Source organism: Vibrio sp. Vb2131 (assembly GCF_033338535.1).
GTDB classification, from domain to species: domain Bacteria; phylum Pseudomonadota; class Gammaproteobacteria; order Enterobacterales; family Vibrionaceae; genus Vibrio; species Vibrio alginolyticus.
The window spans coordinates 1-44,400 of sequence record NZ_JAWOSW010000006.1; the positions used below are offsets into that span (position 1 = coordinate 1).

A 44,400-nucleotide genomic window follows, 5' to 3' on the forward strand; every position below is an offset into this window, starting at 1 on the left:
CGCTGGACTAAACAAAGGCCCCCTTTTAGGGGGCTCACACAAAGCCACCTTCTTTAGAAGGTGGTAATTTACTTTCTTTAAAATAAAGTATGGTCTCCCTCCTTTTAAAGTGGTAAGTGTTGAATAATTCAACAGTGGTTAGGTAAATGAATAAAATAACTAAACTCGCTTTGGCTTTGTCCGTATTGACATCTATTGTTGGGTGTCAACTGGTGTCAAATACGCCGATGCAATCGACAGCAACGAAGGAAATAATTGAAAAAGCAAAGGCAGAGTTTGATGGACAACGTTTTTATAAGTTGAATGAATATGATGAAGAAATCAACGTTTCAGATGACGGGGTCATTACCTTCAAGTCTTACTTACCACGCAGCGGCGGCTATGAATGGGTACCAATTGTGATACGCGATACTAGTTTTCGTGTTTCTTGCGATTATTTCAGTGAATATGTTGAAGCTGGAATGGTTGTTCAGGTTCAGTTTGTAGGTAAACGCGGGCGCATTGAAAATTACGACAAGCAACGTTGTGAAGAGTTTGGCGAGCCAACATGGCAATAAGATCTATGGATAATTAAAGCGCCGACAGGCGCTTTTTATTTACGTTTTAGTTAACCGTTAGAAAAGATGTAGACCAATCTTCGGAAGATTAGGCAAGCAATGCGTAGTATCTGGTCACAAGTTGGTATGAACTTGCCTTTTAGAAAACGCTAATAAAATCGCTAAACAGCTACATGATAATAGAACGACACCTAAGTTTTGTACTGTTCCAGCCATCGCTAATCCCGTCCCGATCATGATGTAGTACATGAGCCCAAATAAAGCGCCTGCGCTGCCAACCTGTTGTTTATAATTAACGAGTGCATCACTGAGTATGTTGGGTATCGCAATCCCATAAGACATGACGACTAACACCATTGGAGCAACAAACCAGATTGATTGGTTCAGAATCAACACACCGACTGATCCAACGCTAATCAATATTGCTGAGAACCAAAGTAGCTGGCTTTTTCGAACATTTTTGGACACTAGGGATTTGTTTAAATAACTTCCAAGCAGAGTGCCTAACCCCAGTACCATGCCACTGTATCCAAATTGTTCGGAGTTATACCCAAGTGCTGAGAAAGTAAATGCGCCAAGCTGGTAATAAGAAAATAGAGCAATGTTATACAAAGCAACCAATAATCCTGAGCGCCAAATTCGCGCGTCTCTTACCATTTTCCAGCTAAGTTGATGCAACCGTACTGGTGTCTGTTCCTTCTGTGTTTCAGGAAGCTTAATAACGTTATAAGCGAGCAATACTAACGCGATTAAAAACAAGGCAAAAAACACATAACGGTATCCACCAAGCGCTGTAAGCTGCCCGCCTAATAGCATGCCAACTACCGGGCTGATTGATATACCCATTCCCATTAAGCTAAAGACTTTACTCAGTTCTTGACCGTCAAACGCGTCACGAAGCATGGTCTGTGTGACAACGGATCCTACCGCGACACCAAATGCGCTTAGGGCTCGCGCGGTCATGACAACAGCAAAGCTTTCGGTTTGAGTTGCGAGTAAAGATGCGCAACCATAGATAAAGAACCCAATAAGCATGGTGGGCCTTCTTCCCAGTTTATCTGCGAGAACTCCCCAAACTACAACGCCAATGGCAAAAGCTAGGAAGTAAATCGACAATGTTTGGGCTGCTTGTGCGTGGTTTACATCAAATGAAAGAGCGATTGAGCTCAGCGCTGGGCTATAAATAGTTTCTACAATTTGCGGAAACATCAACATAACCAGCATGAGCCATAAAGAGGGCTTAGTATTCATATTGTTACCCATCGTTAATGAAGTTGGCGGGCAGTATAAATGAGGCTATGATTGATCTAATAACAACATAAAAACCAAATACATCAACATTCGGACAAAATGGCGCTTATTAACGAAAAAACACAATTTGATGCAGACAAGATTACTAATTATGTAGTGGGAATTGCTGCGGATATTGGCAAGCACGACTCAGGTATGCATAAGCACAAGAAAGGGCAGTTATTGTACGCACCTCAAGGTTGTATGAGTTTTGCTCTGGAAGACTCGATTTGTATTTTGCCACCGACAAAGGCGGTTTGGATCCCACCTAATACGCCGCATCGCGCACTAATGACGAATGTGGTGGCGTACCGATCTTTGTATTTTGATTGTGAGGAGTTTGCCTGTCCGAGTAAGATCACGATGATAGAAGTGAATAATTTACTCCAAGCTCTTATTGATAAAATGTCATTTTGGGAGTGGGATAAGCCTAGCAGCGAGATGGTAAATACGACGGCGCTTTTTTGGGAGGAGTTTTATGCTGCGAAACGTTATTCGTTTCAGTTGCCTTTGCCATCGCATCGGCGCTTAACAACGTTTCGTCGAGAGTTGGTTGAACCTTCATTTCTAGCTCCTTCGCTTACTACTCTTGCAAACAAAGTAGGGGCGAGCACCAAGACGGTAACACGATTATTTAAGTCGGAAACGGGCATGAATTATCAAGATTGGCGGCAACAGTGGAGGCTTTTAAAAGCAGTTGAATTGTTATCAACGGGCATGCCAGTCAGCGCAGTTGCCGATTGGCTGGAGTTTTCGTCAGACAGTGCTTTTATTGCATTTTTCAAAAAGCAAACTGGACAAACACCTCTGACGTTTATGAAAACCAAGCCTTAAGCGTCAAAATGCTCACACTCTTTCTAAAACAAACCCCAGGTTCACAGGCTCAGCCTATAAAGCATACATAGACAGGTACCAACGTGCAGGTTACTTGTCTTTACTCTGCAGTTTGCGAAAGTATTGCGTGGTAAAATCAACAAAGGCTCGGATGCGTTTTGGTTGATGTCGGTCGTGATGATAAAGGAGTGAAAATTCCACACTCGGAATGCTCCAATTGGTAAACACTTCTTTTAGCTTGCCTGTCTGGAGTTCTTGTTGACAATAAAGTGCTGGCACACGGATGATGCCATTTCCCGCCAGGGCTGCTTTTATCATTACTCTGCCACTCTTACATCGTAACTGTCCACGTATCTGGTGTTCCGTTGACTGCTTTGTATTTGTGTTCTCAAATGCCCACCGTGTCACACTACCTGTCAAACAAATGTGTTTTTCTAAGTCCTTTGGATGCGAAGGATAGCCATATGTTTCTAAATAGTTTGGGCTTGCGTATGTCCCCATTTTCACATCGATCAGTTTACGAGCGATAAAGTTGGAGTCTTCTAACTTTCCCATTCGAAAAGCGATGTCGAATTCATCTGCGATTAAATCGACACGATGGCTACTAAAATCTAAGTTAATGCTCACTTGTGGGTGTTGGATTAGAAACTGAGTAACGATATCTGCGACAACGTCTTCTCCTAAATAGCCCCCCACACAGTTGATACGAATGTCACCTCTTAAGTCTTCTACATCATCAACCACTGCCATAACAGCTTGATCAATATTGTGAAGGGCAGTTTCACACTGTTTATACAGAACCTTGCCTGCTTCGGTGAGGTTCAGTGTTCGAGTGGTCCTTTGTAGCAAAGTGACACCAATCTGTTGCTCCAGATTTGTTATTTGACGTGAAACGTGTGAGCGAGAAACGCCAAGTTGCTCTGCTGCTTTCGTGAAGTTTCCTAGTTGAGCGATTAGGACGAAAGAGCGAATATCCGCAAGGTTGATGTGTGTTTGCATGATGACTTCTTCATAATTCAAAAAAGTATTGTTGCAGTATAACAACAGTGTTTCAACTAGGTCGGTATATATCAACAAACAAAGTTTTCTTAAACTTACCGCCACTGATGTAAACCGTTCGATTAAGGATTCAAAATGAAAAAGTTAATTGTTATTACAGGCGCTAGCTCAGGCATTGGTGAAGCGATTGCACGTCACTTCAGTGAACAGGGCCATGCTCTTCTTTTGTTAGCAAGACGTGTAGAACGTTTGGAAGCATTAAACTTACCAAATACGCTTTGTGAAAAGGTAGATGTGACCGACAAAGCTTCTTTTGAGGCTGCAATTGAGAAAGCTGAAGCGTTGTATGGTCCGGTAGATGCACTTGTAAATAACGCAGGCGTTATGCTTCTAGGTCAGATAGATACTCAGGAAGCATCGGAGTGGAAGCGCATGTTTGATGTGAACGTAATTGGTTTGCTCAATGGCATGCAGTCCGTCCTAGCACCTATGAAAGCACGTAACAGTGGTACGATCATTAACATCAGCTCTATTGCGGGCAAGAAAACATTCCCTGATCATGCTGCTTATTGCGGTACCAAATTTGCGGTTCATGCTATTTCTGAAAACGTACGTGAAGAAGTTGCGTCATCAAATGTTCGCGTTACCACGATTGCACCTGGTGCAGTGGAAACGGAATTACTTTCACATACAACGTCTCAAGATATTAAAGATGGTTATGACGCCTGGAAGGTGGATATGGGCGGTGTGTTGGCCGCAGACGACATTGCACGAGCAGTGCTGTTTGCTTATCAGCAACCGCAAGGTGTATGTGTTCGTGAAATTGCTTTGGCACCGACAAAACAACAACCTTAACATTGAGTTACGGCGATTTTAGGTCACTAAAGCCGTAAAACTTTGCATATCGATTCGTGATTGAGATGGCATCTTTAAACTAAGTTGCGTGAAAATTTAGGTCATCCATTTAAATCCGGACACTAAGTGTGTTATTGCTTATACCCAAGTTACTCAAGGTGAGAAAAAACTTTGAGTAATTTGGTTTTTTATTTGGTCTCAACTTTAGGTAGCGGAATTTATTTAGGTCGAAGGCGATAGTTGTGAAGAAAGGAGAGTGTGACGTAAAACAAAATGAAGCAATATCCGTCTCTTAATGAGAATTGATTTCATCAACGTCACAAGCCGTTACAATTATCCGTTAGGTATTATACTTTGTTGGTGGTTAATATTTAACCAAACAAGGAGGTGTGTATGAAACGATTCGCAAACATACTTTTTGCAACACAAGGATTGCCAGGCCATAGTGACGCCCTCGAACAAGCGATGAGGATTGCATCTAGCAACAAAGTGCCTGTCTCAGGGCTAATAGCGTGTCCTGATTTCCCAACAGACATGATCCAGTATCAGCAAAGTTATGAGCAATCGCTGCAAGACTCCCTCAAACAAAGTATTCACGAATATAGACAGAAGCTGGGACTCTCTGAAGAGGATCTCGCATTTCCTCTTACTGTGAAAAGCAGTGAAAAGCCCGCTGTCTGTATTATTCAAGAAGCATTAGCTGATAACAAAGATCTCATCATCAAAGAAGCTGAACCGCTCGGTGAAGGTGCTGAGGGTTTCAAAGCTATTGATATGACTCTGTTACGAAAATGCCCTTGTCCGCTTTGGTTGCACCGACCAATTGATAAGCCAAGAGATAAACGCCGTGTTGCTGTGGCTATCGACCCATTAACGGCAAGCGATGAACAGCACTCATTAGCCGTGCGTTTACTCGAATTATCGCGTTCGATAGCCGACACCTGCGATAGTCGTTTACACGTGATTTCTTGCTGGGAGTATTACTTAGAAAACTACCTTAATGGTAACGCTTGGATTCAAGTCGATGATGCTGAGTTGAAACATGAACTCGACAAAGCAAAAGCCGATCATAAACAAGCTCTGCAACAGCTGTTGGAGGAGTCTGGGATTACAGGTGAAATTGTGATTCACCACCTGCATGGAAAACCCGACGAAAAGATTCCAGATTACGTAGAGAGTATTGAGGTAGACGTGCTGGTAATGGGAACCTTAGCGAGAACTGGTATATCTGGCTATGTCATTGGTAATACGGCTGAAAATATTTTGCAATCGATTAACTGTAGTTTGGTCGCTCTTAAGCCCGATGGCTTTGTCTCACCGATTCAGTAATTGGGGTGTAACAAAGTTGGGTTTAAGTTATGTTTTAGGTAAAGGAGGGAGATGGATCTCTAGAACATGGAATTATCAATGTATCAATAAGTTATCAGAGGAGAGTGACATGAAAAACCTATGCCCGAAATGCCACACAGAAATGATAGAACGTTCGAATGTTTATGTTTGTCCGAGAAATGATATCGGTGACTGCACCTACGATGCATTCGAGTTAGCTGATGACGATAATCCATATACATTCAGCCAAGAACACGTAAGTAGTGACCTACGTTCTTATGCCGTAGCAGACAGCAAATAGCGGTTTGTATCGGCGTTCCTCTAAGTAGCACTCAGTGATTACTGTTTGCTACTTTTCCCTTGGTTTCATGATCGTTTTTGAAGCGCTTGGGCTAAAACAATACAGTGGAGTTTGTCATTTGCGCCGAATAGCGCGTACCTTCTTATAATAACGAATGGGCTGCGATGTTGAATAACATAACGGGTAAAGAAAACCTGCCGAAAAACCTAGGTAATCAGTTGGTCTTACTGATTTTCCCTGCGCTGCCAGTTTTAATCTTCTCTTTTCTCTTCTATATCTATACTCCTGCAGGCGTGAGCTGGAATGCGGAATGGATACCAAGCCTCGATATCAACCTTAGCTTTAGATTAGATGGTCTTTCATTTCTTTTTGCGGGACTGATCAGTGGGATTGGCGCACTGATTCAAATCTACGCTTTGGCTTATTTACGAGAAAGTGATAGCCGGTTTTCCTTTCATTTGTATCTAACCCTATTCATGCTTGCCATGCTAGGGATTGTGATGAGCGATAATATTCTGTTGTTATTTGTTTTCTGGGAACTCACCACCATCACTTCTTACTTACTGATCGGGTTTAATCACGAAAATAAAACGTCTCGGAAAAACGCCTTGCAGTCGCTGATTGTTACCGGTGCTGGTGGACTAGCGTTGCTAGCGGGTCTTATCTTGCTGGGAGCAATGGCAGGGAGTTATGAGCTAAATACCATTATCGAGCAGGCAGGAACTATTGCGCAGCATGAATGGTTTATCCCATCTCTAGTGCTCATACTACTCGGTGCATTTACTAAATCTGCGCAATTCCCGTTTCATTTTTGGCTACCTAACGCGATGGCAGCTCCCACTCCGGTCAGTGCGTATTTACACTCGGCAACAATGGTAAAGGCAGGCATTTACCTATTAGCACGTTTATCGCCAGTTTATGCCCACAGCGAGATCTGGTTTTATGCTTTAGTCATCACTGGGAGTATCACGGCCATTTGGTGCACATTTGTCGCATTAAAACAAACTGACTTGAAGCTGATGCTAGCCTACAGCACGAATGTTGCTTTGGGTAAATTAACATTATTACTAGGTATGGGCACAGATTTGGCCGTTAGTGCAGTATTGATGTTTATTCTCGCTCACTCTTTCTATAAAGCTGCGCTGTTTATGGTGGTGGGTAATATCGACAAAGCGACAGGAACACGAGATATTGATCAATTGTACGGCCTGAAGTCAGTTCTCGTCATCAGCATGGTTGCGGGGAGTTTGGCTGCATTGTCTAAAGCGGGGTTCCCGCCGTTGTTAGGCTTTTTGAGCAAAGAGTACATGTACAAGTCCGCAGTAGAGCTCAATAACTGGATCGCCTTTGTACTTTTAATCGTGAATATACTGATGGTCGCGCTAACCATTATGCTTATTGCGAGACCATTCTTTGCTCGCCGTGATCTCGTGCCGATTGAAACTAAGCCAGTTGAGACAAAAAAAGCCATGTGGATCTCGCCTTTGCTCTTGGCAGTTGGCAGCCTCCTAGTTCCGTTATTCGGTTTGAATTGGTTAGATCGCAATATTATTTTTCCGGGCTCTGCTGACATTCTGCCCACAGCAACTCTTAAAGAGACATCACTATGGCATGGCGTGAATGTACCGTTAGTGTTAAGCGTTATTACGCTAGCGTTGGGGTATGTGGTGTACCGTGTTTATCCTACTGTGTCTGCATTTTTTCAGCGGTTACATCTATTCGTCCCCAAAGCGGAGAATATTTTTGAACGACTATTAGATGGCATGATGACAGTGGCGAAGTGGCAAACGGCGCGGTTACAGCAAAAGAAATTGAGTCGCTATGTCCTATTATTTTTCACGGTACTTGCCGTTGCGTTACTGAGTCAGGTAGCGCTTATTCCTCTGCCTTTGGTTGGCGAACTTTCAAGTGTCACTTTCTATGAGATTGGTATTGCCTTATTGTTGATTGGTGCTGCGCTCGTATGTACGTTGTCCCACGCAAGACTTCTTGCGATTTCTGCGCTTGGTATGATTGGCTTCATGACCACGCTTGTTTTTATGATTTATAGCGCCCCGGACGTTGCGAAGACTTTACTGTTAGTGGAAACATTAATGGTGGTCTTTCTTGCATTGTTAATGCGTCATATGCCACGTCTAACCACCGTGCCCAAGCATTCAATAAAACGTAAAGTAGCGAATATTTGCATAGCAGGTGTGATAGGTGTTTCGGTTACTTTACTTTTGTTAGGAATCACGTCTCAGCCGATGGACTCTTCGGTGTCAGATTTCTTTGCAGAAAACAGTGTCCCGGGTGGACATGGGCGAAACATTGTTAACGTTATTCTGGTCGACTTTCGCGCATTTGATACATTGGGAGAAGTTGTTGTCGTTGTTATTGCAGGGATTGCGGCAGTGAGTTTGCTTAAGACAAGAGCGAAAAAGCAAAATCGTATCCAATCATTAATTTTTGCAACCACGGCACACATTGTTTCGGCACTCATGCTCGTATTTTCAGTGTATCTGTTGTTACGTGGTCATAATGAACCGGGTGGTGGCTTTATTGGTGCGTTGATTGCCGTTATTGGTTTATCACTTCTCATGTTCGCGGAATCACCGAAATACGTTCGTTCTAGGTTGTATTTCAAGCCGTTTCTCATTGCGTTATCTGGCATCGCATTGAGCTTAGTTTCTGGTGCTTTGAGCTTTGCGTTTGATAAACCGTTTTTGACCGGACTGTGGTGGAAAGATGTGATACCACTAGGGACGCCATTGGTTTTTGATGTTGGTGTTTACCTTGCCGTTATAGGTGGCGTGATGGGTATGCTGCTTCGTATTAATGAGGAGCTAGAGTGATGGAAATAGTCTGGAGTGTTGTCGTTGGAGTATTTGTCGCAGCAGGTGTTTATTTAATGCTTGAAAAGCATATCTTGCGTCTTTTGTTCGGCATCATGTTACTCAGTAGTGCGGTTAACCTTGCTATTTTTACCGCTGGGAGGCTGACGCCCGGAGAACCGCCATTGATTGGCGATAATGCTCTTTTACCACCAGATAGCGCGGCAAATCCTTTACCTCAAGCGCTTATCTTAACTGCGATAGTCATCGGTTTTGGACTGCTTATTTTTGCTTTAATGCTGTTCTATCGAGCTTATAAAGACACTGGAACTGCAAACGTCGATGAAATGCAACGTTCTGAGGAGGGTCAATGAGTTCGATTTTGCTTACGTTACCGGTTGTTCTCTCGCTGAGTACGGCGTTGACTATCTTCTTCGTCCGTCGCTCAACAAAAAGTGTTGAGTGGTTGAGCGGAGTAAGTGCGATTTCGAACCTTTTCGTAGCGGGCTTTCTCACAGAAAACATCATAAATAATGGTATTCAAGCCGTTGCTTTTGGTCAGTGGAGTGCGCCATTTGGTATCGTGTTTGTCGCAGATTACCTCAGCGTTGCTATGGTGATGATAACGGCGGTGATTGGTGCGATATGTGTTTTCTACGCGATGGCGGACCTTCACCGAAAGCCCTCCTATAGCAATTACCATGCGTTAATGCACATGTTGCTTGCTGGCGTTTATGGCGCTTTCCTGACTGGAGATATTTTTAATCTGTATGTTTGGTTTGAGGTCATGCTCATTTCATCATTTGGTTTAATGGTGTTAGATGCAACGAAAACTCAAGTTGATGGTGCAGTAAAGTACGTCATGTTGAACCTGATTTCGACGCTGGTATTTTTGCTTGCTATCGGCTTGTTGTATGGCGCAACGGGCACCTTGAACCTGGCCGATCTCTACACCAAAGTAGGAGAAAATGAATTGAGCATCAACATGATGCTGTCCGCGCTGTTTTTGTTTGCCTTCTCTATTAAAGCGGCACTCTTTCCTTTATTTGCTTGGTTGCCAGCTTCTTATCACACGTTACCAAGCGGTGTGGTTGCACTGTTTGCCGCGTTGCTTACTAAAGTCGGTGTATACGCGTTGATAAGAGTCTTCACCTTAGTATTTCCGCTCTCCGAGAGTGGCTGGCAACCGACGTTAATTTGGGTCGCAGGGCTAACCATGTTAACGGGCGTTTTAGGAGCGGCTAGCCAATTCGACATTAAGAAAATTCTTTCTTTTCATATTATTAGCCAAATAGGCTATATGATCATGGGGTTGGCTATTTACACTCCCTTAGCTTTAGCCGGTGCCATTTTCTACATTGTTCATCACATCATTGTAAAAGCGAATTTGTTCTTAATAGGTGGATTCATCGAGCGCAAATATGGCTCTAGTCAACTTGAACATTTGGGTGGGGTATACAAAGCTATGCCTTGGTTAGCGTTCTTGTTTCTTGTCCCTGCGTTTTCTCTGGCCGGTTTCCCACCGCTATCGGGTTTCTGGGGAAAGCTATTGGTCATCAAGTCGAGCATACAGGCTGAGTATTACTGGTTAGCAGGTACCGCGTTATTGGTGGGGTTGCTTACTGTCTACTCGATGACGAAAATTTGGAGTGAGGCATTTTGGAAAAAGCCATTTAGAGAGAAGCCAGAACAGACTCTGCAGGCCAAAGTACATTGGTTGTACTGCGTTCCAATTATTGTATTGACAACGTTGACGCTAATCATTGGCTTAGTGGCGGAGCCTTTTTATCAATTTTCCGTTCAAGCTGCAGAACAACTGTTAAATCCGACTGAATACATCAGAGTGGTGTTAGGAGGAAATGCATGATCTATCTATTCCTCAATTTTTTCTTAGCATTAGCGTGGATGATGCTTAATGGCAGCTATTCGAGTCTGAATTTTGTTGTCGGATTTACGGTCGGTTTTTTTGCTTTAAGGTTGAGTCAACCATTTGGATTGAAAACGAGCTATTTTCAACGTTTTGCATCTGCATTGAAGTTATTGGTGTACTTCGCTTATGAAATGGTTATATCGGTTGCGAAAGTGGTGTGGGACGTCGTGACACCTACTCATTTGAGTCAGCCTGATATCGTTTATGTCCCTCTGGAGGTCGATTCTGATCTAGAAATCACATTACTGGCGAACATGGTTTCTTTAACACCGGGCACGCTTAGTTTGGATGTTACGGCTGATAAAAAGTATCTTATCGTTCATGCCATGTTTGCACCTGAACATGAAGAGGTTATTCGCGGAATTAAAGATGGGTTAGAGCATCGAATTTTGGAGGTGACGCGTGGATAGTTGGCTGCAAATAACGGTCACTTTTGCCTATTCTGGGCTACTACTCAGCTTTGTTATGGCTTTTGCTCGTTTAATTCTAGGACCAACGCTAGCTGATCGAGTTGTGGCGTTAGATCTGATTTCATTTATCACTATCGGATTTATTACGGTTTACACCTTAGACAGCGGTGAGGACGCTCTGTTAGACATCGCCATTACATTAGGTTTGGTCGCATTTCTCGGCACGATCGCATTTGCACGTTTGATCGTTAAAAGAAAGGAGAAAGAATAATGGACGTGTTGATTGGACTATTTTTATGCTTAGGAACATTGTTGACCTTGGTTGCAAGTCTAGGTGTCCTGAGGCTTCCTGATTTGTATACCCGAATGCATGCAGCGACCAAAGCTGGAACTGTCGGAGTGAGCTGCTTGTTATTAGCGGTCGCTTTCTCACTCCCTGAAGTTACCGTGATCTCTCGGGTTATCGGTACGATGTTGTTTATCGTTCTCACTGCGCCAGTCGCCTCCCACCTGCTCGGCAGAGCAATGCGAGAGGTCGGATATAAGATTTGGCGCAATGATTAACCATTAGCGTCGAATAGTACTACGCCCTAGTTGAAATAAACTCGAAGCTGTATTGATGAAGTCGGAAGTAATTGACGGTATATTCAAATGCACGACCATCTTCTAGGTAACCAGTGGACTCAACTTTTAGAATAGGGGAAGCTTCTGATTCATTCAGGTATGAGGCCGTCTCTGCATCTAACAAGTACGGTTTGACAGACTGACTGCTTTTCGCAATTTTCAATCCTTTGCTATTTTCAATGTACTCATATTTAGAACCATTCATTATGGCTATGCTCAAGTCTGGAAATAACATTGCTGGCATATGAGTGACTTCGTAAATTTCAGGCTCATCATTAATACATCTGAGTCTATGTATTTCATATGTATCATCATTGGGCGAGAGATTTAACTGCTTAGCAACCTGCTCATTCGGCTTTTTAAGTTCGAACTTTATGACTTGAGAGCTAGGCGTTTTCCCCTGTTTACTGACTTCCTCGATAAAACCCAGCAAATGTAAGGCATCATGTTGGGCTTTTAGATCGTTTACATAAGTTCCACTACCTCTTGTCCGACTAATTAAATTATTGTCGACCAGAATTTGTAAGCTTTTTCTGATGGTTACGCGGCTTACGGAAAACTCTTCTTGCAAATCACTCTCTTTTGGAAGCATCGATTTCGGTTGTAGTTCCCCATCTTTGATCTTTTTTTCTAATCGTTCCGCAATGTCTATGTATTTGGGTTTCATAATACCTCGCTAAGTCTTGGATCATGATAGCAAGAATGTGATCCGAGATGTAGTTAATACTTTTCCTTAGGATCTTTGTGTGATTTTTATCTCGTATCTTTGTGCTTATACTTTAAATGTATCATAAAAGTATTAATACTTACTTTATACATTTTCAGGATAAACATTTGAGGTAGCGAAATGAAACGTCAAAAATTAACGATTGTTGGTGCTGGCAGTACATACACACTTGGTATGATGAACAGCCTTATTGCCGAAAAAGATAACTTTCCACTCGCAAAAGTCGTGTTTTACGACATAGATGAGAAACGCCAAGAGTCGAATGCATTAGCTACTGAAATTCTATTGCGAGAACACTATCCAGAAGTTGAAGAGTTTGTTTATACAACGGATAAATCTGTCGCATTCGCAGATTCGGACTTTTTCTTTATACAGATCCGCACTGGTGGGTTGGCCATGCGCGAGCGCGATGAACAAATCCCGCTATCCAACTCTTGTGTTGGGCAAGAGACATGTGGCGCGGGAGGAATGGCATATGGACTTCGCTCTATCGGCGATATGATCCAGCTAGTGAACGAGATCCGACAAACGTGTCCAGATGCGTGGATTCTTAATTACACCAACCCAGCGGCAATTGTCGCTGAAGCTTTAAATCGTGAATTTCCGCATGATAAGCGAATTCTAAATATTTGTGATATGCCAGCAGCGATTATGGTCAGCTATGCGCAATTGTTAGGGTGTGAAATTTGGGACTTTGTTCCTGAATATTTTGGGCTTAATCACTATGGCTGGTTTACCAAAATTCGTAACAAACAGGGTGAAGACTTAACGGATAAAATTAAAAATATCATCCTAAAAGAAGGGATCAGTGCGGTTGATGCGGAAATAGCGGATGACCCATCGTGGCAAGCCACATTCAAAAACATGAGAACAATGCTTGCTGATAATCCAGAGTTTTTGCCGAATACGTATCTTCAATACTATTTGTACCCTGAAAAAATGGTGGCGAAAGAGGATATCAATAATACTCGCGCAAGGCAGGTAATTAACGGCCGTGAGAAACGAGTGTTCGAATTGAACGCAAGAATAATTGAAGCGGGCACCACGAAGCACGAAACACTGCATGCCGATATCCATGGTCGATACATGGTGAGAGTCGCGGCTTCGCTTGCCTACAACTTGAGCGATGTGTATCTCGTCATCGTACCGAATAATGGTGCTATTACAAATTTACAAAATGACGCCATGGTAGAAGTTCCAGCTGCGCTAACTAGTGATGGACCGAAAGCTTTTACTGTAGGAAAAATCCCAACCTTCCAAAAAGCCATGATTGAGAGCCAACTTGGTTACGAGAAATTAGTCGTGGATGCTTGGTACGAAGGAAGTCAGCAAAAGCTGATTAATGCACTCACACTTAACCGTACCGTGGTTAATGTGCCAAAAGCTAAAGAAATAACAAAACAATTACTAGAAGAAAATAAAGCCTACCTTCCTCAATTTTTTCAATAACAACTGGACGTTCGGGGCCTACTTGTAGGCTCCGTGAATGAAACAAGAGGTTTATATGAAAGACATTATTCAAAGGTTCGGGGCCGCGATGTTTGTTCCCGTTCTATTATTTCCAGCAGCGGGCATGTTATTGGGTTTCTCTGTTGTGCTGTTAAATCAAGAAGTGTTTCCTTGGGCACTAGAGGGGAGTGCTTGGGTTAAAGTCTCGACGATCATTTTACAGGCATCTCTCGCTGTATTTAAAAATATGGCACTTATTTTTGCCGTTGGGTTACCTATCGCTTTAGCTAAAAAAGCATCTGGTCGCGCTGTACTTGCAACACTCGTTTCCTACATTACGTTTAACTACGTTATTGGTGGAATCCTTCAATTTTGGGGACCAGAACTGGGCGTTAACTATACGGAAGGTGAGCGAGGTTTGACTGAAGTTGGTGGCATTCTAACGCTTGATACCAACTTGCTAGGTGCCATTTTAATTGCAAGTCTCTCTGTTTGGGTTCACAACCGATTCTTTGATAAAAAGCTACCGGATTGGGCGGCTGTATTTGGCGGAACGCCATTGGTTGTGATCATTAGCTTCCCAATTATGGTCGTGATGGCAATTCTAACTTGTTTGACTTGGCCAAGTATTCAGCATGGTATTAATAATCTGCAATCATTTTTGGTTTCTGCTGGATCGTTAGGGGTATGGCTATTTACGTTTTTAGAGCGAATCATGATACCAACGGGGTTGCATCATTTCGTATATGGTCCCGTTTTTTATGGGCCAGTTGCAGTCGATGGCGGAACGGTTGCCTATTGGATTCAAAATATACAGACATTCGCCCAGAGCTCGGAAAGTTTAACGACACAATTTCCTCAGGGAGGTTTGATGTTGACGGGAATGGGTAAAGTGTTTGGTTGTACGGGTATCGCACTAGCACTCTATTCAGTTGCGAAAAAAGAAAATAAAAAGATGGTGATGGGGTTAGTGCTCGGAGCCGCAATCACAGCAATTCTTACAGGGATCACCGAACCAATAGAGTTTACATTCTTATTTATCGCACCTGCGCTGTTTGCTTTGCATGCGTTGTTATCTGCGACAATGGCAACGATCGCCTTTATGTTTGGTGTTTCCGGTAACTTTCAGACTGGCTTGATAGACTTCATTTTCCAAAACTGGTTGCCTTTGGCTGGTAACCATGCAGGAACATACGTGATTCAGATTATTATTGGTCTCATGTTTACTGGTGTTTACTTTGTTACGTTTCGCGCGCTTATTTTAAAATACAACATACTTACTCCGGGACGTGAAGGTGCAGATAGTAAGTTGTATTCCAAAGCTGACTACAAAGAAGCGAAAGCGGTCCATAACAGTAGCGCAAGTCCGTCACAAGCTAGTGCCTTTATTGAAGGTTTGGGTGGAAAAGAAAACATTGACTTGTTAACTAATTGCGCGACGCGTCTGCGTGTTAAAGTTAAAGATGTCTCTCTTGTAAAGGAGAACGCATTTTTCACACAGCACGGAGCGGTGAATATTGTTAGAAATAAAGAGAGCCTTCAAATCATCGTTGGTTTAACGGTGCCACAAGTTCGCGAAGATATGAGCCAACTGATAAAAGCTTAACCCCCAACTAATGCTCCAGCTCATATGGCTCAAAGGTGAGATATAATTATCTCACCTTTTTTGTGTACATGAAGCATATTTCGCGCAGTTTCCACGAAAGTGGGGAGGAGTTATCGAGCGAGCTAAAAATACAGTTAGGTTATACCCGTCTGTATTGTTGGAAGACTTGTTGAGTCTCTAATTGACAGTGGCGCCACTTTCTATGTTGAAAAGCGTTTTAATTTCTTCCAGCACTTCTGGGTTAGCAATAGCACCAATGTTTTTTACAGCTTGTCCGTTTACCAATTGTTTCACTGCTAGCTCAACCAATTTGCCTGAGCGCGTTTTAGGAATATCACTGATGGCAAAAATTTGTCGTGGGACATGGCGCGGTGAACATTTTGTTTTCAATGTTTGGCGAATTGAATCGGTGAGTTGTTGGGTTAACTCGACGTTGTGAGCGAGTTTTACTAGTAACCAGATTTCTTCAGACTGCTGGTTTAACTTGCCGACAGCGATGGAGTCTTCAACCTCGGGTAACGCGTTCACTTGCTGATAGATTTCAGCGGTACCGATGCGTACGCCGCCTGGATTTAAGGTTGCGTCACTACGGCCATAAAAAATGAAGCCGCCATGTTCGGTTTGCATCACATCGTCGCCATGGTGCCAGATATCGGTAAACTTGCTCCAATAAGCGTTGTGATAGCGTTCGCCGTTGTCGTGCCAGAAGCCAATAGGGAAGTTAGGTAGTGAGTTATTGCAAGTTAGTTCGCCGCGTTGCTGTGTAATGGTTTTTCCCTCGTCGTCCAAAACACGCACGTCGATTCCCAGCCCTGCGCCTTGGCATTCACCTTTGTAAACTGGTGAGATAGGGTTTCCCAGTACAAAGCATCCGCAAATATCCGTGCCGCCAGCGATAGAAGCGAGATGCAAGTCCTGCTTGATGTGCTGATAGACATAACTAAATTGTTCTGGGTAAAGCACCGAACCAGTTGAGCAAAGAGTTTTGAGTGACTTCAGGTTATGTTCTAGTTTTGGAGAGCAGTTTGCCTGTTCCAGTGCTTCTAAGTATTTCGCTGAAGTACCAAACAGCGACACGTTATGTTCTTCTGCTAATCGCCATAAGATGGAGTGATCAGGGTAAACCGGACTACCGTCGTAAATCACTAAGGCTGCACCACTCGCAAGAGCGGAAACATGCCAGTTCCACATCATCCAACCACATGTTGTGTAGTAGAAAACCTTGTCTTGCGATTTGATGTCGCAATGCAGTTGATGTTCTTTGAGGTGATTGAGCAAGGTACCGCCTGCGGAATGGACAATACACTTAGGTTGACCTGTTGTACCAGAAGAATACAAAATGAATAACGGGTCATTAAACAGCGTTGGTTGATATTGAATTGATTGTGGAGAAAAGTGGTGAGTAATATCGGACCAAGAAACAAACTCAGAAGTGCTAGCACTCTCAGCGTTTTGTAAATATTCGATTTGGCATACGCTAATAGTAGTCTCTTCGGAGGCACTGCTTAACTTACTACTAAGAGTGGTGTTCTTGTCCGTCATATCGAAAGCTTTGCCTCCGAACTGGTAGCCATCACAGCAAAAAAGAACTTTCGGCTTGACCTGACCAAAACGCTCTAAGACGCTATCGATACCAAAATCAGGAGAGGTTGAAGTCCAAATGGCACCAAGACTGGTGGTGGCCAGCATGGCAATAACGGTTTCAGGAAGGTAGGGCAAATAACCCGCAACGACATCGCCTTTACCGACACCACAATTGAGTAGCCATTGTTGAATGGCAGAAACTTGTTCAAGCAACTGTTTACCGGTGAGTTGTCGGTGTTCACCGCTTTCATTGCTAAAAACAATAAACTCACGCTCTGGTGATTGTTCAGCCTGAGATAGGAGGTTCTCTGCGTAGTTCAGCGTGGCGTCAGCAAACCATACTGTGTCTCTATTTACATGATGATGATTAGAACCTGTTGGTGTCCATTTGGGACTGCCAAGGCTCTTGACTTGCGAACCCATATCTCCGATTACGTTGCAAAACTGCCAAGTATGTCGCCAAAATTCATCATTGTGCTCAATGGACCACTGGTGTAGAGACGTGTAATTGTTGATTACGGTACCTTCGGCTTTGTCTTTATTAACCTTTTCGATGAACCGTAATAAGTTGCTATTGCTGACGCGCTCAGCAGATGGTGACCAAATAGGTGCAGATTTTGGCATAGGTCCCTCTAATTTCAATTCTTTTGAATATGACCAAAACAAAATAAAGGGGCGAACATAGCAGTGTTCGCCCCTTATCTGATCGTTTAAAGTTGTTCGGCAAGCTGAGGTAGTACCTCGAATAAATCACCAACCAATCCATAGTCGGCAACTTCAAAGATAGGAGATTCTGGATCTTTGTTGATCGCGACAATCACTTTGGATTCCTTCATTCCTGCAAGATGCTGGATGGCACCGGAAATCCCAACCGCTATATAAAGCTTAGGTGCAACGATTTTACCGGTTTGACCCACTTGTAAGTCGTTGGCAACAAACCCGGCATCAACCGCCGCGCGAGAAGCGCCAATGGCAGCACCTAGTTTATCGGCAACTTGTTCGATCAACGCGAAGTTCTCTTTGCTACCGACCCCGCGTCCACCTGACACAACCACCTCTGCCGCGCTTAATTCAGGACGTTCTGACACGGTTTTATCGACAGAAACCAATTCAACCATTGGAGCTGAGATAGTGACCTGCTGATGCTTAATATCAGCTTGGTTGTGACAAGTAACCGGCTCAAACGCAGACGCGCGCACGGTGATGACGCGAACCTTGTCGCTGGTGGTCACTTTGGCAAATGCGTTTCCCGCGTAAATAGGGCGGATAAAAGTGTTTTCATCGATAACTTGGACAATATCGGAAATTTGCCCAACGCCGAACCTCGCTGCTACTCGCGGTGCAAGGTCTTTCCCTTTTGATGATGAGCTAGCCCAGATTGCGTCAAAACCTTCAGCAATACTCACTACAATAGGTGCGATACTCTCGGCAAATTGATGCTTAAGTTGCTCATCATCGACACAAATTACGTTTGATATACCATCAACGCGACAAGCTTGCTGAGCGACTTCTTCACACTGGTGGCCCACTACGATCAAAACATTGTCTTGGCTGGCTTGTTTTGCTGCATTAACCACTTTGAGTGTGTCCGCATGCAATTGGTTATTGTCATGCTCTGCTATGATTAAGTTCTTCATGAAATCACCTTCGCTTCGTTACGCAGCTTATCGAGAAGCTCTGAGACAGATTCAACCTTGATGCCACCTTTTCTTTGCGCTGGCGGTGTGATTTCTTGAATGGTTTGGCTAAATACCACTTCAACACCCAGACTGTCAGGTGTAATGGTATCTAACGGCTTGCGCTTAGCTTTCATGATATTAGGCAAAGAGGCAAAACGCGGTTCATTCAGGCGTAAGTCAGTACTGATCACCGCAGGTAAGTTCATCGCGACCGTCATCAAGCCGCCGTCCACTTCTCTCACGACCTGAACTTTTTGATCTTCAATCTTCACGTCGGAAGCGAAAGTTGCTTGAGGCCAGTCAAGTAGGGCGGCCAGCATCTGAGCCACTTGGTTGTTGTCAGTATCAATGGATTGTTTACCCGTAATCACAAGCTGTGCTTGTTCTTGCTCAACCAGAACTTTGAGCAGCTTAGCGACGACCAATGGCTCTATTTTGTCTTCAGTATCGACATGAATAGCGCGATCGGCGCCTAATGCAAGCGCGGTACGTAGTTGCTCCTGACACTGGCTACCGCCGGCACTGACAACGATGACTTCATCTGCAATACCTTGCTCCTTTAGTCGTACGGCTTCTTCAACGGCTATTTCGCAAAATGGATTAATCGTCATCTTGACGTTATTGGTTTCAACATCGCTATGGTCCGCTTTCACGCGAACTTTAACGTAGGGATCAATGACCCTTTTGATTGGCACTAGTATTTTCACGTTAGATTCCTTTTACAGTGAAGACTATGTGTTAACAGTGAAGACGATGTGATGACGTCTTTAAAATGATGTTAATTTACCTTTACGTTTGCGTCAACTTTAAATATATTGTTGATTAACAAGTTGGCAACATGCAAAGAAAAAGGAATGCAATCATGGAAAGAGACTGCATGGAATTTGATGTTCTGATTGTAGGCGCAGGTCCCGCAGGCTTGTCTGCGGCATGCCGAATCAAACAATTAGCAGCAGAAAAAAAACAAGACCTCTCTGTTTGCGTGGTAGAAAAAGGTTCTGAAGTTGGAGCGCATATTTTATCGGGTGCGGTGTTTGAAACGCGGAGTTTGGATGAGCTTTTTCCCGACTGGGAAGAGAAAGGCGCTCCGCTCAATACCAAAGTAAACCAAGATAAAACCTACTATCTAGGCAATGACATCAATGGTCATGAACTGCCTTCTTGGGCGGTGCCTAATACGTTACATAACAAAGGTAATTACATCATAAGTTTGGGCAGTCTATGCCGATGGATGGCGTTGCAGGCTGAGAACTTGGGGGTGGAGGTCTACCCAGGTTTTACCGCCAGTCAAGCGATCATCGATGAAGATAGTCGTGTTTGTGGCGTGATCACGGGCGATATGGGATTAGATAAAAATGGTGAGCAAAAAGGAAATTTCGAACCTGGTATTGAACTACGAGCGAAGTTTACTTTATTTGCTGAAGGCGCACGGGGGCATATTGGTAAGCAGTTGATTAACCGATTTAATCTTGCTGAAGAGAAAACGCCTCAACACTACGCTATCGGTTTTAAAGAGCTGTGGGAAATCCCATCAGAGCAGCATCAGCAAGGTTTAGTAGTGCACGGATTAGGTTGGCCGTTATCAAATGAAGCTACAGGTGGCAGTTATCTCTACCATTTAGAGGGAAACCAAGTTGCCGTCGGGTTGATTGTTGACTTGAATTATAAGAATCCGCACTTGAGTCCATTTGATGAGTTTCAACGTTTTAAACACCACCCGTTGATTGAGCAATACCTCAAAAATGGGAAGCGTATTAGCTATGGCGCGAGAGCGATCACCAAGGGCGGCTTTCATTCGCTTCCCACGCAGCAGTTTGCTGGTGGCTTGTTAATTGGCTGTGATGCAGGAACACTTAACGGCGCTAAAATCAAAGGCACACACACCGCAATGAAATCTGGCATGCTTGCCGCTGAAGCAGTATGTGAAGCCCTTGAGAGTCAGTCAGTTACTGCTGATTATCAAAAGCATTTCAAACAGTCTTGGCTGTATGAAGAGCTTTATCAAGCACGTAACTTCTCAAGTGGTATTCACCGCTTTGGATCGTGGCTGGGCGGTGGTTTAGCGCTGCTGGAACATAACGTATTAAAAGGCAAAGCTAAGTGGCATATCCGCTGTGATAAGCCTGATCATCAGTCTCTGTTATTGGCGGAAAACAGCAATGAAATTGTCTATCCGAAGCCTGATGGCGTGTTAAGTTTCGATCGCCTCTCTTCTGTTTATCTATCCAATATCTTCCATGAGGAAGATCAACCATGCCACTTACGACTGGAGAACCAGCGGATTCCTATTGAGCAGAACCTTGAATTATATGCAGAGCCAGCACAGCGCTATTGTCCGGCTGGCGTGTATGAAATCGTACAGGGGGAGCAGCAGCCAGAGCTTCAAATAAATGCGGCCAACTGTATCCACTGTAAGACCTGCGACATCAAAGATCCAAGTCAAAATATTACTTGGACTCCGCCAGAAGGTGGTGGTGGTCCTAACTATCCAAATATGTAAGCGTTTGAGAATAATTTTTATTAACAATTTATTTACTTAAAGTTTGCGTTAGTTCAAATCTTTCTCGATGAACTCGATTGCAACTTAATCTTTCAGGCACTATTCTGATTTTAAATTGACGTTTACGTAAACTGAATACAAAGTTGATGCATAGGTGTAAAAGCGGTTACCAGTATCAAAGTTAGGTTTGATCAAATAGTGCTCAATGGAACGCACTTAAAATAACGAAAGGGAGATCAACTATGGTATCGGAATCGCCTCTGTTGCAGGTAAACGATATTTCATTGGCTTTTGGTGGGGTGAAAGCTTTAACTGATGTGAGCTTCCATGTGAATGAAAAGGAAATCTTTTCAATCATTGGTCCAAACGGTGCAGGTAAAACCTCAATGCTCAATTGCATCTCTGGTCGATACACACCAAACAAAGGCTCTGTAATCTTCGCTGGAGATGACGTAACTAAACGTACACCAAGCCAACGAGCTGAGTTAGGGCTGGGAAGAACCTTCCAAAACTTAGCGCTCTTTTCTCATATGTCGGTACTGGACAACATCATGGTTGGCCGACACCACCTACTGAAAAATAACTTCGTCACGGGGCCACTCTATTGGTTCTCCAATGCGCAGAAAGAAGAGATGGCGCACCGCAAATATGTGGAAGACGTGATCGATTTTCTAGAAATCCAGCACATCCGAAAAGCGACTGCAGGCACGCTATCTTACGGCTTACGTAAGCGTGTAGAGCTTGCTCGTGCCATTGCCTTAAAACCTAAGTTACTGCTGCTTGATGAACCAATGGCAGGTATGAACTTGGAAGAAAAGGAAGACATGGCACGTTACATCATGGATCTGAATGAAGAATTAGATATCACGATCATCATGATTGAGCACGACATGGGCGTGGTCATGGACATCTCTAATCGCGTTTTGGTTTTGGATTTCGGTAAACACATTGCTACGGGTGAGCCTGAAGAAGTGATGGCCAACCCACATGTGAAACAAGCGTACTTAGGCGAAGAGTTACCGACATTAGAGGAGAGTGCATAATGGCACAGCAACATAATGATTGGGCAGATATAACCCGCTTAGATACCTTTCCAAAAGTGTTGCAACACAATGCCAAGAACTGGCCCGAACAAGTCGCAATGCGTGAAAAGGAGTTTGGTATATGGCGAGAGTTCACTTGGAAGGATTATGAAAACCGCGTCAAGTGGATGGCACTGGCACTACGAGATTTGGGTATTGGTGAGCAAGATGTCGTTGGTTTGCTAGGTGATAACCGCCCTGAATGGGTATGGGGCGAGTTAGCGGCACATGCGATCAAAGGTTTCTCGCTGGGCATCTATCAAGATTCTATGCACGAAGAGGTGGCGTACCTTATCAACTATGCAAAAGCAAAAGTCGTGATTGCCGAAGATGAAGAGCAATGCGACAAGCTGCTTGAGCTTGGTGATGAAATTCCTAGCGTTGAATACATTATTTACTGCGATCCTCGTGGAATGCGTAAATACGATGATCCAAGATTAATTGATGTTGAACAGGTCTACAAAAAAGGTCAGCTGATTGATAAAGCGGACCCAGACAAATATCTCAATATGGTTGTTGAAACCAAAGGCAGCGATCTTTCAATTCTTTGTACTACGTCGGGTACGACTTCTAAACCAAAATTGGCTCAGCTACACAGTGGCACGTTCTTGGATCACTGTGCGGCTTACTTGCGTGCAGACCCTCGTTCCCCAGGCGACAACTACGTTTCTGTTCTGCCTTTGCCTTGGATTATGGAGCAGGTTTACGTGGTTGGTCAGGCGTTGATTTCTCGTCAAATCGTTAACTTTGTGGAAGAACAAGAAACCATGATGTCCGACTTGCGTGAAATCGGTCCAAACTTTGTGCTGTTAGCGCCACGTGTGTGGGAAAACATTGTGGCAGACGTGTCTGCACGAATGATGGATTCGACACCGTTTAAGCAAAAGATGTACAAACTGGGCATGAGCTTAGCCAACAAAGCGCTGGAGCAGGGTAAACGCTCTAAGTTGGCTGAATGGATTCTTCTGCGTGCTCTGCGTGACCGTTTAGGGTTTTCGAACCTGACATCTGCGGCAACCGGCGGTGCGGCGATGGGACCGGATACTTTCCGTTACCTACAAGCTATTGGTGTGCCACTTAAGCAGCTTTATGGTCAGACCGAAATGTGTGGCGCATACACCGTGCACCAAGCGGATGATGTGGATTACGATTCCGTTGGTGTTGCGTTTGATAATGCAGAAGTGAAAGTCATCAACCCGGACAGCAATGGCGTTGGTGAAATCATCGCGAAAAGTACAGGCATGTTTACTGGCTACTTAAACAACCAAGCAGCATATGATGAAGATGTTCAAGATGGTTGGATGCACACAGGCGATGCGGGCTATTTTAAAGATTCCGGTCACTTGGTGGTGATTGATCGTCTGAAAGATATGTCGGAAACCAGCCATGGCGACCGTTATTCGCCACAGTTTATCGAAAACAAACTCAAGTTCTCGCCGTTTATTGCAGAAGCCGTGGTGGTAGGTAAAGGTCGACCTTGGCTGTCTGCCATCATCTGTATTCGCTATGCGATCGTCGCGAAGTGGGCAGAGCAACGCGGCTTGGCATTTACCAACTACACCAACTTATCTGCTCAACCAGAAGTGTACCAAGCGATTCGTGAAGAAGTTCAAAAAGTGAACGAATCCCTACCGGATGCACAGAAGATCAGCAAATTCATTCTACTTTACAAAGAGCTGGATGCCGACGATGGAGAGCTAACTCGCACACGTAAAGTACGCCGTGGTGTGGTTGCAGAGAAATACGGAGACATCATCGAAACCATCTACAGCGACGATCCAAAAGTCGATGTCGATACAGTGATCACTTATCAAGATGGCACCAAAACACGCATTCAAACGTCGCTAGTTATTGAAACGCTTATTGAGCATGAGCCAACACTAGTGGATAGCGAACAACGGAGGATCGCATAGTGAATACGGATTTATTACTGCAACTCGTCATTAATGGCGTGATCGTTGGCATGTTGTATGGCGTTGTCGCCATGTGCTTTGTATTGATTTACAAATCGACCCAGGTGGTCAACTTTGCTCAGGGTGAGTTCCTGTTGATTGGCGCATGGGTATGTTGGGCGGCATTGGTGCACCTACAGTTACCGTTTTTTATTGGCTTTTTACTCACGCTCGCGTTCATGATGATTTTTGGTATCGCCGTGCAAACCATTGTGCTCAGACCGTTGATTGGTGAACCGATTATCTCTGTGATCATGGTGACCATTGGTCTATCGATGTTTTTCCAAGCGCTGATGAAGTGGATATTCGGTGTCTCGGCTGTGTCGTACCCGCAAGTGTTCGAAACCAACGTGGTGAATATCGGAGGTTTGAATGTTGAGTTTGCTTACATTCTGAGCTTGATCTTCTCAATGCTCATCATGGGCGCGTTCTACTGGTTCTTCAAATTCAGCAAAATGGGTCTGGCAATGCGCGCAACGGCATTCAACCAGCAAGTAGCCCAGAGTCTTGGCATTTCCATCAAGAAAGTGTTCGCCATCAGTTGGGCCATTTCGGCAATGGTATCTGCAACAGCAGGGATTGTTATCGGTATCGTTAACGGCGTATCTGACGCGCTATCCATTATTGGTATCAAAGTTTTCCCAGCCGTTATTTTAGGTGGCTTAGATTCGGTGGTCGGCGCAATTGTCGGTGGTATTACCATCGGGGTGCTAGAAAACTTGGCTGAGTTTTTTGATAGCCAATACCTGCAAGTGGGTAACCTGTACAACATCGCACCATTCTATGTGCTGTTAATCATTCTTGCCTTCAAGCCATATGGCCTGTTTGGTACCAAAGATATTGAGCGTATTTAAGGAGAAATAACATGGCTCAACTTAGCATGCGCCCATGTGGGGATTTTCGAACCACATACAAAAGCGATACGCCAATTTTTGAAACCAAAACCATCAGAAGCCTTGCGATTGCAGGTGTCATCGCCATGCTGGCAGCACCGCTGGTCTTGGATATTTACTTCCTAAACCTGTTTATTCAGATTGCATACCTCGGTATCGCGGCATTGGGCTTAAACATTCTGGTTGGTTTTACCGGACAAATTTCGCTAGGTCACGGTGCGTTCTTTGGCTTTGGCGCCTTTGCATCGGCTTGGCTAAATAACCAGTTTAACATTCCAGTCGTGTTTGCGATTCCGCTCGCGGGTTACTTAACCATGATTGTGGGGATGCTGTTTGGTCTGCCAGCGGCTCGAATTAAAGGTTTATACCTAGCTATCGCAACGTTGGCGGCGCAGTTTATTCTAGAGGACTTCTTTGCTCGCGCAGATTGGTTCAGTGGCGGCTCATACGGTGCAAGCGCGAACCCAATTAATTTGTTTGGCTTGGAGTTTACGACTGACGAAAGCTTCTTCTACATCGCTCTGTTTGCGCTGATCTTCATGTATATGTGGGCATCAAACTTAATCCGTTCTCGTGACGGTCGCGCGTTTGTCTCAGTACGAGATCACTATTTGTCAGCAGAGATCATGGGCATCAACCTAACCAAGTATCGTCTGCTCTCATTTGGAGTGTGTGCATTCTATGCAGGCATCGGGGGGGCACTCTACGGACATTATCTAGGGTTTGTATCAGCAGAAGGCTTCACCATCATGATGTCTATCCAGTTCTTGGCAATGATCATCATTGGTGGCTTGGGTTCAGTCAAAGGCACATTGATGGGGACGATATTTATCGTATTGCTGCCTGAAGTTTTGGAGTTTGGTGTAACGGGGCTTTCAGCGTTTGGTGATACCACCGCTTTCACTGATGGTCTGGCTTACTTCAAAGAGATGGCGATTGGTTTAGTCATCATGCTGTTCCTCATTTTCGAACCTCAAGGATTATCGCATCGCTGGCAACAGATTCGAGCATATTGGAAACACTATCCGTTCTCATATTAACGTGGAATTAAGTGGAATATACCTCAATAACAAGGACAACGAGTTATGAACAAAGGACATTTAGCGACAACGTTGGTGCTGTCATCTGCACTGTTTACTACCGCAACTTGGGCAAAAGATTCTGTGTTTGTCGGGCAATTAGTCGACTTTTCTGGACCAACTGCCTATGTAAGCAAGCCTTATGGTTCTGGCGTGCGAGACGCATTGCGTTGGATTAACCAAAACGGTGGCATTAACGGTACCGAGCTCGAATTTGAAACAGTAGACATGGCGTACAAAGTACCAGTGGCGATTTCCAACTATAAACGTTGGGTGGCGCGTAAAGACATGGTTGCGCTGCAAGGTTGGGGTACGGCGGATACCGAAGCACTTATTTCGTTTGTTACCAAAGACAAAGTGCCGGTGTTCTCTGCTTCTTACTCTGGTCACTTAACTGACCCAACTGGCAAAAACCCAAAAACCGCGAAACCAGCGCCTTATAATTTCTTTTATGGTGCGTCGTACTCAGATGCGTGCCGTGCGCTAGTTAAGTGGGCGAAAGAAGATTGGGAATCTAAGGGCAATCAAGGTGCGCCGAAATTTACGCACATTGGCGATAACCATCCATTCCCGAATGCGCCAAAAGAAGCGTGTGCAGAGTACGCCAAAGAGCTTGGTTTTGATGTGCAAAACCCAGTCGTTGTGTCACTAAAACCAGGGGACTTCAAAGCGCAATGTTTGTCGCTGAAAGAGTCAGGCACCAACTACGGTTACATTGCTAATATCGGTAGCTCGGTTATCTCACTAGTGAAGTCTTGTAACACGGTTGGGACAGAGTTCCAGTACATGGCAAACATTTGGGGCGGCGATAAGCCAGTGCTTGAAGCAGCAGGCGATGGCCTTAAAGATTACGTTTTCCCAGGTATGACAGCGTTTTGGGGAGATGATAATGAAGGCATGAAACTGGTCCGTGAGATTTCTAAGCAGTCTGAATCAGAGCCGGGCGAATTCAGAACTCACCATTACATTCGCGGTATTTGTTCTGCGTTCTATATGAAAGAAGCAATGGAGTGGGCGAAAGACAACGGTGGCATCACAGGTGAAAACATCAAGAAGGGCATGTATGTCCATGACAACTGGGTACCACAAGGCTTAGAAGGTGTTTGTGTCCCTGCGAACTGGAAACCGGAAGATCACCGAGGCACAACAACCGTGAACGTCTTTATGGGCAACAACGATGGCGGCGCAGTTGATATTAAGAAAGTATCTCAGGTGACATTGTCACGTCGTGACGATTGGCTAGGTTACTAATCTACGACTTATTAATAACAAAGCTTACTGAAAATAAGGATGGGTGAGAGAACACTCTCACCCTAGCAAGGAGTAGTTTGATGGCTGAATTAGCAACGAATATCGAACCGGCAGAAATACTGCTTTCAGTGAACAACATTGAAGTCGTCTACGACGAAGTAATACTAGTACTTCGCGGTGTGAGTTTAGAAGTTCCAAAAGGGCAGATTGTGACCTTACTGGGCGCCAACGGTGCGGGTAAATCCACAACGTTGAAAGCCATTTCTGGTTTATTGAAAACCGAAGATGGTGAAGTGACGCGCGGCGAAATCAACTTCATGGGCGAGCGTATAGACAACAAAAGCCCGGAAGAGATCGTCCGTTCGGGCATCTTCCAAGTTATGGAAGGGCGCCGAATTGTTGAAGATATGACGGTAATAGAAAATCTTCGCTTAGGCGCTTATACACGCACTGACAACGAAGTTGAACAAGACATCGAAATGGTGTTTGACTATTTCCCGCGACTCAAAGAGCGCACTGGCCTGGCGGGCTATTTGTCTGGCGGTGAGCAACAAATGTTAGCGATTGGCCGAGCGTTAATGGCTCGACCGAAGATGATTTTGTTGGACGAACCGTCTATGGGGCTTTCTCCGCTGCTAGTTAAAGAAGTATTCAGCATTATTAACAAGATCAACAAAGAGCAAGGCATTACCATGCTTTTGGTTGAACAGAATGCCAACTTCGCTCTTCAAGCGGCCGATTACGGTTACATCATGGAATCAGGCAAAATCGTACTAGATGGCAGCAAGCACGAACTGTTAAACAATGAAGACGTAAAAGAATTCTACCTTGGCGGAGGCGATGAAGATCGCAAGAGCTTTAAGAATCTGAAATCTTACAAACGTCGTAAGCGTTGGTTGTAAGGAGCAAGGATGAACGAACTATTTGATGCGAAAGAATCGTTGTCTCTACAGGCGCGAGAAGAGTCGCTGTTTCAACGTTTGCCAGCGCTGATTGAGAATTCGAAAGCCAATAGCGAACATTACGCAGCGCATTTTTCTGAGTTAGAGCCTACATTGGCAAACAATCGTGAAGGGCTTGCTCAGTTCCCGATTACACGTAAGTTCAATGTACCAAATCAGCAGCAACTTAAACCGCCGTTTGGTGGCTTAAATAGCGTTGCCATTGGTCAAATGGCGCGTGTTTTTCAGTCTCCTGGGCCTTTATATGAGGCTCAAACGGATGAGGCCGATTTCTGGCGTATGGGGCGCGCGTTTCACGCTGCTGGGTTCTGTGCGGGTGATTTAGTGCATAACACGCTCTCTTACCATTTCTCTCCTGGCGGATTTATTATGGATGGTGGCGCAAGGGCTTGTGGCTGTGCGGTATTTCCGGCTGGAGTAGGCAATACCGAAGCGCAAATAGAGGCAATTAAACAGCTTCAACCTAATGGTTACACTGGTACACCTTCGTATTTGCTGACGTTGCTACAAAAGTACCAAGAGAAATACGATGAGCAGCCTAGCTTTGAGAAAGCTCTGGTCTCTGGTGAAGCGGTTACAGCAGACATGCAACAGATGTTTGAGGAAAAAGGCATTGCAGTCTTTCAAGCCTACGCAAGTGCAGAGCTTGGCTTGATTGCTTATCAAGTGTCTGGTGAACAAGGATTAGTGATTGCCGAAGATATTATTGTTGAAATCGTTGATCCTGATGGTGTTCCTGTACAACCGGGAGAAGTCGGTGAAGTCGTTGTAACGTCGCTTGATGAGAAGTTCCCGCTGATTCGCTACGCAACGGGAGATTTATCGGCATATCTAGAGATTAGTTCTGATTCTTCACGCACGAATGCACGAATTAAGGGCTGGATGGGACGAGCAGACTCCGCGGTGAAAGTAAAAGGGCTGTTTGTTTATCCGCATCAGATCCAAGAAGTCTGTCGTCGCCACGATATTAAAGGCTCCTTGAAAATTGAGCGCGATGGCTTCAACGATGCCATTACTTTCTGCTGTCATGATGTTCATGTCTCGGCAGAGGACATTCAAGCGACACTTCAGTCTGTCACCAAACTGAAAGGCAATGTCCAGTTTGTACCGAACCAAGTGGAGCAGCCGTTAATCAATGATCTTCGCAGTTAACTCATTGGTGGCATAAGTGCAGTAGAAAGTGGTTGTCATAAAAAACTAACAACGTACAGACAAAAGGCTAGAAAAGGGATACCACATTGCGCTGCGTATCCCTTTATTTTTTACTACCGCAATCAGGGAGCGGGTAAATGAAACAGGCACCAATGATTAACACACAATTCTGGGATGATTTGTTTATCCGAGGCACTATGCCTTGGGATGCCCAATCGACACCTCAAGAACTCAAGGATTATCTCGACAATTCACTTCATGTAGGCCAGTCAGTGTTTATTCCTGGGTGTGGTGCCGCTTATGAACTGAGCACTTTTATTCAATATGGGCATGACGTGATCGCGATGGATTACAGCCAAGAAGCGGTAAAAATGGCGCAATCAACGTTAGGTAACTACAAAGATAAAGTCGTATTGGGTGATGTATTTAATGCCGATTTTTCTCACTCGTTTGATGTCATTTACGAGCGGGCCTTTCTCGCAGCACTACCGAGAGACATGTGGTCAGAATATTTCTCTATGGTGGATAAATTGCTGCCAAGAGACGGTTTGTTAATTGGTTATTTCGTTATAGATGATGATTACCACTCTCGCTTCCCTCCATTTTGTTTGCGAAGTGGGGAACTGGCATCTTTTCTAGAGCCCACGTTTGAACTTGTGAAGTCCTCAGTGGTGGCAAACAGTGTTGAGGTTTTTAAAGGCAGAGAGCAATGGATGGTGTGGCAGAAGTGTTAGTCGTCACTGAGACTTCTTTAGAAAGTATTCGCGAAAACTGTCTGGTTCTTTTTTAATCGCTGAAAAGTAAGTCACAAATGTATGATATTTGGTCGATGCCATGAGCCAGAGAGCGATAATAGGAAAAAGTACAAAACTAACAAAAAAAAGTTTATGTTCATCTTCAAGAAGGAATAGGCCAAGAGCGTAAACAAGGAACTGAAAGTAAATATTGATTAAGTTGATTTCTGCCGCTTTAGGTTTGCCTCTAACAATCATCATGTTTGGGATAACAAGCAGTAGAGTCATGACCCCAGCAAAAGAAAAGTTTAGAGCCAAGAAAGTATCAGTAGTTAAGTGCTCAGACGACTGGTCAATCAATATTGCCAGCAACGTTACTGCCATGCCGCCTCCCATCATAATCAAGGTAATGACTGCCACGCCAACAAGAAAAACCCAAATAGAAAGGTAATGGTTGTCAAAAAACTCTTCTGCCTTCAATCTTTTAAACCTCATCGATACATACTGTGAAATAACAGAGGTTACTTCACTCTATTCCTGTTGAGGGGATACTCACACAGAAAGAATACGTATGTAAAATATCAATAAGCGTTAGTTTTAAAGGCGGGAGTTACCCCCATAATAGGTCGAAAGGTATTTCAGAATGGCTTCGCGATTATCACCCGGCAGCTCATCCATCCCTTGCTCTTCAATCATCCAGTCTAAGGTTTCATCTCATCGTTGGCGGCTTAGTCATTGTTGTGTGACCATGTGTAACGAATGACAGGCTGAGCAGACTGCCGCGACGAGTTCCATATTCTCTCCTGGCGCTAATATCCCATCACCAGCTGATTTGACCTCCATTTCAGATGAAGCAGTATTCCAATCTGGTGGCGTGTAGGGTTTTGGGTTGCTAGCCATGCAATGATTGCGGCTCGCGCACCCGGGTCTTTTACGCCGGGAAAGACCATGTTTGTGCCCGGAGCAAACTCCGGTGGTGACGCCAAAAAAAGCATCCAGTTTTTCTGCGTCCCATTGACCTTGATGCTGTTTGATGGCTTCGCTGTAATTGAAGCCTGTAAAGCCGGCAATATCACGCTCTGCTAAGCCCCAAAGAGGCAGCCCCACAAGCACTTCCTCCATTTTTCAAACTGGTGACAAGCTTTACACACCATCGCTTGCTGTTCGCCTGCGGCTATCAACTCGTCATTGTTTGCTAAGGCTGAGTAACTTAACAGCGCGAGAAAAGTAAACGAGAGCGGGAAAACCCGCTTATTTAAGGATGTTGCTTTCACTGTTATTCCCCCTTCATGTTTAACCCTTAACAATCAGCGCGATTCGGTGGAAGGTGTTGTTGAGGTAACCTTTCGGGTTCCATGTGATAGCAAAAGGTTGGCCCACCTCTTGGTCATCAGTCGCCTTTGCCCCAACTTCGTAGTAGCCCGCTTGGGGGAATGTCACTTTGGCGTTGAACGTCTGCCAAGCGCTGTCATTGGCTGGGGCTGCGAGTTCGGCATCCATCCATGTTGCGCCAAAATCAATCCTTTCTCGCTGCACTACCGAGAGACCAGTGGCCAGATTACTTTGCTATGGTGGATAAATTGCTGACAAGAGACGGTTTGTTAATTGGTTGTTTCGTTATAGATGATGATTACCACTCTCGCTTCCCTCCATTTTGTTTGCGAAGTGGGGAGTTGGAGGGTTATCTAGAACCGACGTTTAAGCTTGTGGAATCCTCAGTGGTGGCAAACAGTGTTGAGGTTTTTAAAGGTAGGAGCGCTGGATGGTGTGGCAGAAAAGTTGCCGTATTTAAACGCTATGGCATCAAATAATGAATACAAAATCAGCGTCACATAATGCATCTTTTAAAGACAATTATTCTTGTGGTAACGATAAGTGTTGTGAATTGGCGAAGTTGCGAGAAATGTGGATCATGTCCTTTGAAAATATAAGGATATATAATATGGACAAATCATTTTCTCTCATCGATAAGCCTACCTTCTTAGGCTCACTCTTTCTTTTACTCAGCGTCGTTATACCCTTAATTTTATTTCCCACACAAGGTGCGGATTGGATAGCTTCGGCCAAATTTTTCATGACCGATAAGCTTGGTGTGTTATACCTCGCACTGGGTATCGCAGCAATGTGTTTTATGATTTACACCGTGTTCAGCGATCTTGGCCAAATCAAACTTGGTGAAGCCGACGAGCAACCAGAATTTGGTAACGCCTCATGGGCTGCAATGCTATTTTGTGGAGGTATTGGCGCAAGTATTCTGTATTGGGGGTGTATCGAGTGGGCATACTACTATCAATCACCACCATTTCAGTTGAAAGCAGGCAGTGAAGAAGCCATTCGCTGGGCCGCGACTTATGGTCTGTTTCACTGGGGACCGATTGCTTGGTCAATTTACCTTATTCCTGCTCTGCCTATCGCTTACTTCTTTTATGTACGCAAACAACCTGTTTTGAAAATCTCTAGTGCGTTAATGCCTGTATTAGGAGAAAAGCGTGCAAACGGTGGTATTGGCAAGTTTATTGATGTGTTGTTTATTTTTGGTATGTTGGGTGGCGCGGCGACTACGCTTGGCTTAGCAGCACCTCTTATCAATGGTGGTCTACATCATATCTTCGGTCTTCCAAACAATACCTTCAGCCAAGTGGCTGTATTACTTCTCTGTACTGCTATTTTTGGTTACTCCGCGTATGCAGGGCTTGAGAAGGGGATCAAATTCCTTAGTAACATTAACTTCTGGGGTGCGATGGGCTTGTTACTCTTTATACTTGCCGTTGGGCCAACCGTGTTCATGTTAGAAACGGGCTTAGATTCAATTGGTCGTATGTTGTCTAACTTCTTTGTTATGGCTACCTGGGCGGAGCCGTTTGGTGGTTATGGTGAGTTTACAGATACACACTTCCCGCAAGACTGGACTATTTTCTACTGGGCATGGTGGTTGGTCTTTGCTCCTTGTATGGGATTGTTTGTTGCGCGTATCTCGCGTGGAAGAACGATCAAACAGATGGTCGTAGGTTCTATATTTTACGGTTCTTTAGGTTGTTTCTTATTCTTCATTGTTTTAGGTAACTATGGTTTATCGTTGCAATTGACGGGTGAGCTTGATGTCATTGCAATCCTCAACGAATCAGGCGCGCCAGCGGCTATTTTTGCAACGTTAGACACATTACCGTTAGGGCCAATCGTTATTGGTGTTTTTACACTATTGTGTATCATTTTTACGGCGACTTCGTTTGACTCTATCTCGTACATTCTTGCGTCTGTGGTTCAAAATGATGTGACGGAAGAACCGATGCGCTGGAACCGTTTGTTCTGGGCGTTTACTTTGTCTTTTCTGCCAACCGTCCTAATGTTCATGGGAGGTTTATCGACATTACAAACCGCTGCGATCGTGGGAGGTTTACCGTTGTTAGTTATCTCGGTGATGTTGATGGTGTCCTTTGTCCGCGCGGCGAGCCTAGATATTAAACATCAAGCAGAATACGAAGAGCCAACCATTAACATTGAAGAACTGCCGGAAATTGACCCTTGGTCAACAGAGGGAATGGCTTTGGCGAAATTTGAGCGCTTTAAAGACTTAGCTCAACAGGCGGCTGAAGAAGAGCGCGAAGCAATGGCGGCCCTGATGAGCATGCGTAAGAGAATTCGCGCATTTGCCTTAGAACACAGCTGTGAATCTGGGTTTTCGGACCATCATTTACCAGAAGAGATGCAAACAGAGCTACAGCAACTAACCGAAGCGCTTGAGTTGGCTCAAAAGAAGAAACAAGAACTGTCTGAGCAAGCCCAAGAATCTCGAATGGAATTTAATCATGTGTTATTAGGCGGCGCGTCGGCAGGTTTAGCAACATCGCAGGCTTAAGAACAGGCACACAAGAGCCGAGTACAAACTCGGCTCTTTTTTTGCGTGGATACCTTACAGTTAAAAATTCTGCTCAATCAGTGTTAATGCTTACACTATTTTAGGTTGACCATCTGATGCGGTGGCACCGCCGTCTACAGGTAGGTTTACGCCATTAATGAAAGATGCGTCATCACTTGCCAAGAAAGTCACGACAGACGCAATTTCTTCAGGTTCGGCTGCTCGGCCAAGCGCAATGCGCTCATTGAATTTATCGCGGATGTCCTGCGGCCAGCCGTTTGTCATGTTGGTTTTTACTAAACTTGGGCATACGGCGTTAATTCTTACCCCATCCGCACCATGGTCCAATGCCATCGCTCGGGTAAGGTTCACCACTGCACCTTTACTCGCGCAATAGAATGCGGCACCCCAGTCACCACCCAAACCGGAAACGGACGCGGTATTTACCATACAACCTTTCGTTTTTAAGAGTTCAGGCAAAGCAAACTTCGCGCAATAAACAACACCATCAATGTTTACACCTGAGATCTTCTTCCAGTCTTCCACACTACCTTCAATCACGGAACCAGGGACATGTACGCCAGCATTGTTTACTAAAATATCCAGTTTACCGAAACGGGTAACAACATCAGAAATCAGTGCTGCGACTTTTTCTGGGTCAGAAACATCAATAGAATGCGCAGACACACGCTGTTTATCAAAGCCCTCAACGGCGTTTGCCAACTGCTCTTCATTCCAATCGGCAAGAGCGACGTTTGCGCCTTCTTCATACAAACGTTTTGCGATGGCCAAACCAATACCATTGGCAGAACCAGTGACGAGTGCGACTTTATTTTTTAATCCTCTCATGCGATTTCTCCTTCGAAACTTACAAAAACGGGATCTTGATTTTTCTCTGTGCGCGGCAACATCAGTTTGTCGTTGTCGCTGTAATCTACGGGGATAGCCACCACTGCTGGTCCTTCAACGTCCATGGCTTTATTCAATGTCGGTAGCAATTCGTGTTGACTAGTCACTGCGAAGCCTTTCGCGCCAAATGATTCGGCGTACGCCTTGAAATCAATTGGTCCAAATTTCACACCAGAGCAGCGCTGATATTTGTTGATCTCTTGCATTTCTACCATGTTGTAGGCGTTATCAACCCACACAATATGGACGATATTGCAGTTCAGTCTAACCGCGGTTTCTAACTCCATGCTCGATTGCATAAAACCGCCGTCTCCTGATATCGATACCACTTTGCTACCAGGTTTTAGTAGGCTGGCACCAATGGCCCATGGTAGTGCAACGCCCATCGTTTGTTGGCCGTTAGACACCAGCATTTGGCGAGCTCGAAAACAGCTTAAGTAACGAGCGATCCAGATGTGGAAGCTCCCCATATCAAGGCATAGCGTGGTATCTGGTGTGATGATAGATTGCATGGCTTTAATTAGCGCCAATGGATGAAACCCTTGCTTGTGATAGACATTGGGATAGGTCTTGATCACTTGCCGTTGCAGTGCTACCTCTTCCAGTACTGAAAGTGCCGTTGGGGAAAGGCGAGCATATTCAGAGATATAGCTGCCCATCTTGTCTAATGACTGCGCAATGTTTCCGACGATTTCAACACAAGGTTGATAATTAAGTTGGTATTCTGCTGGTTCAATATCGAGGTGAATCACTGGGTTGCGGTGGCTGTTCCAAAGCTCAGGGTCATACTCTATTGGGCTAAAGCCGATGGTGAGAATTAAATCGGCGTCCCGCAGTAAAACATCGCCAGGTTGGTTATTAAACAAACCGACACGCCCAGCAAAGTGATGATAGTAATTGATGTCTACCGTGCCGGCGGCCTGGTAAGTGCCGACAACGGGTAGCTGCGTATTTTGAAGAAATCGGGCGATAGCAGCAGCGTTTTGACTGCGGCTCGCGTGAAGGCCAAGTAAAACCACACAGCGCTTTGCTTTACTGATTCGACTGACCGCTTCTTCGATTGCTGCGATGTCTGCGCAACCAGGCTGTGTGTAAGGCGAGGGGACAATAATGTCCGTTTGGGTTTGCTCGGATAAAACATCTTGGGGGAGACTCAAAAAGCAAGCCCCAGGACGACCTGACTCTGCGATACGAAACGCGTTCGCCATGATCTCGCTTGCGGCGTCCACATGCTGCACTTCAGCACTGAACTTGGTTATAGAGCGAAAAATACTGACGGTATCCATGCTCTGGTGTGTTTGTTTTTGCTGGTCAGTTCGTTTCACCGCACCACCGATAGCAATCAGCGGATCGCCTTCGGAGTTTGCTGTTGCCACCCCCGTAACTAGATTTCCACAGCCAGGGCCTGACGTAACCATTGTGACGCCTGCTTTGCCGGTTAGTCTTCCCATAACGCCCGCCATAAATGCGCCGTTAGCTTCGTGGCGTACCGGAATCATTTGGATGTTAGTGTCTTCAATCGCATCGAACAGTCGATCGATTTTTGCACCGGGAATACCGAAAATGTACTTAATGCCAAGAGACTCTAGCTGTTGAGCGATCAACTGAGCTCCATTTTTATTTGAAGGTTTGGATTGCATTTGTTGTCCTTATTATTTGCCTGACTTTGTTACTTTTCCGCCTTTTCTATGGCGGTATTTATATCTTCCGGAGCCAAATTGGCACTGAGGAAGTCTGTGGATACCGGGGTATCAATCACTAGCCGCGAGACTTTGCCAATCTGGAGGAACCCTGACGAAATGCTGTAATCCTGAATATGACCACCTCCTTGGCGGTCATCGGTAATAAAGTGTTCGTGATAGCCGGGCACATTGATGCCAGTCGTATATTTAGGACTGCGAAAGCCGGCGACCACGCCTTGCTTATGCGTGAAGCGGAACGTTGGTTGTTCTTTGACCACTTCAAGCATTGGCCGATAAGGGCGTGTTTGTTTAGGTACGGTACGAGTACGAACTGAATCGAAAACGCCGTCAATGCGCACTGCGCAAAATAGGTTATCGCTTGGAACCATGTCGTCTATGAGGCTATGGACTTCATGACGTGACATGCGCGATGTTAGTGGCAGCTCGATATCAGGCTTAAAAAAAGTCATGACAGCAAAGGGCGTTTTTTGCGCCAGGTCTGCCGGGTTTGCGGAGCCATCCGACTTGAGTTGAAAAACTTCCTTATCAAACGCAATCAACTCACCATCCAATTCATTGAACGTACCTAAACCAAAATCCCCATGTTTCAGCAGTTCTTCTATGGTTGTTGAGCCTTCGTAAACACCAGCGATCAAAGCACTCATTAACGAAGTCTGATAAATCTCACCATCTCCGGTAACGTGATGGTATTCAGAAAATTCTTTCGCTACTTCAAGCGAACAAGCACATAGAGGGTTATAAAATCCACGCATGAGTAAGACCAGTTATGCAATGAAGAGTATATTTAGATTGACTTCTACACGGTGCTAAATCCAATATAAAAAAGATTTATTTTGATATGGAAAATATATGGAATTTCGCTACCTGAAGTATTTTGTCGCGGTCGCCGAGACTCGTCACTTTACCCGAGCAGCTGAACAGTTAGGGATTGCGCAACCTCCTTTGAGTCAACAAATCAAAAAGCTAGAGCACGAGCTTGGCGTGGACTTATTTAAGCGCTTGTCTAGAGGAGTAGAACTGACCCATGCAGGGCAAGTCTTTTATACGGATGCGGTAAATATTCTTGCTGATGTGGAACGCGCTAAAGCAAAAGCCCGACAGATTGCCCGTGGTGAAAATACGCAGGTTAAAATTGGGTTCGCGACGTCAACATCAACCTGCATTAAGGTATTGGAGAGGATTGGGCGTATTCAAGAGAATGGGGTTCATTTACAGACGGCGGAACTATCAATGCCAGAGCTTGCCACTCAGTTAAAAAGCAAACAACTTGATTTCGCAATCATGCGGCTACCCTGTTACGCCAGTGAGCCTTTTGAGCACAAGGTGTTGTTTAACGACCCGTTTGTCGCGGTGATTCCGGCGGGGCACGAACTGGCAAAATATCCCTGTATCCAGATGAAACAGTTGAGAGGCCATAAAATTTTACTGTTTCCACGAGAGACGGGCCCCGCATTGTTTGATGGCATGAGCACACTTTTTGCCGACGCAGGAGTAAGGCTCGAACCACAGTTCGCAGCACCGCAACTTCGTACGACGATTGCCATGGCGCAGGCCGGGTTAGGTATTGCTCTCGTTCCGCGCTCACTGGCTGAACATCTCGATGATTCCGCGACAGTCGCCGAGATTGAGGATATCCCTCTCACTAGTCATGTTGTTGTTGCTTGGGAGGCATCTAATCTCAATAAACAAGCGCTAAAAGTAGCCATGCACATCGGTCATGTTGAGGCTCTGCTTTAGGCCAAATCATTAGCTCAACACCGCTTGATAAAAAGGCTTCGTTTTATAAACGTTTTTGTTCTTTGGTGATCCAAATACGATATACACTTAATAAGTTGTATCATATTTTCATTGTGATTTGTTTCACGTTAGAGCTGTTTAAATAGATATTATTTTATCAATATTTACTGTATGACCCATCAATAATCATAGAATTTTAAATTCCAGTTAGACTTGAATGTATTGAGAGAGTAAAAGTTAACTCAGTTTCATATGTCAGCCAGCTGGAAGGAATTGAAAGTGTTAGATACAAGTGTCCAAGAGACATTAATTAACGGCATTGAATTAGATATTGATATTACTCCGACTTTTTCACTTGCTGCTCAGCAAAACTCTTATCCAATAATTAAGTCTATCCGAGTGAGTTACCCTAAAAAAGAGGAACAAGAATCCCCCACATATCGGTCGCTTGTTCTTAAACTCGAAGGAGTTGAAGGCTGGCTAGATGAAACATCATGGCATATTGATCGCTTAGAGCCTGGTGAGGTAGTAAGTTTAAAAGTAAAAGAGTTACAGTTTCCCTTTGATAAGCTGTTTGGGTTCACTGAAGAAGTAAAACTATCTTTGTTTTTTAAATTGATGAGTGACGATGGAGAGGTACTCAAAGAGTGTAAAGTTCCTCTTGATGTTCTGCCTGCTGATTATTGGGGCGGAGAGATCCGTCAACCAGCTCTGTTAGGTGCATTTGTCAAGCCCAACGGTGTATCTTATTCACAAGGTTACACAAGTTCTTGAAAAAGGTGGCTATGGGCGCTCTGTCGATGGCTATCAGTCGAATACACGTGAAAAGCCGTACCTAATGATCGCAGCTTTGTGGAACGTAATTTTTCAAGAAAAGCTAGCTTATGTAAGCCCGCCTAAGGGGTTTGCGAAATTGGGTCAGCGCGTTAGGCTGCCTTCTGATATTAGTAATTCCAGAATGGCGGCTTGTTTGGATTTGTCTGTGCTGTTTGCTAGTTGTATCGAAGCAATGGGTTTGAATCCTGTCGTGGCAATCACGGAAGGTCATGCTTTTGCGGGTGCTTGGCTTATTGATGAAAGATTACCTATCTTAACAAATGATGACCCTCAGGATGTAAGAAAACGGATAGATAACCGTGATCTAGTGTTGTTTGAAACGACTTTAGTTACTAGTGACTCTCCAATTACTTTTGAGCAGTCGAGAGAGCATGCTCGAGAATTGCTATCAGAAGAACATGAAAAACATTTTGTGATGGTCATTGATATTGCTCAAGCGAGAGCGCAAGCGATAAAACCACTCTCAACCGTAGAAGCTACACGAAAAGAAAAAACGTCAGAAGATACTTCAATTGAGCTGATGTTACCTGTTGTTCCACCGTTACCCCCTGTGCGAAAAGAAGAACAAGTTATAGAGGAAACTCCAGAAACTAGGATCGATACTTGGTCACGCAAGCTTCTTGATTTAACAAAGAAAAATAGCCTTCTTAACTTTAGTGACCGAGCCATTGCGATCAAATTATATTGTCCTGATATTGCTGCGATCGAAGATATGTTGGCAGATGGCGTAAAATTTAAGTTTCAGTCTGCACAGGAAAGTCCTTACTTTGACTCTGAGCGCGATAACGAATTGTTTCGTCTTCAGTCCGGGTCTGATCTCCATCGAAGCTACGCGTTCAATCAAATTCAGAATAAGATTCTGATTGCTAATCAGTCACCTAATCGATTAGAGCGAAACTCTATAGAGTTGTTCCGAAAAGCAAAAAATGATCTGGAAGAGGGTGGTTCGAATACGCTTTTTCTAGCGCTTGGCTTTTTGAAATGGAAAGAGAACCCAGAAGATACAAGAAGTTATAAAGCTCCTCTATTATTAATTCCCGTAAAGCTTACCCGTCGTAGTGCTCGTGCGTCTGTTTACGTCGAGCAACTTCAAGAAGAAGAACCAATTTTTAATCTTACTCTTATTGAGTTTCTGCAATCCGAGCATGATATCAACCTAAGTGAATTTCGAGATGAATTACCGATGGATGATAGTGGTATAGATGTACCTTATGTATGGCACAGAGTAAGAGACGCCGTTAAGGAACAAGCTGGTTTTGAGTTAGTGGAAGAGCTAGTTTTAGGTTCTTTCTCTTTCGTTAAATATCTGATGTGGAAAGATCTTAAAGATCGGTTAGATGATCTCAAGGAAAATTTATTTGTTAAGCATTTAGTTGATAACCCTAGGGACCCATACCCCCAAGAGAGCTCGTTTATCGAACGAGAAGAAATTGATGAGAAATTAGATCCTGCCTCGATTTATACGCCTTTGAACTGCGACAGTTCTCAGTTGGTTGCAGTGGATGCTTCTGCTCGTTCACAAGATTTCGTTCTGGAAGGGCCTCCAGGAACCGGAAAGTCAGAGACTATCGCTAATATCATTGCTCATAATATCGGGCTCGGGCGAAAAGTACTCTTTGTCGCGGAGAAAATGGCTGCACTGAATGTGGTATATCGCCGTTTACAGAAAGTAGGTTTGGATCATCTTTGCTTGGAACTACATAGCAATAAAGCGAACAAACGAGCAGTTCTTGAACAATTAAATAAGGCATGGCAGAAAAGAGAGGGTTTAAGCTCTGAAGAATGGGAAGCGAATATTATAGAGCTCAAGTCGAGGAGAGATGAGCTTAACAATTATGTTCGTGCTTTACATGGAAAATCGGCATTTGGAATCTCAGCCAGAGACGCTATCTCTACCGTTGCATTAAATGGTGAAACCTTAAAAGTCAAGCTAGATTGGCTCCCTGACATAACAGCAGCTCCTATTTCTACAAAAGAGGATTTAGTTAGGATTAAAGAGTTAGTCGGGAGGCTAGCACTAGCATTCTCTGATATTAAGGGCTTGAACATCAACGCATTTATGCCAGTTTTTGCTACTGAGTGGTCGAATGTTTGGCAGTCTAATTTACTTGCTGTTATTGATGACTGGTTAAAAAACTACGATGTCTTAATAGATTGGACACAACAGGTTCAATCGAGTTTTTCGCTTACCTCGATACGCCAAACGCTTAAAAATGTTGAAGTACTAGAAAGTGCTTATGAGTTGGCAATGATCGCAACGTTTGAAGATATTGCATTCGCTGTAGATTCTGGTTCAAAAGAACGAATTGCAGCCATTCAAGAGTTGTCGGTATTAAAAGCAGATTACGACCAGCAGCTTAAAGACATATCGCATGGCGTGACTAGCGACAACTTGTCTAAGTTACCCACAGAGAGATGGCTACAATTGGCTGAAGAAGCTAAAACAAGTTGGTTTAAAGCAATATTTCGCAAGCGTAAGATAAATCGCGAAGCGAAAGAGTTTGGCCTGTCTCAAATTGAAGATTTGTTGCTTCTTGAAAAAATTGCGACGGTTCAGAAGCTCAAGAGCTCAATAGAAGAACATATCAACATTATTGGGGACTACTCGGTCTGGAAAGGTTGGGATACGTCTCACGAAATATTAGAAAGCACTGCAGTAACAGGGAAAAAAATTCGTGAGATTGTATCTAACCTAGTTAGCTTGACTGATGAACCCTCTGAAATATTGATTGCGATAAGAAAATGGTTTGTAGATGGGAGAGAGTTTTTAGAAGAGTCGAAAGTATATTCAAGCCTAAATAACTTTTCCAAGGCGGTAAAAGAATTCAAAAACTCGAATTCGATTGTTGCGGAACTTGGAGTCAGTATATCCGAGCAAGCTGAACTTGAATCACTATATCGGAATTTTAATGATATAAAGACTCAGTCAAACAAGTTGAAAAACTGGTGTGAGTGGCAATCAGTCAAGCAGAAGGCGTATGACAATAAGCTTGATGTAATGGTTAAAGCTCTGGAATCAGGAGTAAGTAACCCTGAAGAGTTAAATGAGCAATTTCGAGTTGCTTTTTCTTATTGGCTCGCCCCACTTCTTATTGATGCCAGCGATGAGCTTCGAAAGTTCAAAGCTTCAACGCATGAACAAACAATAAAAGAGTTTCAAGTGGTAGACGAACGTGTTGCTAAGATTACAAGCGATTACGTGGTTGCACTTGCTTCGAAGAGTGCTCCTACACAACAATCTATGGAGCAGAGTTCGAAACAATTTGGTGTATTAGCTAAAGAGCTTCAGAAAAAAACTCGGCATATACCAATCCGAAGTTTGATTAGCGAGCTAGGTCATTCGTTATTGGATTTGTGTCCATGTTTAATGATGTCACCATTGTCCGTTGCTCAGTTTTTGCCCTCTGATTTCAGAGGATTTGACTTGGTTGTTTTTGACGAAGCATCACAAATGACCACTTGGGATTCGGTAGGTGCTATAGCGAGAGGGAAAAACGCAATCATTGTCGGTGATCCAAAACAGATGCCCCCAACAAACTTTTTCTCTGCTCGAGGGAATTCGGATGATCCAGATGAAGAAGATCTAGAGTCTATTCTTGACCAAGCGCTTGCTGCGAGGTTACCGCTTAAAAGGTTGATGGGACATTATCGAAGTAGGCATGAAACCCTTATTGCTTTTTCAAATAATAAATATTATGAAAATTCATTAGTAACTTATCCTTCTTCAGAAACAAAAGATTCAGCAGTTTCTTTGCATCGAGTTAATGGAATTTATGCTAAAGGAGCGGGTCGCAACAATACGGCTGAAGCAAAAGCAGTCGTAAATGAAATTGTTCGAAGATTACTGGATAAATATGAACAAGATAAGTCTATAGGTGTAGTAACTTTAAATACTGATCAGCAAAGAACGATTGAAGATCTGTTAGACGACGCAAGAAGACAAAGCCCTGCTATCGAAAAATACTTTCAAGAGGGGTCAGGAAGAGATCCTGTTTTTGTTAAGAACCTAGAGTCAGTTCAGGGTGATGAGAGAGACGTAATCATGCTCAGTCTCGCGTATGGTCCTACGGAGCCAGGAGCCAGGAGCCAGGAGCCAGGAGCCAAAACGATGAGTATGAATTTTGGGCCACTCAACAAAAGCGGGGGAGAGCGCCGCTTAAATGTTGCGATTACTCGCGCAACCACGGAGGTTGTTGTCTTTAGTAGTTTTGACTCTTCAATGATTGATTTAAGCAGAACGAACTCGGTTGCCGTTGAGCACTTAAAACACTTCCTTGAATTTGCAGAAAAGGGGCCAATTGCTTTATCTGAGATTGCTTCTGCAGAGCATGGAGTCGATCAATTTGATAGTGATTTTGAAGAAGCGGTAGCTCAAGCTTTAAGAATTAAAGGTTGGAAAATACAAACACAAGTAGGAGTAAGTAAGTTTAGAGTTGATCTCGGAGTACTTCATCCAGACAAGCCTGGCAAGTACATAGCTGGTGTTGAGTGTGATGGGGCTACGTACCACTCTTCTCCTGCAGCCCGAGATAGAGATCGGGTAAGACAGATAGTTTTGGAAGGTCTAGGATGGAATATTGTTAGGTTATGGTCAACGGATTACTTTATTGATCCTGAATATGCAATTGAAAACATTGACTCAAAACTTAGAGAAATACTTGAAGTGGAAAGGGAGCGAGACATACTGCTAGAAGCAGAAGCAGAAGCAGAAGCAGAAGCAGAAGCAGAAGCAGAAGCAGAAGCAGAAGCAGAAGCAGAAGCAGAAG

37 protein-coding genes and 2 pseudogenes are annotated in these 44,400 nt (G+C 44.2%); 27 read left to right on the forward strand and 12 right to left on the reverse strand.

Translation table 11 applies throughout. The annotated features are described in order from the left end of the window. Positions 1 to 146 precede the first annotated feature (146 nt). Positions 147 to 557: a hypothetical protein gene (locus R7E38_RS08810; RefSeq protein ID WP_033906420.1), complete on the forward strand. Its 411-nt coding sequence runs from the start codon at positions 147 to 149 to the stop codon at positions 555 to 557. A gap of 114 nt (positions 558 to 671) precedes the next feature. Here R7E38_RS08810 and R7E38_RS08815 read toward each other — a convergent pair whose 3' ends face one another. Further along, positions 672 to 1,808 carry a multidrug effflux MFS transporter gene (locus R7E38_RS08815; protein WP_226083220.1) on the reverse strand — a complete coding sequence of 379 codons (1,137 nt, stop codon included), beginning with the start codon at positions 1,806 to 1,808 and terminating at the stop codon, positions 672 to 674. Between the two features lie 99 nt (positions 1,809 to 1,907). Between R7E38_RS08815 and R7E38_RS08820 the strand changes: the two genes are divergently transcribed. After that, positions 1,908 to 2,681 (forward strand): AraC family transcriptional regulator, encoded by a 774-nt coding sequence (locus R7E38_RS08820; protein WP_170893159.1) that lies wholly within the window; start codon positions 1,908 to 1,910, stop codon positions 2,679 to 2,681. Between the two features lie 90 nt (positions 2,682 to 2,771). Here R7E38_RS08820 and R7E38_RS08825 read toward each other — a convergent pair whose 3' ends face one another. Then, entirely contained in the window at positions 2,772 to 3,680 is a 909-nt protein-coding gene (locus R7E38_RS08825) for a LysR family transcriptional regulator (protein WP_226083218.1), read from the reverse strand. Positions 3,681 to 3,815: 135 nt separating this feature from the next. Here R7E38_RS08825 and R7E38_RS08830 point away from each other — a divergent pair, with 135 nt between their 5' ends. From R7E38_RS08830 to mnhG, 9 genes are all read left to right on the forward strand, one after another. Then, entirely contained in the window at positions 3,816 to 4,535 is a 720-nt protein-coding gene (locus R7E38_RS08830) for an SDR family oxidoreductase (RefSeq protein WP_005373333.1), read from the forward strand. 393 nt (positions 4,536 to 4,928) lie between these two features. Next, entirely contained in the window at positions 4,929 to 5,864 is a 936-nt protein-coding gene (locus R7E38_RS08835) for a universal stress protein (RefSeq protein ID WP_005373330.1), read from the forward strand. A 109-nt stretch (positions 5,865 to 5,973) separates the two neighbouring features. After that, a complete protein-coding gene (locus R7E38_RS08840; protein WP_005373328.1) occupies positions 5,974 to 6,165 on the forward strand; it encodes a hypothetical protein in 192 nt (63 codons plus the stop codon). Between the two features lie 164 nt (positions 6,166 to 6,329). Then, positions 6,330 to 8,999 (forward strand): hydrogen gas-evolving membrane-bound hydrogenase subunit E, encoded by a 2,670-nt coding sequence (mbhE, locus tag R7E38_RS08845; RefSeq protein WP_226083216.1) that lies wholly within the window; start codon positions 6,330 to 6,332, stop codon positions 8,997 to 8,999. After that, positions 8,999 to 9,352, forward strand: coding sequence for a Na+/H+ antiporter subunit C (locus tag R7E38_RS08850; protein ID WP_017633704.1), 354 nt, complete (start codon positions 8,999 to 9,001; stop codon positions 9,350 to 9,352). The genes mbhE and R7E38_RS08850 overlap by 1 nt, the downstream gene beginning before the upstream one ends. Further along, complete coding sequence (locus tag R7E38_RS08855; RefSeq protein ID WP_186585403.1) at positions 9,349 to 10,845, forward strand: Na+/H+ antiporter subunit D; 1,497 nt, start codon at positions 9,349 to 9,351, stop codon at positions 10,843 to 10,845. Before R7E38_RS08850 ends, R7E38_RS08855 begins: the two co-directional genes overlap by 4 nt. After that, a complete protein-coding gene (locus tag R7E38_RS08860) occupies positions 10,842 to 11,318 on the forward strand; it encodes a Na+/H+ antiporter subunit E (RefSeq protein ID WP_005373320.1) in 477 nt (158 codons plus the stop codon). The genes R7E38_RS08855 and R7E38_RS08860 overlap by 4 nt, the downstream gene beginning before the upstream one ends. Next, positions 11,311 to 11,589, forward strand: coding sequence for a cation:proton antiporter (locus tag R7E38_RS08865; RefSeq protein ID WP_005373317.1), 279 nt, complete (start codon positions 11,311 to 11,313; stop codon positions 11,587 to 11,589). Before R7E38_RS08860 ends, R7E38_RS08865 begins: the two co-directional genes overlap by 8 nt. Then, complete coding sequence (mnhG, locus tag R7E38_RS08870; RefSeq protein WP_005373314.1) at positions 11,589 to 11,882, forward strand: monovalent cation/H(+) antiporter subunit G; 294 nt, start codon at positions 11,589 to 11,591, stop codon at positions 11,880 to 11,882. Before R7E38_RS08865 ends, mnhG begins: the two co-directional genes overlap by 1 nt. Before the next feature lie 19 nt (positions 11,883 to 11,901). Here mnhG and R7E38_RS08875 read toward each other — a convergent pair whose 3' ends face one another. Next, positions 11,902 to 12,609 carry a GntR family transcriptional regulator gene (locus R7E38_RS08875; RefSeq protein ID WP_054730587.1) on the reverse strand — a complete coding sequence of 236 codons (708 nt, stop codon included), beginning with the start codon at positions 12,607 to 12,609 and terminating at the stop codon, positions 11,902 to 11,904. A gap of 180 nt (positions 12,610 to 12,789) precedes the next feature. Here R7E38_RS08875 and R7E38_RS08880 point away from each other — a divergent pair, with 180 nt between their 5' ends. Next, positions 12,790 to 14,118, forward strand: a complete 1,329-nt coding sequence (locus R7E38_RS08880) for a 6-phospho-alpha-glucosidase (RefSeq protein WP_005373308.1) — start codon at positions 12,790 to 12,792, stop codon at positions 14,116 to 14,118. Between the two features lie 55 nt (positions 14,119 to 14,173). Next, the gene (locus R7E38_RS08885; RefSeq protein ID WP_213911889.1) at positions 14,174 to 15,724 is read left to right on the forward strand and encodes an alpha-glucoside-specific PTS transporter subunit IIBC; all 1,551 of its coding nucleotides are present in this window, start codon (positions 14,174 to 14,176) and stop codon (positions 15,722 to 15,724) included. A 177-nt stretch (positions 15,725 to 15,901) separates the two neighbouring features. Here the strand turns inward: R7E38_RS08885 and R7E38_RS08890 are convergent, their stop codons facing one another. The 3 genes from R7E38_RS08890 to R7E38_RS08900 form a co-directional block, all read right to left on the reverse strand. Further along, positions 15,902 to 17,932: an acetoacetate--CoA ligase gene (locus R7E38_RS08890; protein WP_226083214.1), complete on the reverse strand. Its 2,031-nt coding sequence runs from the start codon at positions 17,930 to 17,932 to the stop codon at positions 15,902 to 15,904. An 86-nt stretch (positions 17,933 to 18,018) separates the two neighbouring features. Beyond that, complete coding sequence (locus R7E38_RS08895; RefSeq protein ID WP_213871389.1) at positions 18,019 to 18,945, reverse strand: electron transfer flavoprotein subunit alpha/FixB family protein; 927 nt, start codon at positions 18,943 to 18,945, stop codon at positions 18,019 to 18,021. Beyond that, complete coding sequence (locus R7E38_RS08900; protein ID WP_226083211.1) at positions 18,942 to 19,694, reverse strand: electron transfer flavoprotein subunit beta/FixA family protein; 753 nt, start codon at positions 19,692 to 19,694, stop codon at positions 18,942 to 18,944. Before R7E38_RS08900 ends, R7E38_RS08895 begins: the two co-directional genes overlap by 4 nt. Positions 19,695 to 19,849: 155 nt before the next feature. Here R7E38_RS08900 and R7E38_RS08905 point away from each other — a divergent pair, with 155 nt between their 5' ends. The 9 genes from R7E38_RS08905 to R7E38_RS08945 all read left to right on the forward strand — a co-directional run bounded on the left by R7E38_RS08905 (position 19,850) and on the right by R7E38_RS08945 (position 30,592). Then, positions 19,850 to 21,487 carry an electron transfer flavoprotein-ubiquinone oxidoreductase gene (locus tag R7E38_RS08905; RefSeq protein ID WP_115386574.1) on the forward strand — a complete coding sequence of 546 codons (1,638 nt, stop codon included), beginning with the start codon at positions 19,850 to 19,852 and terminating at the stop codon, positions 21,485 to 21,487. A 242-nt stretch (positions 21,488 to 21,729) separates the two neighbouring features. Then, positions 21,730 to 22,530, forward strand: coding sequence for an ABC transporter ATP-binding protein (locus R7E38_RS08910; RefSeq protein ID WP_005373297.1), 801 nt, complete (start codon positions 21,730 to 21,732; stop codon positions 22,528 to 22,530). After that, positions 22,530 to 24,482: a long-chain fatty acid--CoA ligase gene (locus R7E38_RS08915; protein ID WP_005373296.1), complete on the forward strand. Its 1,953-nt coding sequence runs from the start codon at positions 22,530 to 22,532 to the stop codon at positions 24,480 to 24,482. Before R7E38_RS08910 ends, R7E38_RS08915 begins: the two co-directional genes overlap by 1 nt. Further along, complete coding sequence (locus tag R7E38_RS08920; RefSeq protein ID WP_005373295.1) at positions 24,482 to 25,375, forward strand: branched-chain amino acid ABC transporter permease; 894 nt, start codon at positions 24,482 to 24,484, stop codon at positions 25,373 to 25,375. Before R7E38_RS08915 ends, R7E38_RS08920 begins: the two co-directional genes overlap by 1 nt. 11 nt (positions 25,376 to 25,386) lie before the next feature. Then, positions 25,387 to 26,454 carry a branched-chain amino acid ABC transporter permease gene (locus R7E38_RS08925; RefSeq protein WP_213886131.1) on the forward strand — a complete coding sequence of 356 codons (1,068 nt, stop codon included), beginning with the start codon at positions 25,387 to 25,389 and terminating at the stop codon, positions 26,452 to 26,454. Positions 26,455 to 26,499: 45 nt separating this feature from the next. Beyond that, positions 26,500 to 27,744, forward strand: a complete 1,245-nt coding sequence (locus tag R7E38_RS08930; RefSeq protein WP_005373285.1) for an ABC transporter substrate-binding protein — start codon at positions 26,500 to 26,502, stop codon at positions 27,742 to 27,744. 80 nt (positions 27,745 to 27,824) lie between these two features. Continuing rightward, the gene (locus R7E38_RS08935) at positions 27,825 to 28,646 is read left to right on the forward strand and encodes an ABC transporter ATP-binding protein (protein WP_005373283.1); all 822 of its coding nucleotides are present in this window, start codon (positions 27,825 to 27,827) and stop codon (positions 28,644 to 28,646) included. 9 nt (positions 28,647 to 28,655) lie between these two features. Then, positions 28,656 to 29,858 (forward strand): phenylacetate--CoA ligase family protein, encoded by a 1,203-nt coding sequence (locus R7E38_RS08940; protein WP_213907002.1) that lies wholly within the window; start codon positions 28,656 to 28,658, stop codon positions 29,856 to 29,858. Positions 29,859 to 29,995: 137 nt separating this feature from the next. Beyond that, entirely contained in the window at positions 29,996 to 30,592 is a 597-nt protein-coding gene (locus tag R7E38_RS08945; protein WP_213907003.1) for a methyltransferase domain-containing protein, read from the forward strand. A 3-nt stretch (positions 30,593 to 30,595) separates the two neighbouring features. Here R7E38_RS08945 and R7E38_RS08950 read toward each other — a convergent pair whose 3' ends face one another. The 3 genes and pseudogenes from R7E38_RS08950 to R7E38_RS08960 all read right to left on the reverse strand — a co-directional run. Next, the gene (locus tag R7E38_RS08950; RefSeq protein WP_151515674.1) at positions 30,596 to 31,072 is read right to left on the reverse strand and encodes a hypothetical protein; all 477 of its coding nucleotides are present in this window, start codon (positions 31,070 to 31,072) and stop codon (positions 30,596 to 30,598) included. A gap of 117 nt (positions 31,073 to 31,189) precedes the next feature. Then, a pseudogene (locus R7E38_RS08955) lies at positions 31,190 to 31,809 on the reverse strand (c-type cytochrome). A gap of 76 nt (positions 31,810 to 31,885) precedes the next feature. Beyond that, positions 31,886 to 32,110, reverse strand: a pseudogene (locus tag R7E38_RS08960) (molybdopterin containing oxidoreductase); the annotation flags it as partial. On the opposite strand from R7E38_RS08960, the gene R7E38_RS08965 reads away from it, so the two are divergent. Next, a complete protein-coding gene (locus R7E38_RS08965) occupies positions 32,095 to 32,403 on the forward strand; it encodes a TPMT family class I SAM-dependent methyltransferase (protein WP_226083206.1) in 309 nt (102 codons plus the stop codon). The pseudogene R7E38_RS08960 and the gene R7E38_RS08965 overlap by 16 nt on opposite strands. 131 nt (positions 32,404 to 32,534) lie before the next feature. Beyond that, positions 32,535 to 34,448, forward strand: coding sequence for a BCCT family transporter (locus R7E38_RS08970; RefSeq protein WP_226083203.1), 1,914 nt, complete (start codon positions 32,535 to 32,537; stop codon positions 34,446 to 34,448). A 90-nt stretch (positions 34,449 to 34,538) separates the two neighbouring features. Here the strand turns inward: R7E38_RS08970 and R7E38_RS08975 are convergent, their stop codons facing one another. From R7E38_RS08975 to budA, 3 genes are read right to left on the reverse strand one after another with little or no spacing between them, the layout of a single operon-like run. Then, a complete protein-coding gene (locus R7E38_RS08975) occupies positions 34,539 to 35,297 on the reverse strand; it encodes an SDR family NAD(P)-dependent oxidoreductase (RefSeq protein WP_017820351.1) in 759 nt (252 codons plus the stop codon). Further along, entirely contained in the window at positions 35,294 to 36,997 is a 1,704-nt protein-coding gene (gene alsS, locus R7E38_RS08980) for an acetolactate synthase AlsS (protein ID WP_158173444.1), read from the reverse strand. The genes R7E38_RS08975 and alsS overlap by 4 nt, the downstream gene beginning before the upstream one ends. A gap of 29 nt (positions 36,998 to 37,026) precedes the next feature. Next, a complete protein-coding gene (budA, locus tag R7E38_RS08985; RefSeq protein WP_005392587.1) occupies positions 37,027 to 37,812 on the reverse strand; it encodes an acetolactate decarboxylase in 786 nt (261 codons plus the stop codon). Positions 37,813 to 37,909: 97 nt separating this feature from the next. Here budA and R7E38_RS08990 point away from each other — a divergent pair, with 97 nt between their 5' ends. From R7E38_RS08990 to R7E38_RS09000, 3 genes are all read left to right on the forward strand, one after another. Next, the gene (locus R7E38_RS08990; RefSeq protein ID WP_226083201.1) at positions 37,910 to 38,797 is read left to right on the forward strand and encodes a LysR family transcriptional regulator; all 888 of its coding nucleotides are present in this window, start codon (positions 37,910 to 37,912) and stop codon (positions 38,795 to 38,797) included. Positions 38,798 to 39,076: 279 nt separating this feature from the next. Further along, complete coding sequence (locus tag R7E38_RS08995) at positions 39,077 to 39,571, forward strand: hypothetical protein (protein ID WP_226083200.1); 495 nt, start codon at positions 39,077 to 39,079, stop codon at positions 39,569 to 39,571. Positions 39,572 to 39,635: 64 nt separating this feature from the next. After that, positions 39,636 to 44,400, forward strand: a 4,765-nt coding sequence (locus R7E38_RS09000) for a DUF4011 domain-containing protein (RefSeq protein ID WP_226083199.1), incomplete at its 3' end; no start/stop codon positions are given.

Excerpts from the sequence above, each read along its gene's own strand:
- R7E38_RS08815 (WP_226083220.1), bottom strand. The coding sequence starts at position 1,808 with ATGAATACTAAGCCCTCTTTATGGCTCATGCTGGTTATGTTGATGTTT.
- R7E38_RS08880 (WP_005373308.1), top strand. The coding sequence starts at position 12,790 with ATGAAACGTCAAAAATTAACGATTGTTGGTGCTGGCAGTACATACACA.
- R7E38_RS08905 (WP_115386574.1), top strand. The coding sequence starts at position 19,850 with ATGGAAAGAGACTGCATGGAATTTGATGTTCTGATTGTAGGCGCAGGT.
- R7E38_RS08860 (WP_005373320.1), top strand. The coding sequence starts at position 10,842 with ATGATCTATCTATTCCTCAATTTTTTCTTAGCATTAGCGTGGATGATG.
- R7E38_RS08945 (WP_213907003.1), top strand. The coding sequence starts at position 29,996 with ATGAAACAGGCACCAATGATTAACACACAATTCTGGGATGATTTGTTT.
- R7E38_RS08890 (WP_226083214.1), bottom strand. The coding sequence starts at position 17,932 with ATGCCAAAATCTGCACCTATTTGGTCACCATCTGCTGAGCGCGTCAGC.
- R7E38_RS08850 (WP_017633704.1), top strand. The coding sequence starts at position 8,999 with ATGGAAATAGTCTGGAGTGTTGTCGTTGGAGTATTTGTCGCAGCAGGT.
- R7E38_RS08925 (WP_213886131.1), top strand. The coding sequence starts at position 25,387 with ATGGCTCAACTTAGCATGCGCCCATGTGGGGATTTTCGAACCACATAC.
- R7E38_RS08975 (WP_017820351.1), bottom strand. The coding sequence starts at position 35,297 with ATGAGAGGATTAAAAAATAAAGTCGCACTCGTCACTGGTTCTGCCAAT.
- alsS (WP_158173444.1), bottom strand. The coding sequence starts at position 36,997 with ATGCAATCCAAACCTTCAAATAAAAATGGAGCTCAGTTGATCGCTCAA.
- R7E38_RS08840 (WP_005373328.1), top strand. The coding sequence starts at position 5,974 with ATGAAAAACCTATGCCCGAAATGCCACACAGAAATGATAGAACGTTCG.
- R7E38_RS08810 (WP_033906420.1), top strand. The coding sequence starts at position 147 with ATGAATAAAATAACTAAACTCGCTTTGGCTTTGTCCGTATTGACATCT.
- mnhG (WP_005373314.1), top strand. The coding sequence starts at position 11,589 with ATGGACGTGTTGATTGGACTATTTTTATGCTTAGGAACATTGTTGACC.
- R7E38_RS08835 (WP_005373330.1), top strand. The coding sequence starts at position 4,929 with ATGAAACGATTCGCAAACATACTTTTTGCAACACAAGGATTGCCAGGC.
- R7E38_RS08830 (WP_005373333.1), top strand. The coding sequence starts at position 3,816 with ATGAAAAAGTTAATTGTTATTACAGGCGCTAGCTCAGGCATTGGTGAA.
- R7E38_RS08935 (WP_005373283.1), top strand. The coding sequence starts at position 27,825 with ATGGCTGAATTAGCAACGAATATCGAACCGGCAGAAATACTGCTTTCA.
- budA (WP_005392587.1), bottom strand. The coding sequence starts at position 37,812 with ATGCGTGGATTTTATAACCCTCTATGTGCTTGTTCGCTTGAAGTAGCG.
- R7E38_RS08990 (WP_226083201.1), top strand. The coding sequence starts at position 37,910 with ATGGAATTTCGCTACCTGAAGTATTTTGTCGCGGTCGCCGAGACTCGT.
- R7E38_RS08825 (WP_226083218.1), bottom strand. The coding sequence starts at position 3,680 with ATGCAAACACACATCAACCTTGCGGATATTCGCTCTTTCGTCCTAATC.
- R7E38_RS08940 (WP_213907002.1), top strand. The coding sequence starts at position 28,656 with ATGAACGAACTATTTGATGCGAAAGAATCGTTGTCTCTACAGGCGCGA.
- R7E38_RS08885 (WP_213911889.1), top strand. The coding sequence starts at position 14,174 with ATGAAAGACATTATTCAAAGGTTCGGGGCCGCGATGTTTGTTCCCGTT.
- R7E38_RS08910 (WP_005373297.1), top strand. The coding sequence starts at position 21,730 with ATGGTATCGGAATCGCCTCTGTTGCAGGTAAACGATATTTCATTGGCT.
- R7E38_RS08970 (WP_226083203.1), top strand. The coding sequence starts at position 32,535 with ATGGACAAATCATTTTCTCTCATCGATAAGCCTACCTTCTTAGGCTCA.
- R7E38_RS08965 (WP_226083206.1), top strand. The coding sequence starts at position 32,095 with ATGTTGCGCCAAAATCAATCCTTTCTCGCTGCACTACCGAGAGACCAG.
- R7E38_RS08930 (WP_005373285.1), top strand. The coding sequence starts at position 26,500 with ATGAACAAAGGACATTTAGCGACAACGTTGGTGCTGTCATCTGCACTG.
- R7E38_RS08855 (WP_186585403.1), top strand. The coding sequence starts at position 9,349 with ATGAGTTCGATTTTGCTTACGTTACCGGTTGTTCTCTCGCTGAGTACG.
- mbhE (WP_226083216.1), top strand. The coding sequence starts at position 6,330 with ATGTTGAATAACATAACGGGTAAAGAAAACCTGCCGAAAAACCTAGGT.
- R7E38_RS08915 (WP_005373296.1), top strand. The coding sequence starts at position 22,530 with ATGGCACAGCAACATAATGATTGGGCAGATATAACCCGCTTAGATACC.
- R7E38_RS08895 (WP_213871389.1), bottom strand. The coding sequence starts at position 18,945 with ATGAAGAACTTAATCATAGCAGAGCATGACAATAACCAATTGCATGCG.
- R7E38_RS08820 (WP_170893159.1), top strand. The coding sequence starts at position 1,908 with ATGGCGCTTATTAACGAAAAAACACAATTTGATGCAGACAAGATTACT.
- R7E38_RS08875 (WP_054730587.1), bottom strand. The coding sequence starts at position 12,609 with ATGAAACCCAAATACATAGACATTGCGGAACGATTAGAAAAAAAGATC.